The organism is Candidatus Pantoea edessiphila (assembly GCF_002933335.1).
GTDB lineage: Bacteria > Pseudomonadota > Gammaproteobacteria > Enterobacterales > Enterobacteriaceae > Pantoea_C.
In genome coordinates this window covers 1-57,671 of sequence record NZ_PDKS01000001.1, presented here as the reverse complement: position 1 = coordinate 57,671, position 57,671 = coordinate 1, and the positions used below count along the sequence as shown (strand labels likewise).

The 57,671-nt window shown below is 28.5% G+C and carries 44 protein-coding genes, 4 tRNA genes, 1 rRNA gene, 1 other RNA gene and 1 pseudogene (1 of these 51 running past the window's edge); 13 read left to right on the top strand and 38 right to left on the bottom strand.

The window, feature by feature from the left end:
• From guaB to CRV11_RS00300, 9 genes are all read right to left on the bottom strand, one after another.
• Window positions 1–302 carry the 5' portion of an IMP dehydrogenase gene (gene guaB, locus CRV11_RS00340; RefSeq protein WP_136131358.1) on the bottom strand. Its footprint begins 1,153 nt before the window's first position, so 302 of the gene's 1,455 nt are visible here — the first part of the coding sequence; it begins with the start codon at window positions 300–302; its stop codon lies off the left edge, out of view.
• 308 nt (window positions 303–610) lie between these two features.
• Window positions 611–2,098 (bottom strand): ribosome biogenesis GTPase Der, encoded by a 1,488-nt coding sequence (gene der / locus CRV11_RS00335; protein ID WP_158674477.1) that lies wholly within the window; start codon window positions 2,096–2,098, stop codon window positions 611–613.
• A gap of 103 nt (window positions 2,099–2,201) precedes the next feature.
• Complete coding sequence (gene bamB / locus CRV11_RS00330; RefSeq protein WP_136131356.1) at window positions 2,202–3,377, bottom strand: outer membrane protein assembly factor BamB; 1,176 nt, start codon at window positions 3,375–3,377, stop codon at window positions 2,202–2,204.
• Between the two features lie 32 nt (window positions 3,378–3,409).
• Window positions 3,410–4,051: a YfgM family protein gene (locus tag CRV11_RS00325; RefSeq protein WP_136131355.1), complete on the bottom strand. Its 642-nt coding sequence runs from the start codon at window positions 4,049–4,051 to the stop codon at window positions 3,410–3,412.
• 39 nt (window positions 4,052–4,090) lie between these two features.
• Window positions 4,091–5,368, bottom strand: coding sequence for a histidine--tRNA ligase (gene hisS, locus CRV11_RS00320; protein WP_136131354.1), 1,278 nt, complete (start codon window positions 5,366–5,368; stop codon window positions 4,091–4,093).
• Between the two features lie 69 nt (window positions 5,369–5,437).
• Window positions 5,438–6,559 (bottom strand): flavodoxin-dependent (E)-4-hydroxy-3-methylbut-2-enyl-diphosphate synthase, encoded by a 1,122-nt coding sequence (gene ispG, locus CRV11_RS00315; protein WP_136131353.1) that lies wholly within the window; start codon window positions 6,557–6,559, stop codon window positions 5,438–5,440.
• 362 nt (window positions 6,560–6,921) lie between these two features.
• The gene (rlmN, locus tag CRV11_RS00310) at window positions 6,922–8,076 is read right to left on the bottom strand and encodes a dual-specificity RNA methyltransferase RlmN (RefSeq protein ID WP_136131352.1); all 1,155 of its coding nucleotides are present in this window, start codon (window positions 8,074–8,076) and stop codon (window positions 6,922–6,924) included.
• A gap of 117 nt (window positions 8,077–8,193) precedes the next feature.
• A complete protein-coding gene (gene ndk, locus CRV11_RS00305; RefSeq protein WP_136131351.1) occupies window positions 8,194–8,625 on the bottom strand; it encodes a nucleoside-diphosphate kinase in 432 nt (143 codons plus the stop codon).
• A gap of 318 nt (window positions 8,626–8,943) precedes the next feature.
• The gene (locus CRV11_RS00300) at window positions 8,944–10,104 is read right to left on the bottom strand and encodes an IscS subfamily cysteine desulfurase (RefSeq protein WP_136131350.1); all 1,161 of its coding nucleotides are present in this window, start codon (window positions 10,102–10,104) and stop codon (window positions 8,944–8,946) included.
• 677 nt (window positions 10,105–10,781) lie between these two features.
• Here CRV11_RS00300 and suhB point away from each other — a divergent pair.
• Entirely contained in the window at window positions 10,782–11,567 is a 786-nt protein-coding gene (suhB, locus tag CRV11_RS00295; RefSeq protein ID WP_136131349.1) for an inositol-1-monophosphatase, read from the top strand.
• Between the two features lie 63 nt (window positions 11,568–11,630).
• On the opposite strand, the gene CRV11_RS00290 is transcribed toward suhB, so the two are convergent.
• The 11 genes from CRV11_RS00290 to lepA form a co-directional block, all read right to left on the bottom strand.
• Complete coding sequence (locus tag CRV11_RS00290) at window positions 11,631–12,626, bottom strand: YrzE family protein (RefSeq protein ID WP_136131348.1); 996 nt, start codon at window positions 12,624–12,626, stop codon at window positions 11,631–11,633.
• Between the two features lie 555 nt (window positions 12,627–13,181).
• Complete coding sequence (glyA, locus tag CRV11_RS00285; RefSeq protein WP_136131597.1) at window positions 13,182–14,435, bottom strand: serine hydroxymethyltransferase; 1,254 nt, start codon at window positions 14,433–14,435, stop codon at window positions 13,182–13,184.
• 79 nt (window positions 14,436–14,514) lie between these two features.
• Window positions 14,515–18,408, bottom strand: coding sequence for a phosphoribosylformylglycinamidine synthase (gene purL / locus CRV11_RS00280; RefSeq protein ID WP_136131347.1), 3,894 nt, complete (start codon window positions 18,406–18,408; stop codon window positions 14,515–14,517).
• Between the two features lie 211 nt (window positions 18,409–18,619).
• The gene (tadA, locus tag CRV11_RS00275; protein ID WP_199732485.1) at window positions 18,620–19,099 is read right to left on the bottom strand and encodes a tRNA adenosine(34) deaminase TadA; all 480 of its coding nucleotides are present in this window, start codon (window positions 19,097–19,099) and stop codon (window positions 18,620–18,622) included.
• 42 nt (window positions 19,100–19,141) lie between these two features.
• Window positions 19,142–19,777 carry a phosphatidylglycerophosphatase C gene (yfhb, locus tag CRV11_RS00270; RefSeq protein ID WP_136131345.1) on the bottom strand — a complete coding sequence of 212 codons (636 nt, stop codon included), beginning with the start codon at window positions 19,775–19,777 and terminating at the stop codon, window positions 19,142–19,144.
• 137 nt (window positions 19,778–19,914) lie between these two features.
• On the bottom strand, window positions 19,915–20,295 hold the full coding sequence (gene acpS, locus CRV11_RS00265; protein WP_136131344.1) for a holo-ACP synthase: 381 nt from the start codon (window positions 20,293–20,295) through the stop codon (window positions 19,915–19,917).
• Window positions 20,295–21,026 (bottom strand): pyridoxine 5'-phosphate synthase, encoded by a 732-nt coding sequence (gene pdxJ / locus CRV11_RS00260; RefSeq protein ID WP_136131343.1) that lies wholly within the window; start codon window positions 21,024–21,026, stop codon window positions 20,295–20,297. Before pdxJ ends, acpS begins: the two co-directional genes overlap by 1 nt.
• Before the next feature lie 253 nt (window positions 21,027–21,279).
• On the bottom strand, window positions 21,280–22,140 hold the full coding sequence (gene era / locus CRV11_RS00255; protein ID WP_136131342.1) for a GTPase Era: 861 nt from the start codon (window positions 22,138–22,140) through the stop codon (window positions 21,280–21,282).
• Window positions 22,137–22,817: a ribonuclease III gene (gene rnc, locus CRV11_RS00250; RefSeq protein WP_136131341.1), complete on the bottom strand. Its 681-nt coding sequence runs from the start codon at window positions 22,815–22,817 to the stop codon at window positions 22,137–22,139. Before rnc ends, era begins: the two co-directional genes overlap by 4 nt.
• A gap of 106 nt (window positions 22,818–22,923) precedes the next feature.
• Window positions 22,924–23,856, bottom strand: coding sequence for a signal peptidase I (lepB, locus tag CRV11_RS00245; RefSeq protein WP_136131340.1), 933 nt, complete (start codon window positions 23,854–23,856; stop codon window positions 22,924–22,926).
• 11 nt (window positions 23,857–23,867) lie between these two features.
• Window positions 23,868–25,667 carry a translation elongation factor 4 gene (lepA, locus tag CRV11_RS00240; RefSeq protein ID WP_136131339.1) on the bottom strand — a complete coding sequence of 600 codons (1,800 nt, stop codon included), beginning with the start codon at window positions 25,665–25,667 and terminating at the stop codon, window positions 23,868–23,870.
• 690 nt (window positions 25,668–26,357) lie between these two features.
• Between lepA and nadB the strand changes: the two genes are divergently transcribed.
• The gene (nadB, locus tag CRV11_RS00235) at window positions 26,358–27,992 is read left to right on the top strand and encodes an L-aspartate oxidase (protein WP_136131338.1); all 1,635 of its coding nucleotides are present in this window, start codon (window positions 26,358–26,360) and stop codon (window positions 27,990–27,992) included.
• Window positions 27,993–28,145: 153 nt separating this feature from the next.
• Complete coding sequence (gene ung, locus CRV11_RS00230; RefSeq protein ID WP_136131337.1) at window positions 28,146–28,856, top strand: uracil-DNA glycosylase; 711 nt, start codon at window positions 28,146–28,148, stop codon at window positions 28,854–28,856.
• Window positions 28,857–28,896: 40 nt separating this feature from the next.
• Here ung and grpE read toward each other — a convergent pair whose 3' ends face one another.
• Window positions 28,897–29,565, bottom strand: a complete 669-nt coding sequence (gene grpE / locus CRV11_RS00225) for a nucleotide exchange factor GrpE (protein WP_136131336.1) — start codon at window positions 29,563–29,565, stop codon at window positions 28,897–28,899.
• Window positions 29,566–29,685: 120 nt separating this feature from the next.
• Between grpE and nadK the strand changes: the two are divergent.
• Together nadK and CRV11_RS00215 are read left to right on the top strand one after the other, a co-directional pair.
• A pseudogene (gene nadK, locus CRV11_RS00220) lies at window positions 29,686–30,566 on the top strand (NAD(+) kinase).
• Between the two features lie 264 nt (window positions 30,567–30,830).
• Entirely contained in the window at window positions 30,831–31,157 is a 327-nt protein-coding gene (locus tag CRV11_RS00215; protein WP_136131335.1) for an outer membrane protein assembly factor BamE, read from the top strand.
• A 3-nt stretch (window positions 31,158–31,160) separates the two neighbouring features.
• On the opposite strand, the gene CRV11_RS00210 is transcribed toward CRV11_RS00215, so the two are convergent.
• A complete protein-coding gene (locus tag CRV11_RS00210) occupies window positions 31,161–31,436 on the bottom strand; it encodes an RnfH family protein (protein WP_136131596.1) in 276 nt (91 codons plus the stop codon).
• Between the two features lie 243 nt (window positions 31,437–31,679).
• On the opposite strand from CRV11_RS00210, the gene smpB reads away from it, so the two are divergent.
• From smpB to purD, 7 genes are all read left to right on the top strand, one after another.
• Window positions 31,680–32,159, top strand: a complete 480-nt coding sequence (gene smpB / locus CRV11_RS00205; protein WP_136131334.1) for an SsrA-binding protein SmpB — start codon at window positions 31,680–31,682, stop codon at window positions 32,157–32,159.
• 49 nt (window positions 32,160–32,208) lie between these two features.
• Window positions 32,209–32,581: a transfer-messenger RNA gene (ssrA, locus tag CRV11_RS00200) on the top strand.
• A 902-nt stretch (window positions 32,582–33,483) separates the two neighbouring features.
• Entirely contained in the window at window positions 33,484–33,873 is a 390-nt protein-coding gene (gene nrdI, locus CRV11_RS00195) for a class Ib ribonucleoside-diphosphate reductase assembly flavoprotein NrdI (RefSeq protein ID WP_136131333.1), read from the top strand.
• Window positions 33,867–36,005, top strand: a complete 2,139-nt coding sequence (nrdE, locus tag CRV11_RS00190) for a class 1b ribonucleoside-diphosphate reductase subunit alpha (RefSeq protein WP_136131332.1) — start codon at window positions 33,867–33,869, stop codon at window positions 36,003–36,005. The genes nrdI and nrdE overlap by 7 nt, the downstream gene beginning before the upstream one ends.
• An 8-nt stretch (window positions 36,006–36,013) precedes the next feature.
• On the top strand, window positions 36,014–36,973 hold the full coding sequence (gene nrdF, locus CRV11_RS00185) for a class 1b ribonucleoside-diphosphate reductase subunit beta (protein ID WP_136131331.1): 960 nt from the start codon (window positions 36,014–36,016) through the stop codon (window positions 36,971–36,973).
• Window positions 36,974–37,438: 465 nt separating this feature from the next.
• The gene (gene purH / locus CRV11_RS00180) at window positions 37,439–39,046 is read left to right on the top strand and encodes a bifunctional phosphoribosylaminoimidazolecarboxamide formyltransferase/IMP cyclohydrolase (RefSeq protein WP_136131330.1); all 1,608 of its coding nucleotides are present in this window, start codon (window positions 37,439–37,441) and stop codon (window positions 39,044–39,046) included.
• Window positions 39,047–39,071: 25 nt separating this feature from the next.
• Entirely contained in the window at window positions 39,072–40,340 is a 1,269-nt protein-coding gene (gene purD, locus CRV11_RS00175; RefSeq protein ID WP_136131329.1) for a phosphoribosylamine--glycine ligase, read from the top strand.
• A gap of 54 nt (window positions 40,341–40,394) precedes the next feature.
• Here the strand turns inward: purD and hemE are convergent, their stop codons facing one another.
• From hemE to CRV11_RS00110, 13 genes are all read right to left on the bottom strand, one after another.
• A complete protein-coding gene (gene hemE / locus CRV11_RS00170) occupies window positions 40,395–41,450 on the bottom strand; it encodes a uroporphyrinogen decarboxylase (protein WP_136131595.1) in 1,056 nt (351 codons plus the stop codon).
• A 96-nt stretch (window positions 41,451–41,546) separates the two neighbouring features.
• A complete protein-coding gene (gene rpoC / locus CRV11_RS00165) occupies window positions 41,547–45,773 on the bottom strand; it encodes a DNA-directed RNA polymerase subunit beta' (protein WP_136131328.1) in 4,227 nt (1,408 codons plus the stop codon).
• A gap of 140 nt (window positions 45,774–45,913) precedes the next feature.
• Entirely contained in the window at window positions 45,914–49,948 is a 4,035-nt protein-coding gene (rpoB, locus tag CRV11_RS00160) for a DNA-directed RNA polymerase subunit beta (protein ID WP_136131327.1), read from the bottom strand.
• A 234-nt stretch (window positions 49,949–50,182) separates the two neighbouring features.
• The gene (gene rplL / locus CRV11_RS00155; protein ID WP_136131326.1) at window positions 50,183–50,539 is read right to left on the bottom strand and encodes a 50S ribosomal protein L7/L12; all 357 of its coding nucleotides are present in this window, start codon (window positions 50,537–50,539) and stop codon (window positions 50,183–50,185) included.
• Between the two features lie 34 nt (window positions 50,540–50,573).
• Window positions 50,574–51,068: a 50S ribosomal protein L10 gene (rplJ, locus tag CRV11_RS00150; protein WP_136131325.1), complete on the bottom strand. Its 495-nt coding sequence runs from the start codon at window positions 51,066–51,068 to the stop codon at window positions 50,574–50,576.
• A 292-nt stretch (window positions 51,069–51,360) separates the two neighbouring features.
• On the bottom strand, window positions 51,361–52,056 hold the full coding sequence (gene rplA / locus CRV11_RS00145; RefSeq protein WP_136131324.1) for a 50S ribosomal protein L1: 696 nt from the start codon (window positions 52,054–52,056) through the stop codon (window positions 51,361–51,363).
• Window positions 52,049–52,486, bottom strand: coding sequence for a 50S ribosomal protein L11 (gene rplK / locus CRV11_RS00140; RefSeq protein ID WP_136131323.1), 438 nt, complete (start codon window positions 52,484–52,486; stop codon window positions 52,049–52,051). The genes rplA and rplK overlap by 8 nt, the downstream gene beginning before the upstream one ends.
• A gap of 99 nt (window positions 52,487–52,585) precedes the next feature.
• Window positions 52,586–53,131, bottom strand: coding sequence for a transcription termination/antitermination protein NusG (gene nusG / locus CRV11_RS00135; RefSeq protein ID WP_136131322.1), 546 nt, complete (start codon window positions 53,129–53,131; stop codon window positions 52,586–52,588).
• 1 nt (window position 53,132) lies between these two features.
• Window positions 53,133–53,516 (bottom strand): preprotein translocase subunit SecE, encoded by a 384-nt coding sequence (gene secE / locus CRV11_RS00130; protein ID WP_136131321.1) that lies wholly within the window; start codon window positions 53,514–53,516, stop codon window positions 53,133–53,135.
• A gap of 382 nt (window positions 53,517–53,898) precedes the next feature.
• Window positions 53,899–53,972: transfer RNA gene (locus CRV11_RS00125), tRNA-Thr, on the bottom strand.
• 12 nt (window positions 53,973–53,984) lie between these two features.
• Window positions 53,985–54,058 (bottom strand) — tRNA-Gly (locus tag CRV11_RS00120).
• Between the two features lie 101 nt (window positions 54,059–54,159).
• Window positions 54,160–54,241 (bottom strand) — tRNA-Tyr (locus CRV11_RS00115).
• Window positions 54,242–54,249: 8 nt separating this feature from the next.
• Window positions 54,250–54,322 (bottom strand) — tRNA-Thr (locus tag CRV11_RS00110).
• A 288-nt stretch (window positions 54,323–54,610) separates the two neighbouring features.
• Between CRV11_RS00110 and coaA the strand changes: the two genes are divergently transcribed.
• The gene (gene coaA / locus CRV11_RS00105; RefSeq protein ID WP_136131320.1) at window positions 54,611–55,495 is read left to right on the top strand and encodes a type I pantothenate kinase; all 885 of its coding nucleotides are present in this window, start codon (window positions 54,611–54,613) and stop codon (window positions 55,493–55,495) included.
• Between the two features lies 1 nt (window position 55,496).
• On the opposite strand, the gene birA is transcribed toward coaA, so the two are convergent.
• From birA to rrf, 3 genes are all read right to left on the bottom strand, one after another.
• Window positions 55,497–56,471 carry a bifunctional biotin--[acetyl-CoA-carboxylase] ligase/biotin operon repressor BirA gene (gene birA / locus CRV11_RS00100; RefSeq protein ID WP_136131319.1) on the bottom strand — a complete coding sequence of 325 codons (975 nt, stop codon included), beginning with the start codon at window positions 56,469–56,471 and terminating at the stop codon, window positions 55,497–55,499.
• Window position 56,472: 1 nt separating this feature from the next.
• On the bottom strand, window positions 56,473–57,504 hold the full coding sequence (gene murB, locus CRV11_RS00095) for a UDP-N-acetylmuramate dehydrogenase (protein ID WP_136131318.1): 1,032 nt from the start codon (window positions 57,502–57,504) through the stop codon (window positions 56,473–56,475).
• A gap of 64 nt (window positions 57,505–57,568) precedes the next feature.
• Window positions 57,569–57,671, bottom strand: a 5S ribosomal RNA gene (gene rrf, locus CRV11_RS00090); the annotation flags it as partial.

The window sequence follows — 57,671 nt, the reverse complement described above, 5'->3', positions numbered from 1 at the left end:
AATACAGTACGTGGATTGATGACAACTCCACTTTCATATTTTTTTACTTTGCGTACTTCATTTGTTTGATGGGTAATAGACATGTTTTTGTGAATAAAACCTAAACCTCCTTCTTGCGCTAATGCAATTGCTAAAGATGATTCAGTAATAGTATCCATGGCAGCAGAAACTAAAGGAATGTTTAAATAAATATTTTTAGTAAGCTGTGTTTTTAAATTGACATGGTGTGGTAAAACTTCAGAATAGTTGGGAATAAGCAATACGTCATCAAAAGTTAAACCTTTTTTAATAATTTTAAACATACCAATAACCCGTTTCTGTTAATGTAAACAGATAAAATATTGAAAAAATTTTCTATTTAATATAATTAGCTATTTTAAGTTTTTTTATAAAAAACTGTGTATTTTATTACTTAATATTGTGTATATTATTACTTAATATATTGAATATCAATTCGCAAATGCAAATATTATTGTCAATAATACTATATTAGTATTTAAATATATATATAAATAAATGCAACAATCACAATTTTATTTTAAATGATAATTTAATATAAATAACTAAATATTTTATTTGATACAATATTATTAATAAATACAGTTATTAACTAATAATTAATTTTAGGTTTTCTTGATATTTTTTTATATTTTTTAAAGCAAACAGACAAGGTATGGTTATTTTTATAGGGATTTTTAGCTTCTTTTAATTTAATACGAATCAAAGAACCAGATATATTCATTGAATTGCGAAAAAATGTTATTAAATAACGCAGATAAGTACCTGGTAGATATTTTAGTCTATTTCCGTGAATTAATATAGTGATAGGATTATAATTAACAATGTGAGCGTATTTCATTTTTATCATATTACCTCGGATTAAAGGAGGTTTATGGTTTATAATAGCTTTATTCATAATACTAGTCAATAAAGAAGAGCTAACATATTTTGTTGAACATCTATAAACTTCATTAACTGATTTAAATAATTTTCTAATACCAATATTATATAAAGCAGAAATGAAATGTATATTTGTAAAATTAGCAAATTTTAAACGCAAATTAATTTTTTCTCTTATTTCTTTGCGAGTCTTCCAAGATAAATTATCCCATTTATTCATTGCGATAACTAGTGATTTTCCCTTGTTTATGACATAGCTAAGCAAGTGGCAATCTTGATGAGAAATATCTTCATTTGAATCAAAAAGTAATATAATTACATCTGCATAATTAATAGCTTCTAATGTATCATTAATCGAGAATTTTTCTATAGTTTCTTTAATATTTTTTTGTTTTCGTATACCAGCTGTATCTATCAAAATATAATCATTGTTAGAATATTTTACTGATACGTACACACTATTTAGTGTAGTACCAGGATTATCATGAACTATTACACGATCTTCACCTAAGATACTATTTATAAGGGTAGACTTACCAACATTAGGGCGCCCTATTATTGCTAGTTTAATTGGTTTCTTTAATAAGTCATTTGCTTTTTTTACAAAATGATTGTTTTTTACAATCGTAGATGATTGTGATAAAAGAAGTTTTTTTGATTTATTACAAAAACATTTAATTTGGTTATTTTTATCCTTCCAAAGAGATGCTAGATATTTTACAAAAAAGACAAAACCATATCCGCTATTAGAATCAATAGCATGAATGTTTTCAAAACCTAAATAACGGAAATCTATAATGGATAAATTAATATCTAATCCATTAATTTTATTTACTACAACAACAACAAATTTTTTATGTTTATGTAAATATTTAGCAATTTTCTTATCAGCACTTGTCATCCCTGTAATAGCATCAACAACAAACAAAACTATATCAGCTTCTTTAATAGCTTTTAGAGATTGTGAGGTTATACATGTTTCCATACTTACAGAGGTGCAAATATTAGTAGAGCTAATACCACCAGTATCGATTACAGTAAATTTAATTCCTTCTAATTTAGCATAACCATAATTTCTATCACGTGTTGATCCAGGAATATCTGAAACTAGTGCATCATTATGATGAATAGTTAGCCGATTAAATAATGTAGACTTACCTACATTACAACGGCCTATTAAAGCAATGGTTGGTTCCATAGACATTATATTTTAATAAAATAGACCACTTTTGATTTTTAATTTGGTTTGATAATCATTTGATTGAAAATAAAAATTATTAATTAATAATTTTTATTAAATATTAAATAATAACCGCATAAATATTACCGCTATTACACTGAATTAAAAGTTCCTTATCAGCGACTATTGGATCAGTTTGAAAGCCTGAATCACTTAATTTTTGTTGAGCAACGAATTCTCCATTTTTAGTATTTATCCAATGCAGATAACCTTGCATATCACCTACAACCAAATAATTTTTATATATTATAGGAGATGTTAATTGACGATATTTTAAATTATTTTGAACCCAGATAACACTACCACTATCAGTACTTAAGGAAAACAATCTATCATTTATATCTATTATATATATGTGATTATTATTAACAATTAATTTTTTCACATTGCTAAAATTTTGTTGCCACAATATTTCACCAGAAATAAGATCTATTGCACTTACATTACCGTTATAAGAAGAAACGTAAATAACATTATTAACGATAATAGGAGTAATATTAATGTCTTGTATTTTTTGATCAATTAAAGAATCAGAATTTACATTTGCAATATGTTTCCTCCATAATATTTTATTATGTTTTATTGAAATAGAATTAACTCTACCTTTATTATCTCCTATAATTAAGTTATCAAGAACAATTGTTGGTTTCGCGCTATTTCTTATGGATATAGGATAATTATTACTAAGTTCAAAATTCCAGGTAATTTTACCATTGTTTTTATTTATACCTTGTAAAAAATCATTACTTGTATGAACAAATATTAAGTTGTTATCAATTACCGGGGAAGATAATATTTCACCTATTAATTGGGTTTTCCATGCAATAGATCCATCAGCAACTTTAAGTGAATATAGTATACCTTTCTCTGTACCAATATATATATTGTCTTTATCTGTTGTAATTCCTCCAGATAATAATACTGAGCTATCGGATGTCAATGTATCTGTTGTAGAAAGATTAACTTTCCATCTCTCTTCTCCAGTAATTAAATCTAATGCTTTTATGATACCAGATCTGTTAGCGGCAAATACTAGCTTATTTTGATAAGCTGGATGTAAGTTAGTATAGATATTAATTCCGCTACCAATATGATCATCCCATATTTGCTTAGGAGTAATTTTGTTGTTGACTTTTGGTAATTCTAAAGGACGCATTTCATTGTCTTGAAAACCTAAAATAGAACAACCACTTATTAAAAGTATAACTAATATAGATAAAAAATAATTTCTTGACATATCATATCAGTCTCTTAACTAAACAACTTTCACTAGCTTATTTTCATGTTTATTATTTGATCACGCATTGGAGATGTACTAGTCGAAGCCGACTTTTTCCATTCATTTATTGCTTTTTGTTTTTCGCCTTTTTTAAATAATGCTTCTCCCCGAATATCTGAAGCAATAACCATCCAACTATCATCATTAATATAACTGAGAGTTTTAATTGCTTCATCAAATTTATTTTGTTCTATCTGAATTCTTGCCAAACGTATGTTAATAATAGATTTTAAATCATTATCATCTGTAGATTTTAAACTTGTTTGTAAGGCTGACACTGCTTTTTCTAATTGATTATGAATAACATAATATTTAGCAAGCACCATACCTGCCATAGAACCATAAACATTTATATTTTTACTTATAAAAGTATTTATATCTTTTAAAGATTGTTCAGATAAAGGTTTTGCAGATTTATTAACTTGCATTGAGCTAATGATTCTCTGATATTGTTCTAATAAATCTTTTGTTTTAATATTGTTTTCATCTGATTTTTTATAGAAAAACAAATAACCACTTATAATTAACATAAAAACAGATAAAGAAAATATTATACTTATAATTAATATTTTTCTGTTTTTATAAATAAATTCATGTTTAGAATTTATTGTTTTAACTTCGTTATTATTCATGAGTACTTAATCCATCATACTTATAATACATTAAAATTTTTATTTTAATAAAAATTTTAATGTGCTTAATATATCTAATATAGATATAGTTTGTTGTTTACCATTTCTTAAATCCTTAATAGTAACTTGATTCAAGTTACTTGCATTTTCTCCTAATATCAATATTATAGTTGCTCCCTTTTTTATAGCACGAGTAATTTGTTTTTTTACACTGCTATCTCTGAAAGTTGTTATGAAAGTAAATTCAGGCATGGCATCACGTAATTTTTCAGTTAAATCTAAAGCTATTACTTTTATATCTTTACTTTTAGTTATGATATGTACATCAAAATTACACCTGTTTCTTAATTTAAAATTTGGGTTTAGTGTTTCAACTAATAGTACCAAACGTTCCATTCCTATAGCAAAACCTATAGCTGGTGTAGAATAGCTACTCAATTGTTTTACTAAATCATCATAACGACCACCTCCACAAACAGTACCTTGAGCACCTAAAAAGTCTGATATCCACTCAATTACAGTGCGATTATAATAATCCAGTCCTCTAACTAAATGATGATTCACTTTATATGAAATATTTAATTTATCTAATAAATTGCAGAGTTCTTTAAAATGAGTGCGAGAATCATTATCTATATAATTGCTAATTTTTGGAGCATATTCCATTAAACATTTAATATTAGGGTTTTTGCTGTCTAACACTCTCATAGGATTAGTATACATGCGACGTTTGCAATTTTCATCTAATAAGTTCTTGTGTTTTTCTAAAAAACCAATTAATACTTTTCGATAATTATTACATGAATCTAATGAACCAAGAGAGTTTATTTCTAATCTAATATATTTATCTAACCCTAATGCTTTCCACAATCTGATGTTTATCATAATTAATTCTACATCAATATCCGGACCTTCTAACCCAAATACTTCTACACCTATTTGATGAAATTGACGATAGCGCCCACATTGAGGTCGTTCATGACGAAACATAGGACCCATATACCATAATCTTTGTTCTTGATTGTAAATCAAACCATGTTCTATGCTAGAACGAACACATCCTGCAGTCCCTTCAGGACGTAACACAAGAGAATCACCATTACGATCTGTAAAATTATACATTTCTTTTTCTACTAAATCTGTAACTTCTCCAATAGTTCTATTATATAATGCAACATGCTCTATAATTGGCAAACGAATCTCTTTATAACCATAGCTATTTAAAATATTTTTTAGTATATTTTCAACTTGTTGCCAAATTAACACATTATCAGGTAAATAATCTTTCATTCCTCTTACTGATTGAATATTTTTCATTGCAATCACATCATATATTCCTTAGTTTTAAAAACTGGTAGAAACAAACAATTATTTTTATAACTAAAATCATTTTTTTAATAAACTAATTTTAGAATAAATATTTTGATTTATCTTTAATGCTTTATTACGGATACGGATTTCTAATTGATTAATTATATCATTGTTATCAATTTTATCTTTACTACGTAATCCATCTTCATAAATGCTACTCTTCTTATTTCCTCCAGTTAAACCTATTGTTGATATAGCAGCTTCTCCAGGGCCATTTACTATGCAGCCGATAATTGATACATCCATTGGTGTTGATATATCATCAAGACGTTTTTCTAATTCGTTAACAGTACCAATAACATCAAATTCTTGCCGAGAACAAGTAGGACAAGCGATAAAATTAACACCACGTGAACGAAGATTCAAAGAATTAAGTATATCAAAACCAATTTTAATTTCTTCTATAGGATTTGCTGCTAATGAAACTCGTATTGTATCACCAATTCCTTCAGACAATAGTATGCCAATACCAATAGAAGATTTAACTGTGCCATTACGTATGCTTCCAGATTCAGTAATACCAATATGTAATGGTTGGTCTATCTTTTTGGCAAGTAAACGGTAGGACTGTACAGCAAGAGAAACTGTTGAAGCTTTTACACTCACTTTGAATTGATCAAAATTGAAACGATCTAAATAATTCACGTGACGCATAGCTGATTCTACAAGAGCTTCTGGTGTTGGTTTTAAATATTTATTTATGAGATCTTTTTCTAAAGATCCTGAATTTACACCGATACGAATAGGAATATTATTGTATTTTGCACAATCTACAACCATTCTAATCCTTTTTTCATTTCCAATATTCCCTGGATTAATACGCAAACAATCAGCACCATATTCAGCAACCTTTAATGCAATACGATAATCAAAATGAATATCTGCTATTAATGGTATATTTACTTTTTGTTTTATTAAATTAAAAGCTTTAGCAGTATCTATATGTGGTACTGAAATTCTAACAATATCAGCTCCCGCATTTTTGAGAGATTCAATTTGCCTAACAGTTGCATTAACATTGTTAGTACATGTATTAGTCATTGATTGAACACTTATAGGTGCTTCATCTCCAATTGGAACTGTGCCTACATATATTCTTTTTGATTTGCGGCGAATAATAGGTTTTTCGTTATTCACGTATTTCTCCAATAATATCCATTCCAAATAAATATTAATATCCTATACATTATATAAAGCTCTACACAGTAGATAAATATCTAATATGTATATACATTAATATAACTTGTTCTTTTTAGCAGCACTAAATAACTATTAATTATATTAAAAACCTTTTTATATTTCTTTAGTGATAAGAAAACATATATTAATATAATTTTCATCTGTTTATTGGATAACAGATTGGTTTTCTGTTCTATTTCTTGATATAATATATTTTTCACTAAAATTGTTTAAGTACTTTCACATATGATAAATATAAATAGGGATTAATCTATATTCTATATTGATTTATAATGTTTACTTTGTAATATAACTTATACTTAGTAAGTTGTTTCTTTAAATGGTATTAGCTGATTATCAATAACTTTGTGCATGCCACTTAATTGGCCACAGGCTGCTCTAATATCACTTCCACGATTTTTACGAATAGTGGTATTAAAGCCATGTTCTATTAATACTTTTGAAAAACGATCTATCCGATTATTAGAGCTACAAGTATACAATGAATCCGGGAAAGCATTCCAAGGAATAAGATTGATTTTACAAGGTAAATTTTTAAGTAATTTTACTAATTCATATGCATGTTCAATACGATCATTTATATTACTAAGCAAAACATATTCAATAGTAACAATTCCCTGCCTAGCTTTAGATTTTTTTAAGTATTCCTTTGTTGCTGATAAAAACATTTCAATATTGTATTTTTTATTTATTGGTAATATTTCATTTCGCAGCTGATCATTTGGAGCATGCAATGATATCGCAAGAGATATATTAACAAGATCACCCAATTTTTTTAGAGCTGGTACTATTCCAGAAGTTGATAATGTTATGCGACGTTTAGAAAATCCAAATCCAAAATTATCTAACATAATATTTATTGATTGTACTACATTTTTTAAGTTTAATAACGGTTCACCCATACCCATCATGACAATATTAGTAATAGGATGCATATTTTTAATTGATTTATTGTTTTTTATAATATTAGCAATACACCAAATTTGGCCTACTATTTCAGAAGTAAGCAAGTTTCGGATAAAACCTTGTTTAGCTGTATAGCAAAATTTACATCCTAAAGCACAACCAATCTGTGATGAAATGCATAATGTAGCACGACTTTTATAAGGAATATAAACAGTTTCTATAAACTGCTTTCCCACGTCCAGCAACCACTTAATAGTTCCATCAGAAGATCTGATTTCTTTATCTATAATAGGAACACTAATCTCAGCAAATTTTTCTAATTTTGCACGCAGATTTTTATTGATATTGGTCATTTTATTAAAATCATTACAATAATGATGGTAAATCCATTTCATTACTTGATCCGCATGAAATGGTTTTTCTCCTAATGAAACAAAAAATTCTCTCATTTTATTTCTACTTAATGATAATAGATTAATTTTTTGTTGGTTGGAATATAATTTATTTGAAAATGTATAAGAAGGAAGTTCTACTGTTTTTTCAGACATAAATTTACCTTACTACCACTATTGTTATATTTTTAATATCACTACATGAATATATTTTAAATTACATATTAACAATATGTATTGAAATTAACGTAATAAATAATAATGGATTAATAATTAATCTATATTAGAATATATTTCATTTTTTTTAAAAAAAACATTAATTTCAAAAATTGCAGATTTTTTAGAATCAGAACCATGAAAACCATTTTCAGTATGACTATTAGCATAATAAGCACGTAATGTGCCTTTTTCAGCTTTCATTGGGTTAGTATCTCCTATTAAATTACGATATAATTCAATAGCATTTTCACATTCTAGTATAGAAACAACAATAGGTCCTGAAATCATAAAGTTAATTAAATCTGAGAAGAAATGCTTATCTATATGTTGGTTATATAATCTTTCTGCTTTTGCTTTTGTTAGCTGAATCATTTTTATAGCAATAATTTTGAATCCTGCAATTTCAAATCGATTAATAATTTCACCAATCAAATTTTTAGCAACTAAATTTGGTTTAATAATAGCCAGTGTTCTCTCGATTGTCATATGATTTTCTTAAATATCAAGATTGTTCCAAATAAAATAATTTAATAGATAATGCAATTGTAGTATCTAAAAATTAATCTTCATATATATAGATATATATAATATATAAAATAATTTGTTTATTATCCTATAATGAAATACTTTAGTAAAGTATTATCGTAATAGTTTATAAACTACATGTTTTTAATGTTTATTGCATTTATATTTGTTTGTACATTTGGAAAAAAGATATATTCAAATAAATATTTGATAAACTTTATTTATATAAAATAATAATTTAAAAACTTCAAGTGTTTTATTTGATTGACTTAAATTTATCTAAAATAAATGATTTATAGATAAATAAGACACAGATTTTTTTATCAAATAGATAGAGTAATCAATTTCTTCTTCGGTAGTGAATCTTCCTATAGAAAAACGAATCGAGTTATGTGCCATTGCTTCACTTAATCCTAAAGCACGCAGAATATAAGAAGCTTCAAGATGAGCAGATGTACATGCAGAACCAGAAGAAATTGCTATATCTTTCAAAGCTAAAATTAGTGATTCAATATCTATATTACTAAATCTTATATTAATTATATTATATATGCTATAATCTAGATCTCCATTAATAAATACATTGTCTAATGTATTTATTCCTTGCCAAAAACGATCTCGTAAATTCTTTATATAGATTGCATCTTCTTTAATACATTCGCTTGCAATACGATAAGCTTCTCCCATACCAATAATTTGGTGTACTGGCAATGTTCCAGAACGAATTTTTCTTTCATGTCCTCCTCCATGAATTTGAGCTTCAATTTGCCTATAAGGTTTTTTACGAATATATAATGCACCTATACCCTTTGGACCATATATTTTATGAGATGATAGAGACATTAAATCTACTTTTAATTTACTTAGATCAATTGGTAATTTACAAATACTTTGTGATGCATCTACATGAAAAATAATGTTATGTTTATGGCATATTTCTCCTATAGAAGCAATATCTTGGATAATACCAATTTCATTATTAACATGTATAATTGAAACTAAAATAGTATCATTGCTCAAAGAAGATTTTAGTTCATCTATAGAAATAATACCTTTATTTGAACACTTGAGATAAGTAATTCTAAAACCATTCTTTTCTAAATAATTACAAGTATCTAATACTGATGGGTGCTCTATTGTACTTGTTATGATATGTTTACCCTTTTTTGTAAAAAATTGGGATGTTCCTTTAATAGCTAAATTATTAGACTCAGTAGCACCAGAGGTAAAAATGATTTCTTGTGGATCAACATTAATTACTCTTGCTATTTGGTTGCGAGCAATATTTATTGCTTCTTCTGCTTGCCAGCCGAAAAAATGAGATCTAGAAGCAGGATTTCCAAACACTCCATTTTTAGTCAAAAATTTCATCATCTTATCAGCAACACGTGTATCAACAGGAGTGGTTGAAGCATAATCGAGATAAATTGGCAATTTCATTTTGCAATGACTCCATTAATATTTTATAAAAAATTTATTTGTCATTAATTCATAATAGAGATCTAATCATAGAATATTACTTATAATTTTAATGTAATTAAATATTATTTTTTTCGATATATTTTTTAAATTGTATGTTTTTAAAACCTTAAAAAGATCTTTATAAATAATCAACATATATTAAATATAAATTTTGATATAATATTATTTAATAATTATTAGATTATAATTTTAGTAGTTTTTGAATACAATCTTTATAATTAATCTCAAATGTTATGTAATATATAAAAATTTTACTTAATATTTATCTTTATTAAATTATAAATATATTATTATTAGTAATAATTTCACATTAATTAATAATATATAATGTTTATAAATTAGATATAATTAGTATTTAATTTTAAAATAACATTATAATATTTTAATTTATAACAATGTTATAAATAATTTTATATCAAATAATTTATAATTATTTATTAATAATAATTATCTAAATGTTTTATATTTTAAATAACATAAATTATATAAAAACAATTTTTATTTAATACAACATTAATTAATATTTGTTAAAACGATATTGTATAACAATAAAAATTCTATTAACCTATAAAAAGATTGATTTATTTCTGCTAAAATTTTTACTTTTATAATATGGATAGTTGACGAGAAATAAAATGCATCCAATGCTAAATATTGCTATACGTGCAGTGCGAAAAGCAGGAAACTTGATTATTAAAAACTATGAAATAGTAAGCTCAGTTAAAATTGATCAACACAATAGCACAAAAATTATAAGTGCGGTTAAAATTGAATTAGAAAAATCAATTATCGAGATAATTAATAAATCTTATCCTCATCATAATATTATTACTGAAATGCATGGTACGATCGTTGGATCAAACAAAGATATAAAATGGATTATTGATCCTTTAGATTGTATTCAGAATTTTTTTAAATGTTTACCTAATTTTTCAATTTCAATAACTTTAATTATTAAAGATCGATCTGAATTAGCTGTAATTTATGCCCCAATACTTAATGAGTTATTTAGTGCTGTACGTGGCAGAGGAGCACAACTTAATGGATATCGTTTGAGATGTAGTACAGCAATAGATCTTAAAGGAATAATATTGGCTATAGGTTATTTTTTTTCTTTGCAACAAAATAATAAAAAATATATTGTAAAGATTAGTAAAATATTTCATCAGGATTATATAGACTTTCGGCGTAGTGGTTCAGTAGGATTAGATATGGCATATGTGGCAGCAGGACGTATAGATGGTTATTTTGATATTGGATTACAACCTTGGAATTTTGGTGCAGGTGAGTTATTAGTAAAGGAATCAGGAGGTTTAATTTCTGATTTTAATGGTAATCATAATTATATGAATTCAAATAATATTATTGCAGCTAATCCTCAAATACTAAAAGCAATATTGTTAAAAATGCGCAATACATAAACAATAAACAGAAAAGAAAGGCAACAATTTTTGTTGCCTTTCTTAAATTCAAATATTCTACGGTTAATTAAATTTACTTCTATATCCTATGATCCCCATAATAATAGATAAACATGCTTCAGATATCATTACGCCTAACGTAAACCAAGTATGCTTTGTGATTGATTTTTTTACTATCTTACTAAATGCAGCATTATTTGATGGTAAAATATCTTTATTACTTGTTGTTTCCTGTTTGTTTATATCTGATTCTAATTTTTTATCTGTTTCTTTTTCTTTGATTGCTTTATCAATTTCCCTATCAGGTTTTTTGATATTGGATATAATAGCTTTCTTATTAGATATTTTTGTATCATTTACAGATAATATGTTGTTATCGTAATTTTGAGTTTTTTGAAAAAAACCAACTAAATCTATATGAGAAATATTTAAATCATTGGTTATATAAAACATATTATCATTATATACTGTCCTAGCTAATTTATAAACCATTTGATCTAAATTACTCTGATATTTGTCAAAGTTATTACTAAATCCAATATCTACTTCTCCTTTTAATTTATTTGTGTTTCTATCTACTACATTTTTTTTGTTGTTATGCCATTTTGTAGCAGATATTGATTTACCATTAATGTTATCCTCTATATTTTTAAGGTTAGAATAAGCGATATTCATAATATCACCTAAGATATTAGTGCTTAATAAAAACGCTAACCATACGGTAATTAATGTATTTAAGCAAAAAACCAATAATCCATGTAATGCTCCTGCACACCTTGCTAAACGTCCTGCAATAAAACTACCTACTGATATAGATAAGATTAATGTAACACCTGTCCAAATTAATACATTATTACCTATCTTATATAAACCGTTCTGATCAATTACTGTCTTAGTAATCACAGTTCCCAATAAAGTAAAAAATATATGTATAATAAAAGTAAATATAACGCCTACAAAAATTGAACTCCAACAAATAGAACTACCATGTAATACATCACTTGTTCTTTGATTTAACGAATTTTTTTCCATGTTATCATTTATTTTAGTATCAAACATAATAAAATCCTCTTGCAACAGGAAGTAAAGATACAAATATTCCAGTATTATGAATATTTAATATGTATATTGTTAGATTAGTCAGAGAAATACTTTTTCACCAGAAAAGTTTGTAAAGAAGTAATAATGACGCAAATAAAAAATAAAACAATTTTATAACATATAATTTATATAAACAACGTAATAACGGCAATTTTACTATAAGAAATTTAAAAATAATAATATTTATTCGTGGTATATATTTCTAATATTATATGTTAAATATTTATTTAAATAACTAATTTTTAGTTATATCGAATAATAACTAGTGTACATACAGTTTTCTAAAAATAATTTTCATAATTTAATATCATTACTATTATGATACAAGAATTATTTGTGTAAAATTACCATTCTAAATGGTGAACTAATTTATATCAAACTGATCAATATTATTATAAATAATAATATATTTATAGCTAAATATAAATATATTTACAATATTATTATTAGTAACCAAATAATAAAATGCAGATATTATCATAGAATCTTTTAAGATAAATTTTTAATAAAATATTATGGATATACAGGATAAAGTCTACAAAGATTTAACACTTTTTGTTTTATATCATAAGCAACTGTTTTATCATGAATATTATCTAATATATCAGAAATCCACTCAGCTATATTAGATGCATCTGATTCTTTAAAACCACGGCGTGTTATAGCTGGAGTACCAATACGAATACCAGATGTGATAAATGGTCCCTGCAAATCATTGGGAATACTGTTTTTATTTACAGTAATATTTGCATTACCTAAAGCAATATCAGCTTTTTTTCCAGTTAAATTTTTACTCGTTAAATCTATTAAAAACATATGATTAAAAGTACTATTGGAAACAATTTTATATCCTCTATAAATAAAAGTTTTTACCATAGATTGTGCATTTTTAACTATTTGTTTTTGATAAATTTTAAATTTGGGCTCCATTGCTTCCTTAAATGCAATAGCTTTAGCAGCTATAATATGCATCAATGGTCCGCCTTGATTACATGGAAAGACAGAATTATCTATCTTATCATACATAATTTTATCACCATTTTTAGCAACTATAAGGCCACCTCGAGGACCAGCTAATGTTTTATGAGTTGTTGAGGTAACAACATGAGCATAAGGAACAGGATTAGGATATATACCAGCAGCTACCAATCCAGCAACATGAGCCATATCCACAAATAAATATGCATTAATACTATCAGCAATGTCTCTCATTTTTTTCCAATTGCATAAACCTGAAAACGCAGAGAAACCGCCTATAATCATTTTAGGATTATGTTCTTTTGCTAATTTACTAATTTCTTCATAATTTATTTTCCCATTTGCGTCTATCCCATATTGAATTACATTGTATAGTTTTCCAGACAAATTCACAGATGCTCCATGGGTTAAATGACCACCTTGATTTAAATCCATACCGAGTATGGTATCTTTTGGTTTTAATAGTGCTGTATACACTGCAAAATTAGCTTGAGAACCAGAATGAGGTTGAACATTAGCATAATCAGCATTAAATAATTTTTTTGCGCGTTCAATAGCTAATTTTTCTATAATATCTACATATTGGCAACCACCATAATAACGCTTTCCGGGGTAACCCTCCGCATATTTATTAGTAAGTTGTGTCCCTTGAACCTGCATAACATATTCACTAGTATAATTTTCAGAAGCTATTAACTCAATATGATTTTCTTGTCGCAATGTCTCTTGTTCTATAGCTGTCCATAAATCAATATCATAATCTGCAATATTTAATATTCGTGACATTATACACTCCAAATATTTTATAAATCAAAATAATTTTGTTAATTCTTTGTAAGAAATATTTTGTTGCCGCATTTAATAGAAATTATAAAAATTGTCTGTGTGCATTATAAAACATTTGCATCCATGGACTATCCTCACCCCAAGATATTGGATGCCATGAATTATTTACAGTACGAAATACTCTTTCAGGATGAGGCATCATTATAGTAACACGTCCATTGTCATTGGTTAGTCCCGTGATCCCTTTAGAAGAGCCATTAGGATTAGCAGGATACTTTTCTGTAACTTTTCCAAAATTATCAACAAAACTTAATACAATAAGATTATTAACTTCTAGATCTGATAAAGATTTATTTGCAGAAATATCTATACATCCTTCACCATGTGATATAACAATAGGAAGTTGAGAATTTTTCATGTCTTCAAAAAACAAGGAAGGACTATTATTTATTTCTACTAAGACGAAACGCGATTCAAATCTTTCTGACTTATTTTGTATAAAATTAGGCCATAGATGACTACCTGGAACAATTGTTTTCAAATTTGATATCATTTGACAACCGTTACATATTCCTAAAGATAACGTTTGATCTGAATGAAAAAAATCTGCAAACTCATCACAAACGCGGGAATTAAATAATATAGACTTTGCCCATCCTTGACCGGCACCTAGAACATCTCCATAAGAAAATCCCCCGCAAGCAACTAAAACCTGAAATTCCTTTAATTTCACTGATCCAGAAAAAATATCATTCATATGTACATCAACAGCGATAAAACCTGCTCGTGTAAAAGCAGCTGCCATTTCAACATGGGAATTAACACCTTGTTCGCGTAATATAGCAACTCGAGGATTTTTAGTTAATAATGAAGATGCGAAATTTTTTAATTGAAAAGTTAATTTTACATTTAATCCAGGGTTGTGATTATTTTTTTTCTCTTCATGTTCTTGATCAGCGTAAATAGGGTTATCTCTTAAACGTTGCATTTGCCATGTTGTTTCTGCCCACCATTCACGAAGAAGTGAACGATTTTCACGATAAATAATTCCCTTATTACCTGAACGAATGATAAAAATATCATCATTTATAGAATTCCCTATGACATGAGAGCAAAATGTTAGATTGTTTTCTATAAAAACTTGATATACTTCATTATATTCAGATTTATTTACCTGAATAACCGCACCTAATTCTTCATTAAATAGTACAGATAAAGGATCATCACCCAAAGAACTAATATCTACATCAACTCCACAATGACCCGCAAATGCCATTTCTGCTAATGTTACTAATAAACCACCGTCTGATCTATCATGGTAAGCTAATAATTTTTTTTGAACAATTAATGTTTGGATAGCATTGAAAAAATTTTTCAGCTGTTCTGCATCTCTTATATCAGCTGCTTCATTTCCTAATTGTCGATACACTTGAGATAAAGATGTAGCACCTAAAGAATTATATCTATTACCTAGATCAATTAATATTAGTATATTATTACAATTAGATTTCATCTGAGGAGTAACAGTAAGACGAATATCTTGTATACGAGAAAATGATGTAGCTATCAATGACATTGGAGAGATCATTTCATGCATTTCTTTGCCATTATACCAATTGGTTTTCATTGACATAGAATCTTTACCAACTGGGATAGTAATACCTAGAATAGGACACAATTCTTCGCTGATATTTTTAATAGCTTTATATAAAGCTAAGTCTTCTCCTGGATGATTGAAAGCAGACATCCAATTTGCAGAAATTTTTACTCTTTTTAAATATCCGATATTTGTACAGGCTATATTTGTGATTGCTTCTCCTATAGCCAACCTACTAGCAGCAATAGGATCTATTAAAGAAACGATTGGGCGTTCTCCTAAAGCATAAGCTTCACCTTTATAACTGTCGAAACCAGCTGCAACAACTGCAGAATTAGCAACTGGCACTTGCCATGGTCCAATCATTTGATCTCTAGTTACTAGACCTGTCACACTACGATCGCAAATAGATATAAGAAATGTTTTTTCGGCTACTGCTGGTAAACGTAAAACACGCTTAACTGCATCAACTAATTTAATATTGTTAAATTTTAATTTCACATTATTTATTTTGTTTGTTTTTCGTGCATAAATTTTTATTTTGGGCTGTTTATCTATTAAGATAGATATGGGAATATTAATAGGTTGATTTTTAAAATAATCATCAATTAAAGTAATATTTCGATTTTTTATAATTTCACCTATTATAGAATAAGGAGCTTTTTCACGTTTACAAATAGAATCAAATATAGGTATATTTTTCGGTGCAATTGCAATTACATATCTTTCTTGGGATTCATTACACCACAATTCTAAAGGACTCATGCCAGGCTCATTACTTAAAATCTTACGAAGATTAAATATTCCACCACGCTTTGCAAAATTTAACAGTTCTGGTATAGCATTAGATAAACCACCTGCTCCAACATCGTGAATAAATAATATTGGATTATTTTCCCCTAATTGTATGCAGTTATTAATAACTTCTTGACAACGACGTTCCATTTCTGGATTTTCATGAGGTATTGATGCTAAATCTAAACTATTATCAGATTTATCATAAATTTTAGAAGAAGCAGTACTACCCCCTAAACCAATATTAATAGCTGGACCACCTAAAACAATGATTTTTGTACCAACTGAAATGTTCCCTTTGTAAATATGTTGATTTCTAATAATACCTATCCCACCAGTTAGCATAATTGGTTTGTGATACCCACGAAGTTCTGTGTAACCGGAATTGCAGATGATTTTTTCTTCATAAGTACGAAAATAACCGCTTAATATTGGCCGACCGAATTCGTTATTAAATGAAGCACTACCTAAGGGACCATCAATCATAATATTATTTGCATTCACTATATTATTTGGTTTACCAAAATGTACTTCCCAAGGTTGTTCAAAACCTGGGATAAGTAAATTAGAAACTGAAAACCCTACCAAACCTGCTTTTGGTTTTGAACCCATTCCTGCAGATGCTCCATCACGAATTTCACCTCCAGCTCCTGTTGCTGCTCCAGGCCAAGGAGCGATAGCAGTTGGGTGATTGTGAGTTTCTACTTTCATTGTAATATGTAAATGTTCATGATGATAACTGTATTGATTATTGTTGTTTTGAGGAAATAAAAAACCTGCTTTTGAGCCTTCCATAACAGCAGTATTATCTGTATATGCTGACAGAATATAATCTGGAGTTTGTTTTAAGGTATTTTTTATCATCTCAAATAAAGATTTCTTTTGTTTATGTCCATCTATAATCCACTCAGCATTAAAAATTTTATGTCGGCAATGTTCAGAATTAATCTGCGCAAACATATACATTTCAATATCATTTAAATTGCGCCCTAATTTAACAAAATAATTTAATATATAATCAATCTCTTCCTCTGTCTGTGTTAGACCTAACTGTTTATTTGCTTCAATCAGGGCACTGCGACCTTTATTAATTATATCAATTTTTTTTAAAGGCTTAGGAGAGCTTTCATAGAATAAATCTTTAGTATGTAAAAATGAAGTATATGTTTTTTCAAATCTACTATTATGTAAAGTTTTAGATATTATTTGCCATTGTAGTTCATTAAAAAATTCAGGAGTTTCAATGTAATAAGCGATCCCTCGTTCTATACGAATTATTTGAGGAAAATTACAATTATAAATAATATCTGTAGCTTTCGAAGACCAAGATGAAACCGTACCAGGGCGCGGTGTAACTAATAACATACGACCTTGTAAAGGTTGTTTAGAATTATATTTTTTTTGGTTTATTAAAGATCTTAAACGATTTTTTGTTCTTTCATCTAGTGGTATTTGTGTATATACAAAATAAACATATTCAGCATAAATATCATTTATTATCAAGTTATCATTTTTAAAACTGTTGATTAATTTTTTTTTATAAGAACCTGAAAAAACAAAAATATCACGAAAAATTTCAATCATTACAAAATCTCTTATCTTAATTTTATACAAGTTGTAATTTATATTAAAAACTTAATAATAAATTATATTGTATATATAATTTAGTAATATACAAAAATTGATCAAGATCGTTCAATTAAACAAAGATATATTGAAAACATAAATAATTAATCAAACATTATACACTATTTATTTTTCAATGTATTTTAAAAATACGTTATATAACATCTTTTTAAGAAACTGTTTTGGTTCTTTTGCGAACTGTATCAAAAAAATTATGCAACAATGAAACACATGTATTAGACAACACACCCGAAGTTAATTGTATTTTATGATTTATTCCTGAATAGCTAAGAATATTCATTACTGATTCTACTGCTCCTGTTTTCATATCTCGTACACCATAAACTAACCTATCAATGCGACTATGTACCATTGCTCCAGCACACATTGCACAAGGTTCTAATGTTACATATAATGTAGTATTTAATAAACGATAATTTTTTAAAATCTTGCCACCTTCACGTATTGCTATCATTTCAGCATGAGCACTTGGATCATGTTTACTGATAGAACTATTCCACCCTTTGCTAATTAATTCAGTATTTTTTACCAAAACTGCACCAACTGGTACCTCTCCTTCTTCAAAAGCTATATGTGCTAATTCTATTGCATATTGCATCCAGTGTTCATCTTGTTGTAGTTGATTCAATATCATATGTTCCTTAAAATATTTTTAATATGTATTTTGTTATTATATTTTTTTTAATATTCCACAAGGAGTAACACGCCAACGTTTTTGACAGAAAACGAGTAATGGATCATCTTTTTTGCTATCACTATAACCACTATAAAGTTTTAATGGTGCTCCGATTTTTTTTTCTAATTGAATTACTTTTTCATAACCTAGACAACGTGTTTTCAATACTAGCCCTCCCCACCTACGTTCCATAACACTAGCTATTAAATTTACTCTTTTAAAAAAAGGGAAATCACAATAAATATCTTCAACTAATTTTTGCGGTGAACCTGTAATGATCCAAACATCAGTGTCATCATTAAGATAATTAATTAGTTCTTTTTGTACTATTGGAAAAATTTTTATATGAGATTTAAATAACTTTACAAATTCTTTCTCTATTATTGATGATAAATGTTCATTTCTACCAACAGTAAGAGACCAAAGCAATAAACTCATCGGAAAACGTGCCGAAAAACCTTTAATTACTAATCCCAGTGCTATTACAGGTAATAGTAACAATAACACTATTATATTTAGTGGATAATTTATTAACAAATAAATTATAAAACTACCAAATATATCCTGTTTATGTAATGTACCATCTAAATCAAAAAAAACTACTCGACGTCTCTGTATATGTCCCAGCAAAATTTATTTTCCTATGTTTATCTGTTATTTATAAAACAATTAACATAAAAATCGCATAAATAACCGACCACAATATTTTATACTTATAGTAACATAAGTAATTAATTATATTTAAATAAATTGATATTATATGCTGACTAATCTTCTATGATTACTGTAGCACAAGCATAGTAACGTTCGTCTGTAAGTGTGACATGTATATTTTTTACTCCTAGTTTTTCTGCTAATTTATTTACATTTTGGAAAAATAATAATTTTGGTTTACCTAGCGGGTCATTGAAAACTTCAAATTGATTAAAAGCTAATCCATCTCGTATACCTATACCAAGTGCTTTTGCAGCAGCCTCCTTAACAGCCAGACGTTTTGCTAAAAATCTAGCAGGTTGTTTATTTGATTGATATTGTTGGTATTCAAATTTAGTTAATATTCTATTAGACAATCTTTTCCCGAAACGATTAATAATCTTGACCACACGTTCTATTTCAACAATATCAGTTCCTATTCCTAAGATAGCCATTACCTATGAACTTCTCGTAACAATTGTTTCATATTTTTAACCGCATTTTCTAAACCGTTAATTAAAGCATAACTAATAATTGAATGACCTATATTCAGTTCATATATTTCAGGTATGGATGCAATAGGGATAACATTATGATAATTTAAACCGTGCCCAGCATTAACTTTTAATCCATTGTTTACAGAAAATTTTACAGATTGTTTGATACGATTTAGTTCTTTATCACGCAATAAACTTTCTGTTGTGCTTGAATATATACCTGTGTGAATTTCAATGTATTGAGCTCCACTGTTTATTGCGGCTTCTATTTGTTTTATATCAGCATTAACAAACAATGAAACTATTATCCCTGCATCTTGAAGGCATTTTACTGATCTATCAACAATATTTTTATTACTTATTATATCTAATCCTCCTTCAGTAGTAATTTCCTGTCTTTTTTCAGGAACTAAACAACAAGAATAAGGCTTAACTTCACAGGCAAAAGCAATCATATCCTTATTAATAGATATTTCAAGATTCATTCTAGTTTGTATTGTTTTATTAATTATTATAACATCACGATCTGTGATATGACGACGATCTTTCCTAAGGTGAACTGTAATACTATCTGCACCTGATTGTTCAGCTATTAACGCTGCCAGTAAAGGGTCAGGATAATTAATACCTCGGGCATTACGTACAGTACCTATATGATCAACATTAACACCTAACATCAAATTAGTCATTGTAATCCTTTTTTACTTATAGCTTCTAATAATGTAGTAGGAAATTAAAATATTGTTAATCAATTAAGTTTATTAAAAATTAGATAAATTTATAATTTTTAATAAGTATCGAAGCGATAAAAATATTTATTTCTATCACTTAGCAAATATAATTTAAGCTTTACATTAACGTTAAATATATCATATTTTTATCTATAAAAATATGTTTTATATCGTAATTTTATTGGCAATTAAAATATTAAATAAATTAGTTTTAATGCACAGAGGAGCCTACCTTTACCCAAAGGTATAATCTTACTTGAGTTTTGAATATTTTTTCCATATCTAGCCGGGCTTGTTCACCTATGATTTTAATTTTATTTCCTTTATGCCCTATTATAATTTTTTTTTGACTGTTATGTCTAACAATAATTACACCATTTATATCATAGTTGTTTTGTTTATTAATAAAATTTTCAATCTCAACTATAGATCTATAAGGTATTTCTTCACCAAAGAAACGCATCAACTTTTCTCTAATAATTTCGGATGCTATAAAACGTTCAGAACAAGTAGTTATATGTTCTTTAGAATAATAGTGATCGTTTTTGGGTAATTGTTTTTTAATTATATCTAGAATAATGTTTACATTTTTACCAGTTTTAGCAGACACAGGAACAATCTCTAAATATCTAATTTTTTTACTTAAAAATTCAATATAGGGCAATAAATAGATTTTGTTCTTAATAACATCTATCTTATTTATTACCACAATTAAATGTTGCGTAATATTAGATATTTCGTTTAATATTAATTCATCATCAAATGTCCAGTGCTTACCATCAATAACCAAAATTACCAAATTAACGTCTTTAATGATTTTTTTTATTAAATTTTGTAAGTTTTTATTAGATGGTAATTTGTTATTATTTATATTTAAGCCAGGAGTATCCAAGTAAATAATCTGATATTGATCTTCTGTATAAATGCCAGTAATACACTGGCGAGTAGTATTTGATTTACATGAAGTGATTGATATTTTTTCTCCTAATAATTTATTTATTAATGTAGATTTTCCAACGTTTGATCGTCCAATAATTGACACAACACCGCAGAAAGTAATATAATTATTCATTTAATTCCCAATATAACTAAAGCTTGTTTGGCAGCAGCTTGCTCTGCTTTCCGACGGCTAAAACCAACACCTATAATTGGCTCTGCTATTCCACTAACTTGACAATGTATTGTAAATTCTTGATCATGCGCTTCACCACGGACCATAACCATTACATAAGCAGGTAATGGTAGATGACGGCTTTGTAAATATTCCTGTAAACGAGTCTTATAATCCTTTTGTTTATCTCCTGGACTGATTTCATCTAATTGAGTTTGATACCAATTTAAAATTAACTTTTCTATTGTATGAATATTACTGTCAAGAAAAATACTGCCAATAATTGCTTCTACTGTATCAGCAAGTATAGATTCTCGACGGAATCCTCCACTTTTTAATTCACCTGTACCTAAACGCAAGCATTCTCCTAGATTAAATTTACGTGCCATTTCAGCCAATGTATTTCCTCTTACTAAAGTAGCACGCATACGACTCATATCACCTTCATTTATGTATGGAAATTTGTGATAAAGTACATTTGCAATTACATAGTTAAGTATAGAATCACCAAGAAATTCAAGACGCTCATTATGTTTACTGTTTGCACTACGATGTGTTAAAGCTTGCTTTAAAAGTTCTAAGTGTATAAAAGTATAGCCAATTTTATTTTGAAGTTTATTTATCAAAAAATGGTTCATGTGATTCCAAAATTTTTACATTCATAAATCCTAACATAAAATGAAATTAAATATTTAACTTACTTATATTTTTTCATATAACCTCTTTGAAATTTATTGGAAATTTTTATTTAATTATACCAAACCTACCTGATCTGATTCCAGTAGGCCACATACCTTCTTGTTTTTTTAAGCTCATCCAGATACAAACTGCCTTGCCTATAAAATATTCTTCGGGTACGAATCCCCAGTATCTACTATCTGAACTATTATCACGATTATCTCCCATTACAAAATATTGACCTTCTGGTACTATCCAGCTTCCTAGTGGTTGATCATCTTGTTGATAATATAAATCTGTTTGATCAACTGTTTCGGTTGTAAGCAAAATATCATGAGTGAGTTTACCAATGGTCTCTTTTCGGGTATTTAAATGAAACCCTACATTTACATCTTCTTTTTCTTTAGACAGTTTATAAAAACTATTATTGTTTTTATTAAAAATTTGAATAAAACTACTTGGTTCAATATTAGTGTAGGTAATTTGTAACAAATTATTACATTTTTTTTTGCTACCACATTCCGGATTAATCTGTATGGTTTTACTATAACTATTATAGGTTATTCTATCTCCAGGCATGCTAACTATACGCTTAATATAATTTATTTTTGGATTGTTTGGATACTTAAAAACTGCAATATCACCACGTTTTGGTTTGCTGATTTTAATTAGTGTATTCAGGGTAATAGGATTTTTTATTGCATATGAAAATTTTTTAACTAATATAAAATCACCAACTAATAAAGTGGGCATCATTGAACCAGAAGGTATTTGAAATGGTTCATACAAAAAAGAACGAAAACAAAATACGACTAATAGGAGAGGGAAAATTGATGAGATAAAATCAGTTGATTTTTCAAATGATTTAGCAGGTATAATTTTTATTTCTTCTGAAATATTAATAGCTTTCTTTTCAGACCATTTAAAAAAATTCATAACCCAAATAATACCAGAACATAATGTTACAATTAATAAAATTAATGAAAAATTATTAATCATTCTATAATCCCTTATTTTTTATCTTTTGCAATGTGTAAAATAGCTAAAAATGCTTCTTGAGGTAGAGCAACGTTACCAATTAATTTCATTCTTTTTTTACCTTCTTTTTGTTTTTGTATTAATTTTTTTTTGCGACTAATATCGCCACCATAACATTTGGCTAATACGTTTTTGCGTAATTGCTTAATATTTGCACGTGCTATAATATGATTTCCAATAGCCGCTTGAATTATTACATCGAATTGCTGTCTAGGTATAACATTCTTCAACTTTTCAATTAAATTTTTCCCAGTATTTATGGCTTTATTACGATGAGTAATCAAAGTTAATGCATCTACTCTTTCAGAATTTATTAATATATCAACTCGCACCATATCAGAAACTTGGAAACATTTAAAACTATAGTCTAAGGAAGCATAACCACTAGATATAGATTTTAATTGATCAAAAAAATCTAAAATTACTTCGGCCATTGGCATTTCATAAGTAATTGATACTTGACTACCGTGATATGTTATGTCAGTTTGTGTGCCTCGTTTTTGGATACATATTTTCATTACTTTACCCAAAAATTGTTTGGGCAATAAAATATTGCAAGTCACAATAGGTTCACGTATTTCTTTAATATCTTTAATTGAAGGTAGTTTTGAAGGATTATCAATATACAGGATATTATTGTTAATAATTTTAATTTCATATGCAACATTAGGAGATGTTGCAATTAAATCAAGATTGTATTCACGTTCTAAACGTTCTTTAACAATTTCCATATGTAACATTCCTAAAAAACCACATCTAAAACCAAATCCAAGTATATTTGATCTTTCTGGTTCATAAAACAAAGATGAATCATTTAAATTTAATTTGTTAAGAGCATCTCGGAATAATTCATAATTATCGGCTTTAATTGGAAATAGACCTGCATAAATTTGAGGTTTGATTTTTTTAAAACCAGGCAATGCTTCATCTGTTGGTTTATGTGCATTTGTTAAAGTATCACCTACTAAACCATTAAGAATATCTTTAATTGCACATATTACCCACCCTACTTCACCACATCTTAATATTTCACGATCTACTCTTTTAGGAGTAAAAATACCCACTCTATCGGCATGATATGTACGATTATTGCTAAATATTTTAATTTTTTCACCTTTAGATAGGCTGCCATTTTTAATTCGTATTAAAAATATCGCTCCTAGATATTTATCAAACCAGGAATCAATAATCAGTGCTTGTAATGGTGCATTAGGATCGCCTTTTGGTGGTGGTATATTAACAACTAAATTTTCTATAACTTCTTGAATGCCTAATCCTGTTTTAGCTGAACATCTTATTGCTTTAGTTGCATCAATCCCAACTATATCTTCAATTTCTTTAGCTACACGATCTGGATCAGCTGCTGGTAAGTCAATTTTGTTTAAGATCGGTAATACTTCTAAATTCATATCAATTGCAGTATAGCAATTAGCTAAAGTTTGTACCTGTACTCCCTGGACAGAATCAACTACTAACAAAGCACCTTCACAAGCAGCAAGAGAACGAGAAACTTCATAAGAAAAATCAACATGGCCAGGGGTATCAATAAAATTTAGTTGATAAAGTTGATTATTATAAGATCTATAATTAAGCGTTACACTTTGAGCTTTAATTGTAATTCCGCGTTCTCGTTCTAGATCCATAGAATCCAAAACCTGAGCAGACATTTCTCGATCAGTTAATCCTCCACAAATCTGAATTAAGCGATCAGATAACGTAGATTTACCATGGTCAATATGAGCAATAATTGAAAAGTTTCTTATGTGGTTCATTATATTTATTCTATTAACAATATTTTTATGATATTAAAAATATCTAATTTTAGAGAGTAAGATATTATAGTTTTTGTCTTAATTAACTATCAACAGTAAAATATAAATTTTGCTTGTATAAAAAAATATGTGTTGAATGGTAATTAAATTGAATTTTAAAAATTAATTTATTATAACTGTTATGTTATTGTTAATATTAAAACGATTATAAGTTATAACTTCATAATATAATTTAATTTACATAATATCACATAACGTTATATATTCAATTAATTAGAGCTTATTTATAATACTATAAATTGTTGTAAATTTAAGTTAATTTACTTATATAAAATATATTGTTTATTTTAATAAATGTTAAAAAATAATTTTTTAAATTATGAAAAAATTATTTTTAATATTTTTAGATTGAATTGTTGATTAGATCTTGTATTTACAAATTACTATGAATTAATAATACAGAAAGTAATATTTATACTAATACATTGATAAAACAAGTTATTTAAATAAATATAAATATATAAAGTTGTTTAATTGGACAAATAAATTTATTGAAAAACTATTAATATCATAAATATATGAAAATTAAGGATTATAAAAAGTATTATTAAGTCAATATTAAAAGTAATTTCTTTTATCAAATTATTGTTTATTATTAAATAAATCGATTAATTATTCTTTATAAAAGCAATGAAAAAAAATTCTTTATCTAATTATCAATGTGATGTATTAATTATAGGAAGCGGTATAGCTGGTTTATCATTGGCTTTACGCTTGTCAAGTAAATATAAAATAGTTGTTGTTACTAAATCACAAGTTAATGAAAGTGCTACTCTATATGCTCAAGGAGGAATAGCCGCAGTATTTAATAAACAAGATAGTATTAATTCTCATATTAAAGATACTTTAACTACTGGAATAGACCTATGTGACTATGATGTGGTTTCTTTTATTGTTAAAAACGCTCGTAAATGTATAAATTGGTTAATTAATAATGGAATATCTTTTGATAAAAATGTAGAATCTGATAGAAATGATGAAATATATCATCTTCATAAAGAGGGCGGACATAGTCATAGACGGATTTTACATATTGCTGATAGAACTGGCACAGAAATTGAAAACACCCTAGCAAACAAAGCAATAAAAAATCAAAATATTAGAATAATTGAATATATGGTTGCTATAGATTTAATAACTTTAGAAAACAGCAAGTTATTTGTTTCACGTCGTGCAGTAGGAGCTTGGCTATGGAACCGAAATCAAAAAACAATTGAAACATGTACCGCTAAAGCAATTATTTTAGCAACAGGAGGAGCATCAAAAGTATATCAATATACTACTAATCCGGATATTTCTTCAGGAGATGGTATTGCTATGGCTTGGAGAGCTGGTTGTCGAGTAGCTAATTTAGAATTTAATCAATTTCATCCTACTTGTTTTTTTTATCCAAAGGGAAATAATTTTTTATTAACTGAAGCTCTACGAGGCGAAGGTGCTTTTTTAATAAGACCTGATAAATATCGTTTCATGTTAGATATTGATAAACGAGCAGAACTAGCATCTAGAGATATTGTATCAAGAGCTATTTATAATGAAATAAGAAATCACAATATTGATTGTGTTTATCTAGATATTACTCATAGATCTGAACAATTTATCAGAAGTCATTTTCCTATAATACATAATAAATTGTTAGATTTTGGATTTGATTTAACAAAAGATATCATTCCTGTAGTACCAGCTGCTCATTATACTTGTGGAGGGGTAATCGTTGATAAATTTGGTAGAACTGATTTAGATGGTCTTTATGCTATTGGTGAAGCAAGTTATACTGGATTACATGGTGCAAATCGTTTGGCATCAAATTCTTTATTAGAATGTTTAGTATATAGCCAATCAGTGTCAAAATATCTAATTGATACACTATATAATATTAAATTAGTAAATTCACTGCCGTTGTTCAACATAAAAAATAGCCAAGAAAAACATCATTTGAGTGATATCAATCTAGAATTTTATCTAAATAAAATTAGAAAGTCTATGTGGAATAATGTTGGCATAATACGCACACATAAATCTCTTAAAAATGCAAAACACGAAATAATTTTATTAAATAAAGAAATAAATCGTTATTATAATAGTAACTTTTTATCAGATAAATTATTAGAAGTTAGAAATTTAGTTGAAGTGGCAGAATTAATAATTTATTCTGCAATACAAAGAAAAGAAAGTAGAGGATTACATTATATTTGTGATTATCCTAATTTATTACCTAATGCACTGCCAACTATTTTAATACCTAGTAATTATGTAAAAAAATAATATTTTATTGAAGACATTTATTTTTTAATGACATAGTTATGATATACCATGAATATCTTGTCGAAACATAGTGTATTTTAATCAGATTAATTTCGATATAATTTTGTTTTTTTTATAAAACGTATTATTACTTTGATATTGGATAATTCGAACATGAATAACATGCTTACATGGCGTGATGTACTAGCAGAAGAAAAAAAGAAATTATATTTTACTAATATTTTAGAATTAATTAAAAACAAACGTTCTGCTGGTATACAAATTTATCCTGCTCAGAAAGACGTGTTCAATGCTTTCCGTTTAACTGAACTCAAAGATATTAAAGTTGTCATTTTAGGTCAAGATCCTTATTGCAGACCAAAACAAGCTCATGGATTAGCTTTTTCTGTGTTACCTGAAGCTAGGATACCACCTTCTTTAAAAAACATATATAAAGAACTATTTCACGATATTTATGATTTTAAACAACCAAAACATGGTTTTCTTGGAAGTTGGGCAAAACAAGGTATATTACTATTAAATACTATACTGACAGTTGAAGAAGGAAAATCATTTTCTCATGCAAAAATTGGCTGGGAAAAATTTACAAATACTGTGATTAATATAATAAACAAAAATTGTAACAAAGTAATTTTTTTATTATGGGGTCTTCATGCTCAAAATAAAGGAAATATTGTAGATCTTCACCGCCATTATATTTTACAAACATCTCATCCTTCTCCTAAATCAGCTAATTTAGGTTTTTTGGGATGCAAGCATTTTTCTCAAACAAACAATATATTGATAACAGATGGTAAACAACCTATTCAATGGACTCCAAAGTTATCTAATATAGATTTTAGCATTCATCACAACCGATTTTAATACAGTTGTGATGAATAATTTTAAAAAACATATCCTTTTTTTATTTTGTTACAGTAACCATAGCTGGACGTAGTAAACGATCGTTTAAAGTATAACCTCGTTGCATGACTGACATAACGCGATTAGGAGGTGTGTTTTCGCATTCTATAACTGACATTGCTTGATGTATAGAAGGATCAAAAGGGATATTTGTTTTATCTATTACTTTTATTCCAAATTTATTCATCACATTCAATAATGATTTTAATGTTAAATCAACACCTTGTATCATAGGTATCAGTAAATCATTTTCTTTATTAGTTACTTCTAAAGCAAGTTCTAAACTATCAATTACTGGTAACAATTCAATAGCAAATTTCTCTAATGAAAATTTATGTATTCTTTCTATATCCATTTCAGTGCGACGGCGAATATTTTCCATTTCTGCTTGACTACGTAGTTTTAAATCACGTATATTAGCTTGATATTGTATTAATTTTTCTTCAAGATGTAAAATTCGGATATTCAATTCTGATTCTAATAAATTTTCTTGCTCAATTGTATTTTCTTGCTCAATTGTATTTTCTTGCTCAATTGTATTTTCTTGCTCAATTGTATTTTCTTGCTCAATTGTATTTTCTTGCTCAATTGTATTTTCTTGCTCAATTGTTCTATTGTTTTGACCATTTAATGAAATCTTGCTATTTATATTTTGTTCATGATTTTTCATTTTTATTCCATTATTGTATAAATTTATTTTAATAATTAGCCTATTATAGAGTCCTATTTTTATGTTTCAATAGAGTTGTTTATATTGTTTTTATTTTAAGTTGTTAAGGATTATTAATATATGAAAAAATACTTCAATTGCATTGGCCTTGTAGGTTACACAAATCATCCTGGCATATTTTCTACTCATAAAATGCTTTGGGAATGGTTAACCGAAAAAGGCTACCATGTATTAGTTGAAAATAAAATAGTTCAGGAAATTAAATTAAATAATTTAAAAAAAAAATGACATTAAATGAGATTGGTCAACAAGCAGATTTAGCTATTGTAGTAGGAGGAGATGGTAATATGTTAGCTGCAGCTCGCATATTAGCTAAGTATGACATTAAAGTAATAGGAATTAACAAAGGAAATCTTGGATTTTTAACTGACTTAGATCCAAATGAATTGCAATTGCAATTAAATGAAGTCTTAAGAGGAAAATATATTATAGAAAATCGTTTTTTATTAGAAGCCAAAATATTAGGGAAAAATTATTATAAAAATGTTCATGCAGCTATGAATGAAATAGTTTTACATTCAGACATTATAGCACATATGATTGAGTTTGAAGTATATATTGATGATATTTTTGCTTTTTCACAAAGATCAGATGGATTAATTGTTTCAACACCTACCGGATCAACAGCTTATTCTATGTCAGCTGGTGGTCCTATTTTAACGCCTTCCTTAGATGCAATTGTTTTAGTACCAATGTTTCCACATAGTTTGTCTATGCGACCATTAGTAATTAATAGTAATAGTATCATTAAGTTAAGATGTCATTCTGTTCATCGTAATATTAAAATCAGCTTTGATAGTCAAATTTTAGTTGAAATAAAAGAAGGAGAAGATATTATAATTCACCGTAGTAAAAGTAATCTTACTCTTATCCATCCTAGTAATTATTGTTATTTCAATACATTAAATTCTAAATTAGGTTGGGCTAAAAGACTTTTTTAATACATAATTAAAAGAATGATATAATTGTATCAATATATATATTGCTTGCAGTATAATAATGTATTTATGGTAGTTGTATATTATGATACATTATCGAGATTGTTTATAATAATAAAAACAACAAAATACATCTCATATATAATAATTAAATTATAAGTTACTTTTAAACTGAAAATAGAACATAAATATTTTGGTAGCTATTGACTTTAATTTTTATTGAAATAATCATTTAGTGTTTTCCTTTTATAAAAGGAGATAGATAACATGTTATACCAAAAATTATTTACTTTATTGTTTTTAATACTTGCAGGGTGTTCTGAATTTAATGTAAATCACTATATTTATCGACCAGAAATACATCAGGGTTATTACTCAATTAATATCAATGCAATTCATAAGGGTATGACACAACAGCAAGTAATTGCTATTATTGGTACTCCTTCAATAAAGTTATCTTTTAGTAATAACGTATGGTGTTATTTCTTCAGTAATAAACTGAAAGATAATAAAAAAGAACAAAATACTGTCATTATTAAATTTAATAGCGATGGCATATTAACTCACATTAAAAATATAAAAAAAATAATTTAAATATTATTTTTTTGTTCTTTTTACTCTTTTACGACGTAATTCCATAGGATCCATATATAAGGAGCGATAAATCTCTATTCTGTCTCCTTGTTGTACGATATCTTCTAAACTGACTACTTTGCCATAAATTCCTATTTTATTTACATATATATTAATCTCTTTATGTAATCTTAATATACCTGATTTTTCAATTACTTGTCTTACAGTGCTATAATTGTTTAATATAATATGAAAATGGTATTGTTTTTGAGGTAAAGCATAAATTAATTCTACAGACATACAAAAATTAGTCACAAACAAACTCCTATGAAATATTTTTAATCAAAATTATGAATTTTTTAAAATTAAGGCTCAGTTATTGTAATAATGATTTTAATTTATAATTTAATTATTAAAATATTATATTAAGAAAATGTTGTTCAATAATCTCATTATTTAGTATTAGAATAATAATGATAAAATTTACTTTTTACATATCAAGATAAATTTTATATACAAACATAACACAAGATACGTTAAACAATGAAAAAACAATCAAGCAAAACTGCTCTTGGAATTATTGCAAAAAATAGACGAGCTTACTATGAATATTTTATAGAAAAAGAAATTGAAGCTGGTTTAGTTTTATATGGATGGGAAATGAAGTCAATAAGAGCTGGAAAAATTAATATTAGTGACAGTTATATACTAATATATAATCAAGAAGCTTACTTATTAGGATCGATATTCCAACCATTAATAAATGTGTCTAATAATATCACATGCGATCCTACAAGAAACCGAAAATTATTATTAAATAAATCTGAAATCAATTATTTAAATAACAGAAACAAACAAAAAAATTATACTACAATAGCATTAGTAATGTATTGGAAAAGATCTTGGTGTAAATTAAAAATTGGCCTTTCGAGAGGAAAGAAACAATATGATAAACGTGATCAACATAGAGAAAGAGAATGGAAAATACATAAGGAACGAATCTTAAAAATACTAAAGCCATGAAGTACTAGATTATTAATTATATTTTTGCTACTATTGAAGTAGTATCTTTGGGGCTGATTTTTGGATTTGACGTAATATTCAAAATCTAAAGTGCATGTCGAGGGACGGTAGGCCTCGTTAATAAACCGTAACCAAATAGTCGCAAACGACAAAAACTACGCTTTAGCAGCTTAATAAGCTTCAGAGCCCTTTCTACCTGTTTTGCTCTTGAAATAGTGAATTAAAGAAAGGTCAATATTAAAAAGAGATAGCACTTATGTCACTGTACCTAAAAGTGCTCAGTGTGAAAATTTAAATTTGGGTTAGTTTCATAGAAGCGTGTCTAGCAGCATCTATGAAATGAATTGAAATGTTAGACTAAGCATGTAGTGCTTAAGATGTAGAATTTTCGGACGCGGGTTCAAATCCCGCCAGCTCCACCAAAAGATCTAAAAATACATTTGAATTAACTTATATATAAAATAGTAAATGTTCTACTGTAATAATCTGCCAATATATCATTAATAATATTAATTATAAAAATACTCACACTGTGTTAAATAAATTAAAGATGTAAAGTAAGATAATGATTCTGCCAATTACTTTTAATTTCGTATAAATTTTGATTGGCAAACAATTGCTAATTTATATTTTAATATTAGAATGTATTTTATTAATTAGGTCGTCTAAACTTATTAAGTATTAATATACTTAATTTACAAGCTGAAATGTGATCTGTAGTTGATTTAAACTATAATAAGTAGGTTAATATCAGGTGTTTTTTTGTTTCAATAAATCAACTATAATAGTTTAAATAAATTTATCTAGCCTAGCATAAGCAAGGCAATTCTATAAAGAATAGAAGTCATATTTTCACAAATATTTTTATCTAAAAATCATATAGTATCTAATTTAGTTATTAATGTAATTTATTGATAAATTAAAACAGAATCCATGATTATTTAAACCTTTAGATCTATACAAGACCACATCTAGTATTTAATATATAAAATATGAAATGCTATTTTATTGATCAAGGATAAAATAATTAAAAATTAATATTTAAATTATTATACAAATATGGAACACTAGACAATAGAAAATTATATGAATATTACTATTTATTTTAAATATTACTATAAATGTATATGTTATAAAAAATGCTATTAGTCACAAAGGAATAAAATATAACTTAATTAATCTTGACACCCAGATACTGTTAAAGATTAAAATCTCGACAATATCAAATTCCTTTTGAAGTAACGGGAAATGATCAATGGTGTGTTTTTAGGCCAGATAAAATTACTACTTATATGTAAATTAATTGATTTTATAGGATAATAAGATGTTACCACTGGTTTACTTTTCCAGCCAGTCGGAAAATACATATCGATTTATTATGTGTTTGAACTTACCGGCAAATAGAATACCACTAGATATTCAAAAGCATTTGAAAATAAAAAAACCTTATATTTTATTAGTACCAAGCTATGGTGGTGGTGGCATAAAAGGAGCCGTTCCTAAACAAGTTATTCAATTTCTTAATGATGAATCAAATCGCAGTGGTATACGGGGAGTAATTGCTGCTGGCAATCGAAATTTCGGGAAAGGTTATTGTTTAGCTGGAGATATAATTGCAAAAAAATGTCAAGTTCCTTACCTCTATAGATTTGAGCTTATGGGAACTCCCACCGATATTGCTAATGTAAAAGCAGGAGTGACACAATTTTGGTAAAAACTGATACTTTCAGTAAGATAACACTAGATTATCATGCACTAAATGCCATGTTAAATTTATATGATACTAATGGGAATATTCAATTTGAAAAGGACCATGAAGCAATCCGGCAATTTTTTATACAACATGTTAATCCTAATACTATAATGTTTAATTCAGTAACAGAAAGACTAAATTATTTAATTCAAGAAGGTTATTATGAAATTGATATATTAAATCAATATGATTTTAAATTTTTATGTGAATTTCATATTAAAGCAGCTAATTGGGGTTTTAAATTTAAGACATTTCTTGGTGCTTGGAAATATTATACCAGTTATACATTAAAAACTTATGATGGAAAGCATTATCTTGAAACTTTTGAGCAAAGAACTTGTATGGTAGCCTTAACTTTAGCTAAAGGTGATAAATTACTAGCATATAACATATTAGAAGAAATATTAAGTGGTCGTTTTCAGCCGGCTACTCCTACCTTTCTTAATTGTGGTAAAAAACAGCGAGGAGAGTTAGTTTCTTGTTTTTTATTACGTATTGAAGATAATATGGAATCTATTGGTCGTGCAGTGAACTCAGCTTTACAATTATCTAAGAGAGGAGGAGGGGTATCTTTTTTATTATCTAATTTGCGTGAGTTTGGTGCCCCAATTAAGCGAATTAAAAATCAATCTTCAGGAGTAATTCCTGTCATGAAAATATTAGAAGATGCTTTTTCTTATGCCAATCAATTGGGAGCTCGCCAAGGTGCCGGTGCTGTTTGGCTTCATGCTCATCATCCTGATGTTTTTCGTTTTTTAGATACTAAAAGGGAAAATGCTGATGAAAAAATTCGGATTAAAACTTTATCTTTAGGAGTTGTTATACCTGATATCACTTTTAAATTAGCAAAAGATAATAAAAAAATGGCTCTATTCTCACCTTACGATATAAAAAAATTTTATGGCTGTACTTTTAGTGATATAAGTATAAGTGAAAAATATGATGAAATGGTTGCAGATGATCGTATTAATAAAATTTATATACAACCGAGGGATTTTTTTCAAACCTTAGCGGAAATTCAGTTTGAATCAGGATATCCTTATATTATGTATGAAGATAGTGTTAATCGTAGTAATCCCATTTTGGGAAGAATAAACATGAGCAATTTATGTTCTGAGATATTGCAAGTAAATAGTGCAAGTAAATTTAATAGTGATTTAAGCTATCACCATATTGGCAAAGATATATCCTGTAATTTAGGTTCGCTGAATATAGCATATGCAATGGATTCACAAAATTTACAACATACTGTTGATGTGGCAATACGTTCATTAACGGCTGTATCTACAATAAGTAAAATTGATTCCGTACCATCAATAGTAAAAGGTAACGATAGCTCTCATGCGATTGGATTAGGACAAATGAATTTACACGGTTATTTAGCTCGTGAAGGAATTCAGTATGGATCACCTGAAGCTTTAGATTTTACTAACATATATTTTTATTGTATTACATATTATGTATTACTTACATCAAATAGCTTGGCTAAGGAACTAAAACGTTCTTTTGATGGTTTTGAAGAATCTCATTATGCAAACGGAGTATATTTTGATAAATATCTAAAACGTACATGGTTTCCTTATACTAAACATGTAGCACAAATTTTCACATCATCAAATATTAAATTACCTACTTATGAAGACTGGTTAATATTACGAGAAGAAGTTATGAAATATGGTTTGTACAATCAAAATCTTCAAGCTATACCTCCTACTGGATCAATATCATATATTAATAACGCAACTTCAAGTATTCATCCAATTGTATCACGCATTGAAATCAGAAAAGAAGGTAAAACTGGTAGAGTTTATTATCCTGCACCATTTATGAATAACAACAACTTAAAATTGTATCAAGATGCTTATCAAATTGGATATAAAGCAATTATTGATACTTATGCAGAAGCTACAAAGCATGTTGATCAAGGATTATCTTTAACGTTATTTTTTCGTGATGACATAACAACTCGTGATATTAATAAAGCACAAATTTATGCATGGAAAAAGGGTATAAAGACAATTTATTATATCAGAATTCGACAAACAGTTCTTAGAGGTACTGAAATTAAAGGCTGTATCTCTTGCACATTGTAATGAAAATTATGCAATCAAAAAAAATTCAGGCAGTTAATTGGAATCAAATCCAAGATGAGAAAGATCTAGAAGTATGGAATCGTCTTACCAGTAACTTCTGGATTCCAGAAAAAATACCTTTATCTAACGACTTTCCTACTTGGCAAACTTTAAATAAACATCAACAACAATTGACTACACGTATTTTTACTGGTCTAACATTATTAGATACTATTCAGAATATAATCGGAGCTCCAGAATTAATTAAAGATTCATTAACCTCTCATGAAAAATCAGTGTTATCCAATATAAGCTTTATGGAAGCAGTGCATGCGCGTTCGTATAGCTCAATATTTTCTACATTATGTAATAGTAAAGATGTAGATAATGCTTATTTATGGAGTGATAAAAACCAGCCACTACAAAATAAAGTAAATATGATTCTTAAGTATTATCAATCAGATGATCCATTGAAAAAGAAAATAGCTAGTGTCTTTCTTGAATCTTTTTTATTTTATTCTGGTTTTTGGTTACCAATGTATTGGTCAAGTCGAGGAAAACTAACAAATACAGCTGATTTGATACGTTTAATTATGAGAGATGAAGCAGTTCATGGTTACTATATAGGATATAAATATCAAAAATCATTAAGTAATGTTGATGAAAATCGTAGACAGGCACTAAAAGAGTTCTCCTATAATTTTTTATTCGATTTATATGAAAATGAAGTCATTTATACGAATGAACTTTATAGTGACATAGGATGGGCAGAAGAAGTAATAGTTTTTCTTCATTACAACGCTAATAAGGCATTAATGAATTTAGGATATAAAGCTTTGTTCCCTACTGAATTAACTATGGTAAATCCAGTAATTTTATCTGCTCTTTCACCTAATTCTAATGAAAATCATGATTTTTTTTCTGGTTCAGGTTCATCTTATATGGTAGGTAAATCAGTTGATACTGAAGATGAAGATTGGAATTTTTAATTTAACAGTAAAATTCATTTTTTAATATATTTTGTTGTTTTTGATTTAAATATTCATGAATTTACACTAAAAAATATTAATAATGATTCTGTTTTTATTAGAAATAATCTTTTAAACAGATATTACGTAATGTGTTTAAGTATATTTGAATGCATATCAATATTTTATATAATTATAATAATTTATCAATTATTATAACAAAACTGATTATATTGCATTAATATATTATCAAAATCATAAATAGCACATGATAATTACTTTATCATCCCTTAATTGTAATAATGTGTTTTATAAAAACTGTATATAGAATATACGGAAATAATTAGTATACTAGATAACTAATAGTATTATTTAGTTACAAAATTATTAATAAGTACTATCTATCGAAAAATTATTACTAATAATATCTAAATTTAAAATATTTTATATTAATAATCTCTGATTAGAGTTAAGGCAATAAAATATATGAAAAAAAATAATTTATCAGAAAGAGATTATCCTATTCGATATGCTTTAATTAGCGTTTCTGATAAAACTAATATCGTAGAATTTGCTTTAGAACTTCATAACCGCAAAATTAAAATACTAGCGACTAGTGGTACTGCATGTTTATTAGCTAAATCAGGTATACCTGTTATAGAAATATCTAATTACACTGGTTTTCCAGAAATACTAGATGGACGTGTTAAAACATTAAATACAAAAATTTATACTGGTATTTTGTATCGTCGAGGAATAGACGATAAAATAATAGAACACTATAAAATATTTCCAATAGATATATTAATAGTTAACTTTTATCCTTTTAAACAGACTATTATGCATCAAGACTGTTTATTAGAAGAAGCAATAGAGAAAGTAGATATTGGTGGCCCGACAATGGTATGTTCTGCAGCAAAAAATTATAAATTTGTTTCTGTTATTGTAAATCACAAAGATTACAATGATGTTTTAGATGAATTAAATACTAATAATAATTATCTGAGTTTAAATACTCGTTTTAAACTTGCTATGAAAGCTTTTAATTATTTAGCATTTGATAAAATTGATATTGCTAATTACTTCAATCAATTAACATCAAAGTTAGGAAATGTTAAGAAACATGATGACATTCTTCCAGAAAAAATTAATATTAACTTAGTGAAAAAACAAAATATGATTTATGGGGAAAATATTCATCAAAATGCTGCTTTATATACACCAGAATTAACTAATCAAGAATTCTCATCAAATTTATTAAAAGTTCAAGGAGAAAAACTTTCATACAATAATTTTATTGATATTGATACAGCTATAGAATGTTTAGAAGAATTTACAGAACCTACATGTGTAATAATTAAACATTCTAATCCTTGTGGTGTTGCAACAGCTAATTCAATTAGTTATGCTTATAAACGTGCTTATATTAGTGATACTATTTCAGCATTTGGCGGAGTTATAGCATTAAATCGAGAGTTAGATCAATCTACCATAGAGTTAATTATTAAAAATCAATTCGTAGAAATTATAGCAGTTCCTTCAGTTAGTGATATTGCGTTGAAAATTATTTCTAAAAAGAAAAAAATCAAACTTATTGTATATCCTAAATTTAAAAAAAATCCTTTATTAATGGATTTTAAAAATGTTAATAATGGTGAAATGTTAGTTCAAGAACATAATTATAAAAAATTAGATATTAACAAACTTTCTATAGTTAGCAAAAATCAACCAAATAAGCAGGAAATCAAAGATTCTATATTTTGCTGGAAAGTATCTAAATTCGTTAAATCAAATGCTATTGTTTGTGCCAGAAATAGTGCTACAATTGGTATTGGTGCAGGTCAGATGAGTCGAATAGATTCAGTGAAAATTGCTTATATGAAGGCAAAAAATGCGGGATTAGAAACTGAAAATTCTGTTATGGCTTCTGACGCTTTTTTTCCATTTCGTGATAGCATTGATATTGCTGCTAAAATGGGAGTAAAATGTATAATTCAACCTGGTGGTTCTATACGTGATCAAGAAATAATTGATGCAGCTAACGAATATAATATTTCAATGATATTTACTGAAATTCGTAATTTTCGTCATTAATTAAGTTTATGTAGACAATCAAACAATGAAAATCTTGATTATTGGTAATGGTGGCCGAGAACACGCATTAGCATGGAAAGCCTCTCAATCAAAATTAGCTGATGTTATATTTGTTGCTCCTGGAAACCCAGGTACTATGATGGAGCCCCATGTGCGTAATATAGATATTAATACTACAGACATAGATAAACTCCTACAATTTGCTCATAAAGAAAAAATAGATTTAACTATTGTTGGACCTGAAATACCAATAACTATGGGTATAGTTGATAAATTTCGTATGGTTGGATTAAATATTTTCGCTCCAACTAAATCTGCTTCTCAAATAGAAAGTTCTAAAATTTTTACTAAAAAATTTTTATCACGTCACAATATTCCTACACCGAGATACGAATGTTTTTCAGAAATAAAGTCTGCCCTATCTTATATTAATCAAGTAAAATTACCAGTTGTTATTAAAGCTAATGGTTTAGCAGCTGGAAAAGGTGTGATTATTACGAAAAACAGAAAAGAAGCAGAAAGCATAATTCAAAATATGCTTTCTGGAAATTTATTTGGAAATGCAGGTAAAAGTATTATAATTGAAGAATTTTTTCCTGGAGAGGAAATTAGTTTTATTGTAATGGTAGACGGAACAAATGTTTTACCAATGGCTACAAGTCAAGATTATAAACGTATTGGTAACAAAAATACAGGTTTAAATACAGGAGGAATGGGCTCACGTTCACCAGCTATGTTAACAAAAAAAAATAACAATATAAATCAATATATAATGAACCATATTATATATCCTACTGTATCTGGTATGGCTCTTGAAGGTAATCCATATACTGGTTTTCTATATGCTGGAGTGATAATTAATGAATTAGGAAAACCACTAGTGATAGAATTCAATTGTCGTTTAGGAGATCCTGAAACTCAATCACTGATGATGCGTTTAAAATCTGATTTAATAGAAGTTTGTATGGCTGGTTGTCACGGAATATTAGATCAAAAAGAAATAGAATGGGATTCTAGATACTCATTGAGCTTAGTACTATCTTCAGGAGGATATCCCAGTGACTATTCTATCGATTATAAGATTTATGGATTGCCTAAAAAAAATTTTTCTCATAGTAAAATTTTTCATGCAGGAACAGGATTATATGAAAACAAACTAATTACTAAAGGAGGTCGTGTTTTATGCATAAGTACTATGGATAAAGATATTAAAATAGCTAAAAAAAGACTATATGAAATAGCGCAATCTATTTATTGGCAAAATATTTATTACCGTACTGACATTGGCTATTAATAAAAAATAAACACATGATTATTTGGATAAATTATCTTTTTATTATAATGAGTGTCATCTTTTTGAAAGATTGTGAACAGCATTGATAAATACACTAACGTTTTCTGGTAAGATATCCCGATATATACCGTGGCCTAAATTAAAAATATGACCGTTACCTTCACCAAAATTATCTAAAATCATTTTTACTTCTTGTGTAATCCTATCAGGAGATGAATAAAGCACTGAAGGATCCATGTTTCCTTGAATTGCAACTTTATCACCAACACGGCGACGCGCATCACCTATATTAATGTTCCAATCAATACTCAAGGCATCAACACCAATGTTAGCCATGTCTTCTAGCCATTGATTACCACCTTTAGTAAATAATATAATTGGTATATAAAAACCTTGATATGTACGCAATAAATTTGCCACGATTTTTTGCAGATAGTAAAGAGAAAATTCTTTGTAAGCAGGATGAGTCAATATACCACCCCAAGTATCGAATAACATTATACACTGAATGCCAGCACAAATCTGTGCATTTAGGTATAAAATAATGTTGTCTGTAATTTTATTTAGCATTTTATGTAAAATAATCGGATCAGAATACATCATTTTTTTTATTTTATTAAAAAATTTATTTGTACTATCTTGAACCATATATGTAGCTAAAGTCCAAGGACTTCCTGAGAAACCAATTAATGGAACTTTTCCTTGCAGATTTTTATAAGTCATGCGTATTATATTCATGACATAGCTTAATTCTTTTTCAGGATCACATATAGGCAAACGTTCAATATCAGCTTGGCAAGTAATTGGATATAAAAAACCAGGACCATATTTATCATCAAAGTATAAACCTAAACCCATTGCATCAGGTATTACTAAAATATCACTAAAAATTATAGCTGCATCTAAGTCATAACGGCGCAAAGGCTGCAATGCAATTTCGCAAGCTGCATCAATATTTTTACAAACTGATAAAAAATTATCGAATTTAGCACGTATTAATTTATATTCCGGCAAATATCTACCTGCTTGTCTCATGATCCATATAGGAGTCATGTCGACTGATTTGCGTAACAGAGCACGTAAATAACGATCATTTTTTAATTTATATATCATATAATATTAATTGTTAACTATAGTTGCAAATTTAATATCATTACCAAAATTGGTAATGATATTGGTTATAAAAACCCTGGAAATTATTGTTTATTAATCATCACAAATAGATAAACCAGCATTTAACAATTCAGCTAAATTAGCAGAAGCTTTATCAGCTGTAAACTGTAAGTTAGATAAATTTTCTTTACTAGCTATTCTACATCTTATTCTATCTTTATGATATGAATAACCAGTGCCTGCAGGTATAAGCCTACCTACTATAACATTTTCTTTGAGACCTCTAAGAGCATCATGTTTTCCTGCAACAGATGCTTCCGTTAGCACACGTGTAGTCTCTTGGAATGAAGCAGCAGAAACAAATGATTCAGTTGCTAATGAAGCCTTAGTAACACCAAGTAGCTCTCTTACATACGTTGTAAGATTTTTACCTTCTGCTTTTAATGCACGGTTGGAAATTCTAATGCGAGAAAATTCTACTTGCTCACCTTCTAAGAATTCGGTACTATCCGTAGTTACAATTGTTGCTTTGCGTAACATTTGACGAACAATTACTTCAATATGTTTATCATTAATCTTAACACCTTGTAGCCGATAAACTTCTTGCACTTCATTTGTAATATAACGAGTAACTGCATGAACACCACGTAAACGTAAGATATCATGTGGAGATTCAGGACCATCAGAAATTACATCACCTATATCAACTCTTTCCCCTTCAAAAACATTTAATTGTCGCCATTTAGGTATCATCTCTTCATATACTTCATTTTCATTATTGATAGGTGTAATCATTAAACGTCTTTTACCTTTAGTGTCTTTTCCAAATGAAACTATACCACTGATTTCTGCTAATATAGCTGGTTCTTTAGGACGTCTGGCCTCAAATAGATCAGCCACTCTAGGTAAACCTCCTGTAATATCTTTTGTTCCTCCTGATTCTTGAGGTACTCGGGCTAATATATCACCGGCGCTAATACTAGCACCATCTTCTAATTGTACAATTGCTTTTCCTGGTAAAAAATATTGAGCAGGTATATCGGTACCTAAGATAAAAATATTTTCTCCATTTTTATCAACAATTTTTAACGAAGGACGTAATTCTTTACCAACTGTAGTCCTTTCAGAACTTTCTAAAACCACTAAAGATGATAAACCTGTTAAATCATCAGTTTGCCTAGTAATTGTTTGACCGTCAATTATATCTATAAATCGAATAAAACCACCTATTTCAGTAATTACTGGCATAGTATGAGGATCCCAATTAGCTGCAATGTCTCCTGAAATTACAGATTCACCGTCATTTTTCTCTAATATTGCACCGTAAGGGATTTTATAACTTTCTTTTGTTCTATTAAAGTCGTCAACTATCTTTAATTCAACATTACGTGATATTACAATGGATTTGCCTAAAGAATTGCATACAAGTTTAGCATTTATTAATCTTATAGTTCCATTGTTCTTAATTCTAATACTTGATTCAGTAGCCGCACGTGAAGCAGCCCCTCCAATATGAAATGTCCTCATTGTAAGCTGTGTCCCAGGTTCACCAATTGATTGCGCTGCTATTACACCAATGGCTTCACCTTTATTAACAATATGACCTCTAGCTAAATCACGACCATAGCAATTAGCACATACTCCAAAATCGGTTTCACAACACACAACTGAACGTACTGTAACAGTATCTATAGAATTTTCTTCTAATACATCACACCAATACTCATCAAGCAAAGTATTTCTTAAAATTAACACATAATCAGTACCTGGTTGAACAATATCTTCTACAGTTACTCTACCTAAAACTCGCTCTCGTAAAGGATCTTTAACATCTCCACCTTCTATTACAGGAGTAATTGTGATCCCTTCATAAGTACCACAATCATCTTCAGTAACTACTAAATCTTGTGCTACATCTACTAAACGGCGAGTTAAATAACCTGAATTTGCAGTCTTTAAAGCCGTATCTGCTAAACCTTTTCGTGCACCATGAGTTGAAATAAAATACTGGAGGACGTTTAAGCCTTCTCGGAAATTTGCAGTAATAGGAGTTTCAATAATCGATCCATCTGGTTTTGCCATTAAACCGCGCATTCCTGCTAATTGTCGGATTTGAGCGGCAGAACCTCTAGCTCCTGAATCAGCCATCATAAATATATTATTAAACGCCAATTGTTGTTCCTTATCTCCATATCTATTAGTTACAGATTCAGTAGATAAATTTTCCATCATTGCTTTAGCAACTCGATCATTAGCTGCTGCCCAAATATCAATGACTTTATTATATCGTTCTCCAACAGTTACCAGACCAGATTGAAATTGTTCTTGTATTTCAGCTACTTCTAATTCTGCTTCAGAAATAATTTCTGATTTTTTTTCAGGTATTACCATGTCATCAATACCTACAGAAACACCTGAACGAGCAGCATAAGCAAAACCAGAATACATAATTTGATCAGCAAACTGTACTGTAGATTTTAAACCTAAGATGCGATAACAAGTATTTAACATTTTGGAAATTGTTTTCTTACCTAAAACTTGATTAATAATATGGTATGGTAAACCTTTTGGTACAATCATCCAAAGAATTGCACGACCAATAGTCGTATCAATTATACTCGTATTGGAATCAAATTCACCTTGCTCATTTCTATGAAATTCTTTGATTCTAACTTTAACACGCGCATGCAAGTCAACTTGTCCGATATAATACAGAAATTCTGCTTCTTTGGGTCCAGTTAACATCATTCCTTCTCCTTTAGCATTAATCTTATCACGAGTCATATAATATAATCCTAAAACAACATCTTGAGAAGGAACAATAATTGGTTCACCATTTGCTGGAGATAAAATATTGTTAGTTGACATCATTAAAGCACGTGCTTCTAGTTGAGCTTCTAATGTTAAAGGAACATGTACAGCCATCTGATCTCCATCAAAATCAGCATTATAAGCTGCACAAACTAAAGGATGTAATTGAATTGCTTTACCCTCAACAAGAATTGGTTCAAATGCTTGAATTCCTAAACGATGTAATGTGGGTGCACGATTTAATAAAACTGGATGTTCACGAATAACATCATCAAGAATATCCCAAACAACTGATTCTTCACGATCAACCATTTTTTTTGCAGCTTTTATTGTAGTAGCTAGTCCTTTAATTTCTAATTTTCCATAAATAAATGGTTTAAATAACTCTAATGCCATTTTTTTTGGCAAACCGCATTGATGTAACCGAAGATATGGGCCTACCGTAATAACAGAACGTCCTGAATAGTCTACACGTTTTCCTAGCAAATTTTGACGAAATCTACCTTGTTTTCCTTTAATCATGTCTGCTAATGATTTTAAAGGTCTTTTATTAGAACCAGTGATAGCTCGTCCTCTTCTACCATTATCTAGCAGTGCATCTACTGCTTCCTGTAACATCCTTTTTTCATTTCTAACAATTATATCTGGAGCAGAAAGATCAAGTAATCTCTTTAATCTATTATTACGATTAATAACACGACGGTAAAGATCGTTTAAATCTGAGGTTGCAAAACGTCCTCCATCAAGAGGTACTAAAGGACGTAGATCTGGTGGAAGCACTGGTAATACATTCAAAATCATCCACTCTGGTTTGTTACCGGATTGAATAAATGATTCTAGTAGTTTAATTCTTTTAGTTAGTTTTTTTCGTTTAGTTTCAGAATTAGTTTCATTAAGCTCATCACGTAATTGTTCACATTCTTCTTCTAAATCCATATTTTTTAGCAAATACTGAATTGCTTCGGCACCCATTTTTGCATCGAATTCATCACCAAATTCTTCTAATACGTCAAGATATTGTTCTTCAGTTAACATTTGACGTTTTTCAAGACTTGTCATGCCACCTTCAACTACAACATAAGATTCAAAATATAAAACTCTTTCTATATCACGCAAAGGCATATCTAAAAGCAATCCAATACGCGAAGGCAAAGATTTTAAAAACCAAATATGAGCTGTTGGTGATGCTAATTCTATATGTCCCATGCGTTCACGGCGCACCTTGGTTTGGGTGACTTCTACACCACATTTTTCACAAATCACACCTCGGTGTTTTAATCTTTTATATTTACCGCATAAGCATTCATAATCTTTTACAGGACCAAAAATTCGAGCGCAAAAAAGACCATCACGCTCAGGTTTAAATGTACGATAATTAATTGTTTCTGGTTTTTTTACTTCACCAAAAGACCAGGATCGTATCATATCTGGTGCAGCAAGAGAAATTTTTATGGAATCGAATTCTTCTTTTTTATTTTGTATTTTTAGGAACTTAAGTAAGTCTTTCACAGATCATGTCTCATTGGAGGGTGAGATTTAAGAGTATTTAAAATCAATTAAAACTCTATCATCAATATTATCAGTATATATAAATCACTTTTTAGTTATATTGTAATCTTTATTTGTATATCTCACTATAATCCTATGTATTATTCCTCGTCCTCTAATTCTATATTTATTCCTAATGATTGAATTTCCTTTAGTAACACGTTAAACGATTCAGGCATACCAGGTTCCATATGATGGTTACCATCTACAATATTTTTATACATTTTAGTCCGACCGTTAACATCATCAGATTTCACTGTAAGCATTTCCTGTAAAGTATATGATGCACCATAAGCTTCCAAGGCCCAAACTTCCATTTCACCAAAACGTTGACCACCAAATTGAGCTTTACCACCTAAAGGTTGTTGAGTAACTAAACTGTAAGAACCTGTAGAACGTGCATGCATTTTATCATCAACTAAGTGATTTAATTTAAGCATATACATATATCCTACAGTAACTTTACGTTCAAATTGCTCACTAGTACGACCATCAAATAAAGTAATTTGACCAGAAGGAGGTAAATCACTTAATTTAAGCAACTCTTTGATTTCACTTTCTTTTGCGCCATCAAAAACAGGACTTGCAACTGGCATTCCATTTTTCAAGTTTTTCGCTAACTCTAATACTTCGCCATCACTAAATTTACTTATATCAACCTTTTGACAGAGATCTGTGCCTAAATTATAAGCACGTTGTATAAATGTTCTTAATTTAAATATTTCTTCTTGCTTATTTAGTAGTGCATTAATCTTTTGACCTATGCCTTTGGCTGCCATCCCTAAGTGTGTTTCAAGAATTTGTCCAATATTCATCCGTGATGGAACACCTAAAGGATTTAATACAATATCAATTGGGATACCATTTTCATCATACGGCATATCTTCAACAGGGTTTATTTTTGAAATAACACCTTTATTACCATGACGACCTGCCATTTTATCTCCGGGTTGAATTTGGCGCTTTACTGCGAGATAAACTTTGACTATTTTTAATATCCCGGGTGCAAGATCATCACCTTGAGTAATTTTGCAACGTTTATCTTCTATTTTTTTTTCAAATGTTTGCTTTAATTCTTCATATTGATACACTAACTGTTTTAGTTGTTCTTTTTGTTTTTGATTATTAACTGGAATTTTCAATAAATGTTCACGAGATATCTTATTTAATTCATTTATTTCAATTTGATTAGATAATAATGATTGAATTCGGGTAAAAATACCTGATTCTAAAATTTGTTTTTCTTCCATCAGGTCTTTTGTTGCTTGTTTTAACTGCATTTCTTCAATTTCTAAAGCTCGTTTGTCTTTTTTTATACCATCTCTAGTAAAAATTTGTACATCTATAACTGTACCTGATACACCATTTGGAACTCTTAGAGATGAATCTTTTACATCAGATGCTTTTTCACCAAAAATAGCACGTAATAACTTTTCTTCAGGTGTTAATTGAGTTTCACCTTTTGGTGTTACTTTCCCGACTAAAATATCTCCGCCTGTAACTTCTGCTCCAATATAAACAATACCAGATTCATCAAGTTTGGACAATGCCGCTTCGCTCACATTTGGAATATCAGCAGATACTTCTTCGGCACCTAATTTAGTATCTCTAGACATACATGATAATTCTTGAATATGGATACTAGTAAACCTATCTTCTTGAACTACACGTTCTGATACTAAAATTGAATCTTCAAAATTATAACCATTCCAAGGCATAAAAGCTACACGCATATTTTGACCCAATGCTAATTCACCTAAATCAGTAGAAGGACCATCTGCTAGTACATCACCTCTATTGATTTGTTCACCTAAACTAATACAAGGCATTTGGTTGATACAGGTATTTTGATTTGAACGAGTATATTTAGTTAAATTATAAATATCTATTCCAACTTCATCTACCTGCGTTTCTTTTTCATTGACCTTAACAACAATACGAGATGCATCTACATATTGAATTAAACCACCACGTTTAGCTACTATAGTAACTCCTGAGTCAACAGCTACAGCACGCTCCATGCCTGTCCCAACTAAAGGTTTTTCAGAACGTAGTGTCGGAACTGCTTGGCGCTGCATATTAGCACCCATTAGGGCGCGATTAGCATCATTATGCTCAAGAAAAGGTATTAGCGAAGCACCAACAGAAACTATCTGTTGAGTAGAAACATCCATATAGTCTACCTGTTTGCGGTGAAACAACCCTGATTCACCTTTATTACGACAAATTATTAGATCATCGACAAATTTACCGTCTTCATGTAAATGAGCATTTGCTTGAGCAATAATATAATTACCTTCCTCAATAGCTGATAAATAATTTATTCTATCAGATACAATACCATTACACACACAACGATATGGAGTTTCTAAGAAACCATATTCATTTGTCTTAGCATAAACAGATAAAGAATTAATTAAACCAATATTTGGACCTTCAGGAGTTTCAATGGGACAAACTCGACCATAATGTGTAGGATGCACATCACGTACTTCAAAACCAGCTCTTTCTCTAGTTAATCCTCCTGGACCTAGTGCAGAAATTCGACGTTTATGAGTAATTTCAGATAATGGGTTATTTTGATCCATGAACTGAGATAATTGACTGGAACTAAAAAATTCTTTTACAGCTGCTGAAATTGGTTTGGCATTAATCATATCTTGAGGCATTAATGTATCAAGATCACCTAATGATAAACGCTCTCTTACTGCACGTTCAACACGAATTAAACCAATTCTAAATTGATTTTCAGCCATCTCACCCACAGAACGAATACGGCGATTACCTAGATGATCAATATCATCAGTTTCACCTTTACCATTACGAATATTGATAAGTTTTTTCATTACATCAATTATATCTGTTTTACTAAGAACGCTGGATCCTTCTATACTATTTCTTCCTAATGAACGATTAAATTTCATACGACCTACATCAGAAAGATCATATCTATCTTCAGAAAAAAATAAACTTTCAAAAAGATTTTCTGTAGACTCTCGTGTTGGAGGTTCACCTGGTCTCATCATACGATAAATTTCAACAAGTGCACTTAATCTGTCTGTTGTCGGATCAATACGTAAAGTTTCAGATATATAAGATCCATGGTCTAGATCATTGATAAATAAAGTTTCAATTTTTTTATAACCTGCTTGCTTTAATTTATATATCAATTCTAATGTAATATCAGTATTAGCAGATGCAATCAAATCATTGTTATTAGTATTACTGTAGTAATTTTTCGCTAATACCTTCCCAACGAGGTATTCAATTGGAACTTCGATATATCGGATGTTATCTCTTTCTAGTTGATTAATGTGTTGTGAAGTAATACGGCGTGTTTTTTCAATGTATATTTTACCATTACATTCTATATTAAAAGAAGCAGTTTCACCTCGTAATCTTTCTGGAATTAATTCCATTAATATTTTATCATCGTGAATTTCAAATAATATTTTTTCAAAGAAAATATCTAAAATATCTTCAGTAGTATAATCTAGAGCATGCAAAATAATACTTGATGGTAATTTACGTCTACGATCAATACGAACAAAGAGATTATCTTTTGGATCAAATTCAAAATCCATCCAAGAACCTCTATAGGGAATTATACGTGCATTATATAATATTTTACCAGAAGAATGTGTTTTGCCCTTATCGCTATCAAAGAAGACACCTGGACTACGATGTAATTGAGAAACTATGACACGTTCAGTACCATTGATAATAAATGTGCCATTTTCAGTCATTAGTGGAATTTCTCCCATATATACTTCTTGTTCTTTAATATTTTTTACAACATGTTCTGATGAAAAATCACGTTCATAAATTACCAATCTTAATTTCACTCGAAGTGGTGCTGAATAAGTAGCACCACGAATTTGACATTCTTTTACATCAAAAATAGGTTCACCTAAACGATAACTTACATATTGTAATTCAGAATTACCGCCATAACTTATAATTGGAAATACAGAACGTAGTGCAGCTTCCAGGCCATTTTGACCTTCTGGATCGTGCTCAACAAATTTTTGAAAAGAATCAAGTTGAATAAAAAGAAGGTAAGGTACATCTAGAACTTTTGGACGCTTACCAAAATCCTTGCGGATTCGTTTTTTTTCGGTATAAGAGTAAACCATTATGGCTCCTCAACTAGCTGATGTTCGACCTGTTTTTGGATCTTTTTTTACACATATCATGTCATATTACTTTTATTGTTTTTAATTGAGATTAATTTTCATTTCATTATTTCAATTATCAAATGAGGATATATCTTAATAACTAAGATACACAAAAATACTTGAAAGAAAAGGCTGGTGATAAAATCACCAGCCGTCAGCCTTGCTATTATTGCTAGACTGTAAGCTAAAATTTTATTTAACTTCAACTTCAGCTCCGGCCTCTTTTAAAATCTTTTCTAAAGATAATGATTCTTCTTTACTAATTCCTTCTTTGATGATTCCAGTTGCTTCAACTAAATCTTTAGCCTCTTTTAGTCCTAAACCAGTTGCTGCACGTACTGCTTTAATAACAGCTACTTTATTAGGACCAATAGCCTTTAATATGACATCAAATTCGGTTTTTTCTTCAATAACCTCGATAGGACTAACATTTACATCCACTTTAGAAGAAACGCCGAATTTTTTTTCCATAGCCGATACTAAATCAACAACTTCCATTACAGACATGGCAGAAACAGCTTCTAAAATTTGGTCTTTAGTTATAGACATTACAATTGTTCCTAAGATCAGAAAAATTCTAAATTTAATTCTTTTTTATATCACTAATAGCTTTTAACACCCTCACTATTTTGCCTGCAGCTGCTTCCTTAATAGTTAACATTAAATTTATTATGGATTCTTCATATGTAGGTAAATTTGCTAATAGATCAATATTATCTGCATCAATGAATTTATTTTCAAAAGCTGCTGCCTTGATTTTAAATGTAATATTATCTTTTTCAAATTCTTTTAATAAGCGAGCAGCTATACCAGGATGCTCTGTAGAATATGCAATTAATGTTGGACCAATAAAAGTTTTATTTAAACATTCAAACTGCGTATTCTTAACAATTCTATGCAGCAATGTATTGCGGACAACACTTATATATACTCCTGACTTACGACCTTTTGCTCTTAATTCAGTTATTTTATCTACAGTAACACCACGAAAATCTGCAACAACTGCTGAAATAGATTGTTCTGCTATTTGACAAATTTTCGCAACAATCTCTTTTTTATCTTTAAGATTTAGTGGCATTAGTTTACACTCCTGAGATTGACCAGAAAAATTATTTGATAATTGCTGACCATTTTAGTCTGAAATCAATTTTGAACAAAATAAGAATAATGAAACTTGCTGAAATTAAGAGAACATATTTCTCCGATATTTCTAATTAATATGTTTTACTTCTTAAAAGAATACAATTAACTTAATTTCAATTGATATAAAATAATATTTAATTTATATTCAATAAACTTTTTGGTTATTTAGAAATCAAAACACGATCTTACGTAAAATCGTAGATTATTTCAAGAGATAATTTAAATTATTAAATATTCAAGCTAGCTAAATCAATATTAATCCCAATACCCATGGTTGTTGAAATACTAATTTTTTTTATGTAATTTCCTTTTGCTTGAACAGGTTTTATTTTTTTTAGTGCAATAATTAGATGTTCTAAATTTTCCTTTAATTTTTTAATTTCTAAGTTAACCTTTCCAAGGCTAGCATGTATTATACCATTTTTATCGTTGCGAAAACGAATTTGACCTAATTTTGCGTTCCTAACAGCTTCAACAATATTTGTAGTTACTGTGCCCATTTTAGGGTTTGGCATTAAACCTCTACTGCCTAAAATTTGACCTAATTTACTAACAATATGCATAGAATCTGAATCAGCAATAACAACATCAAAATTTATATTACCTTGCTTAATTGTATCTGCTAAATCTTGCATGCCAACAAGAACTGCTCCCTCTTTTTTAGCTTCTTCAGCTTTTAATCCTTCAGCAAATACTGCAATACGCAAAGAACGTCCTGTACTATTAGGAAGATTAGTGCTACCACGTACATTTTGTTCAGGTTTTTTTGCATCAACACCTAAATTTATTGCTACATCAATACTTTCTATGAAATTTACAGCAGCAAATTTTTTTAATATAGTAATAGCTTCAATACAATCGTATTTTTTATTTAAATCTAATTGATTCCTAACTACATGCATACGTTTAGTTGTTTTAATCATTTTGATCCTTTATTACTAAACCCATAGAAATAGCAGTACCTTCAATAGAACGGGACATTGCTTCTATATCAGATCCAGTCATATCTATTGCTTTAGTTTTTGCTATTTCGCGAATTTGTGTACGAGTTATGTTTCCAATTTTTTCTTGATTAGGTTTACTAGAACCTAATTTGATACCTGCAGCTTTTTTTAAAAGAACAGCTGCTGGAGGTGTTTTAATAACAAAGGTAAAAGTACGATCTGTATATACTGTTATGATAACAGGAGTTGGCATACCTTTTTCTAATGATGCAGTTTCGTTATTAAAATCTTTACAAAATTGCATAATATTAACACCCTGTTGCCCCAATGCAGGACCTACAGGTGGACTAGGATTTGCCAAAGAAGCTGGAATTTGTAATCTAACATATGCTTGAACTTTTTTAGCCATGTATCTCCTCGTATATCCTAAAATTTTAAACCTAATACATTAATTACTGTAAATTTAACTTGATATTTTATTAATATTTATATGAAAAATTAAATTGATTTATCCTTTTTCTACTTGAGAAAAATCAAGCTCTACTGGTGTAGCCCTGCCGAAGATAGAAACGGATACTTTCAGTCTACTTTTTTCATAATCTACTTCCTCAACAACACTATTAAAATCGGCAAAGGGACCGTCATTTACCCTAACTATTTCACCTGGTTCGAAAATTGTTTTAGGCCGAGGCTTGTCGCCAACTTGCTGAAGTCGATTTATAATGATATGAGCTTCTTTATCGCTTATAGGAGATGGTCTATCAGATGTCCCACCTATAAAACCCATGACTCTTGGAACATTTTTTACTAAATGCCAAGTATTATCGTTCATGATCATTTGAACAAGCACATATCCGGGGAAAAATTTCCTTTCGCTTTTGCGGCGTTGACCGAAGCGAATTTCTACAACTTCTTCTGTAGGTACCATAATATCCCCAAATAAGCTATCCATATTATATAATTTAATATGTTCGCGTAATGACTGTGCCACACGACTTTCAAAACCGGAAAACGCCTGTACAACATACCAACTTTTTTTAATAACTTCAGACATCTTAAAACCTCAGGCTAGTAATAAACGATACTAAATGGACTATGATATTATCTAGTCCCCATAGAAGTAAAGACATCAGCGTAGTAATAACTATGACAATTAACGTTATCCGAAATGTTTCTCGATAAGTAGGCCAAACAACTTTTTTCAATTCAGCTTTTGATTCACGGATAAAAACTAAGATATCCTTACCTTGATTTGTTGAACATAAAACGCAAACTGATATGATAAGTAATATAGTTATAGCTATTACACGCACGTACAACGCTGTTTTTTCGTAATAATAATTACCTATAATAGCTGTAAGCAACAACGATAATATGATTAGCCACTTTACTATTTCTAAACTGAACAAGGTTACTTTAGCTTCGTTATTATTACCCATAGCCCATACCTGCTAAAATAATTTTAAAACTCTATTTAATCTTCTTAATCTTCTAGAAATAATTAAAAATGGAAAAGTATATTAATCAATTTATTTTCATTCATATTATTGTGTTTGAGCTAATTAATATTAATAATAAGCATTTTATTTAAAATTCTTATGGCATGAAAATTTTTACTTTTTAAAGCATCACTAATCAAAAATAAGACATAAAACAAAAACACGCTATTAAATAATTATACATAATATAATAGCAATAAGTTTTTTTATTTAAAATATAAAGATACTATTTTAAGTAATTGTTCCTTATTCATTCCTGAATTTATTCTATCAGAATAAATTCAGCGATTCATTACCTTTTTATATTTCATAATAAAAATGATGCTGGTACTCAGGATTGAACTGAGGAACCTCACCCTTACCAAGGGTGTGCTCTACCAACTGAGCTATACCAGCTTGCTTTTTATTTGGAGCGGGTAACGGGGATCGAACCCGTATCATTAGCTTGGAAGGCTAAAGTAATACCATTATACAATACCCGCTATATCACAACAAATATTTAATTACTTCAAAAGATTAAAATCTGATCTAACCGGAGTTCATGTTATTAATATTAAACATACCTAATTATAGTTGTAAATGATGGTGGGAGAAGGATTCGAACCTTCGAAGTCTATGACGGCAAATTTACAGTCTGCTCCCTTTAACCGCTCGGGAATCCCACCTTATCAACTGCCGGCTACCGGAATCGAACTGGTGACCTACTGATTACAAGTCAGTTGCTCTACCATCTGAGCTAAGCCGGCACCGAATATTTATTATTCTAAAGTTCTTGAGCAAATGATGCAACAAAAATTTTTCATTTTTTCAAAAAAATAACTTTTATTTTTTTATTTTATTATATTTAATTAATAATATATATTATTGCGTAATAATTCTACTTATTCCCAAAATAATATACTATAAAAAATAATATACTATAATAAAATAATATACTATAATAATGTTATAATATTGGAATATGGTAAATTGGTAAGGTAATTTGGAAGATTTACTTATATTGTTTTTTAATTTTAGAGATTAGTAAGATACTAATGACAGAATTATTGTTTGATAGAAAAGACTGGGTTAATTTATGTGATTCTATTCCTTTATCTTGTGATGAAGTAAAAAAATTAAAGGGTGCTGACAATTTATCTATTGCTGAAATTAATGATATTTATTTACCTCTTTCACGATTGATAATTTCTTTAGCAGAATCAAATATTAGAAGTCAAAAAATTCCATATATAGTCAGTATATCTGGAAGTGTCGCTGTAGGAAAGAGTACTACAGCTAAAGTATTACAGACATTACTAAGTAAATATCATAAAAATAAAAAAGTAGAAATTGTCACGACAGATGGTTTTTTATACCCTAATGCGGTACTTATAAAAAATGGTTTAATGGAAAAAAAAGGATTTCCTCAATCATATGATATGCAAAGTCTAATTAAATTTGTTTCAGATATAAAATCAGGTGTTAGAAATTTGATAGTTCCAGTTTATTCACATATTATTTACGATATAGAACCGGATAAAAGTAAAATAATTGATCAACCAGATATATTAATTATTGAAGGACTAAATTTATTGCAAAATAAATCAGATGATCCTGACCAAATTTTTATTTCTGAATTTATAGACTGTTCAATTTATTTAGATGCTGTTGAAGAACTATTAAAAGATTGGTTTATTTGTCGTTTTTTGAAACTACGTCAAGAAGCATTTTTACAGCCTAATTCTTATTTCCATAGTTATATTAATATTGATGAACAAAAGGCAATAAAAATTGCTGACAATGTATGGAATAAAATTAACAAATTAAATCTTGAAGAAAATATTTTACCTACTAAGGATCTCGCAAATATAATTTTAAATAAAAAGAAATGTCATGTTATTAATCAGATAACTATTAGAAATATAAAATACTTAGTATAAATTAAAAGGATCTTAACGATATATCTCCTAAAGACCAAGATTTAATCGTGCCATTATATTCTAATAATAAAGATCCTTGATTATCTATCCCGCGAGAAACACCAAATATTTCTTTATTTCCTATAGTTAATTTAACCCGCTTATTAATAAAGTTATCTAACATTCTCCATCTATGCATAAAGGGATAGAATCCCTTTGCTTCTAGTAAATGTAGTGATTCTCGAAAATTGTTTGTTAAATTAATAACAAGATCAGTTCGATTAATTTTTAATCCCATTTCTTCTAAAGAAATCCACCTAGGGGAAACATTTGTACTTTTTTGATAATGATTTGATATATTAACATTAACACCTATACCTATCACAACTTCAACATATTCTTTATATTCTTTTGTTTTATTACTCAATTCTATTAAAATACCAGCTAATTTACTGTCATTAACATAAATATCATTAGGCCATTTTAATTTAATATTTTTAACACCTAAAAATTGCAGAGTTTCAGCTGTAATAACCCCTATAACCAATCCAATACTTGATATATTATTAATATTGTACTTGATTTTCCAATACTTCCAATACATGGACATGCATAAGTTATATCCATAAGATGAATACCAAGTACGACCACAACGACCTCTACCAAATCTTTGATATTCAGCAACACAAAGATCACCACATTTCAGATTATCACCATGATCCAACAAATGTTGATTTGTAGAATCAATCACTGGTTTGAATAAAACATTATTGTTTCCCAGTTTTGATTTCATTTCTTGTTCATTTAATAGATTCAAAGATCTAGATAACCTATATTCTGTTATACGTGGAGCAAAAACATCAATACCCCAACTCCTTAATATATTTATATTATTAATCAAATGTGATTTAGATATTGCTAAATTTTTGCAAATATTTTTTATGGAATGTGATTTACCATCAGCCAAGATATTTATTAAATTAAATTTAATATCCATCTTATGAAATCATCTCAATCGCATTGCATTCCCCTTTTGATTTAATAAAACGCACTTCAGGTTCCAGCCATATATTAAATTTTTTACCTACTCTTAAGCGTATCTCTTTTGCTAAAGACAAAATGTCTTGAGAAGTTGCATGTCCTTTATTAATTAATACTAACGCCTGTTTATGATAAAGCGCTGAATCTCCTACATAAAATTCTTTTAAATTACATTGATCAATTAACCAACCAGCAGCTAATTTTATTTGATTATTTATAAATGGATAATACGGCATAGTGGGAAAGTGTTTTAATAATAATGCAGCCTGTTTTTGAGTAACAATAGGATTTTTAAAAAAACTGCCCACATTACCTATAATTTTAGGATCAGGTATTTTGCGTTTACGTATAAGAAAAATTTCGTTAAATATATCCCAAGCACTAACTGGTTTTAAATATTTTAAATCATTATATGTTAATATTGGTTGCCATTTTTTTTTAAGATAAATACCTACAGCTATAATGACAAAATCAGTCCAATATTTATTTTTAAAAATACTATCTCGATAAGAAAAATTACATTCATTATTATAAATTCTCTTGATATCTCCACTTTCTAAATGAATAACGTCTACATAACTACAAAAATCTTGTAACTCAACACCATATGCACCAATATTTTGAATGGGTACCGAACCTACAGTCCCGGGAATCCAAGCTAGATTCTCTAATCCAAAAATTCCCTTTGTTAGCGTATCTTGTACTAATTGATGCCAATTTTCTCCAGAACCAATATGTAATTTCCATGTTCTATCATCTTCATGAATTACTATGCCTTTAATCCTGTTCAGCACAATAATACCAGCAAAATTTTCAACGAACAAAACATTACTGGCCTCTCCTAAAATTAAAAACGGCAATTTAAAACATTTACTAAATTTCCACGCCTCTAAAATAGTTTCTTTTGTTTCTGCAATGATGAGAAAGCGAGTACTAATATCTAGCCCTAGAGTATTATATACTTTTAGAGAACAATGTCTATTAGTCATCATTCAAATCATCTATCTGTTATTTGGAAAACAATTTCAAACAAAAACTTGTATAAATATTAGAACCTGGCAGTTACCTACTCTCACATGGAGAAACTCCACACTACCATCGGCACGACGACGTTTCACTTCTGAGTTCGGCATGGATTCAGGTGGTACCATCGCGT

Coding starts and splice junctions, on each gene's coding strand:
- CRV11_RS00325 (WP_136131355.1), bottom strand. CDS start 4,051: ATGAATAATAACGAAGTTAAAACAATAAATTCTAAACATGAATTTATT.
- purL (WP_136131347.1), bottom strand. CDS start 18,408: ATGATTGAAATTTTTCGTGATATTTTTGTTTTTTCAGGTTCTTATAAA.
- CRV11_RS00215 (WP_136131335.1), top strand. CDS start 30,831: ATGTTATACCAAAAATTATTTACTTTATTGTTTTTAATACTTGCAGGG.
- acpS (WP_136131344.1), bottom strand. CDS start 20,295: ATGGCTATCTTAGGAATAGGAACTGATATTGTTGAAATAGAACGTGTG.
- purH (WP_136131330.1), top strand. CDS start 37,439: ATGAAAAAAAATAATTTATCAGAAAGAGATTATCCTATTCGATATGCT.
- rnc (WP_136131341.1), bottom strand. CDS start 22,817: ATGAACCATTTTTTGATAAATAAACTTCAAAATAAAATTGGCTATACT.
- ndk (WP_136131351.1), bottom strand. CDS start 8,625: ATGACAATCGAGAGAACACTGGCTATTATTAAACCAAATTTAGTTGCT.
- lepB (WP_136131340.1), bottom strand. CDS start 23,856: ATGATTAATAATTTTTCATTAATTTTATTAATTGTAACATTATGTTCT.
- bamB (WP_136131356.1), bottom strand. CDS start 3,377: ATGTCAAGAAATTATTTTTTATCTATATTAGTTATACTTTTAATAAGT.
- rlmN (WP_136131352.1), bottom strand. CDS start 8,076: ATGTCTGAAAAAACAGTAGAACTTCCTTCTTATACATTTTCAAATAAA.
- nusG (WP_136131322.1), bottom strand. CDS start 53,131: ATGTCTGAAGTTATTAAAAAAAGTTGGTATGTTGTACAGGCGTTTTCC.
- murB (WP_136131318.1), bottom strand. CDS start 57,504: ATGACTAATAGACATTGTTCTCTAAAAGTATATAATACTCTAGGGCTA.
- purD (WP_136131329.1), top strand. CDS start 39,072: ATGAAAATCTTGATTATTGGTAATGGTGGCCGAGAACACGCATTAGCA.
- secE (WP_136131321.1), bottom strand. CDS start 53,516: ATGGGTAATAATAACGAAGCTAAAGTAACCTTGTTCAGTTTAGAAATA.
- lepA (WP_136131339.1), bottom strand. CDS start 25,667: ATGAACCACATAAGAAACTTTTCAATTATTGCTCATATTGACCATGGT.
- der (WP_158674477.1), bottom strand. CDS start 2,098: ATGGAACCAACCATTGCTTTAATAGGCCGTTGTAATGTAGGTAAGTCT.
- ung (WP_136131337.1), top strand. CDS start 28,146: ATGAATAACATGCTTACATGGCGTGATGTACTAGCAGAAGAAAAAAAG.
- coaA (WP_136131320.1), top strand. CDS start 54,611: ATGACAGAATTATTGTTTGATAGAAAAGACTGGGTTAATTTATGTGAT.
- rpoB (WP_136131327.1), bottom strand. CDS start 49,948: ATGGTTTACTCTTATACCGAAAAAAAACGAATCCGCAAGGATTTTGGT.
- rplA (WP_136131324.1), bottom strand. CDS start 52,056: ATGATTAAAACAACTAAACGTATGCATGTAGTTAGGAATCAATTAGAT.
- grpE (WP_136131336.1), bottom strand. CDS start 29,565: ATGAAAAATCATGAACAAAATATAAATAGCAAGATTTCATTAAATGGT.
- rplK (WP_136131323.1), bottom strand. CDS start 52,486: ATGGCTAAAAAAGTTCAAGCATATGTTAGATTACAAATTCCAGCTTCT.
- birA (WP_136131319.1), bottom strand. CDS start 56,471: ATGGATATTAAATTTAATTTAATAAATATCTTGGCTGATGGTAAATCA.
- hisS (WP_136131354.1), bottom strand. CDS start 5,368: ATGAAAAATATTCAATCAGTAAGAGGAATGAAAGATTATTTACCTGAT.
- rplJ (WP_136131325.1), bottom strand. CDS start 51,068: ATGCCACTAAATCTTAAAGATAAAAAAGAGATTGTTGCGAAAATTTGT.
- pdxJ (WP_136131343.1), bottom strand. CDS start 21,026: ATGACTAATTTGATGTTAGGTGTTAATGTTGATCATATAGGTACTGTA.
- nrdI (WP_136131333.1), top strand. CDS start 33,484: ATGTTACCACTGGTTTACTTTTCCAGCCAGTCGGAAAATACATATCGA.
- CRV11_RS00210 (WP_136131596.1), bottom strand. CDS start 31,436: ATGTCTGTAGAATTAATTTATGCTTTACCTCAAAAACAATACCATTTT.
- CRV11_RS00300 (WP_136131350.1), bottom strand. CDS start 10,104: ATGAAATTGCCAATTTATCTCGATTATGCTTCAACCACTCCTGTTGAT.
- suhB (WP_136131349.1), top strand. CDS start 10,782: ATGCATCCAATGCTAAATATTGCTATACGTGCAGTGCGAAAAGCAGGA.
- rplL (WP_136131326.1), bottom strand. CDS start 50,539: ATGTCTATAACTAAAGACCAAATTTTAGAAGCTGTTTCTGCCATGTCT.
- era (WP_136131342.1), bottom strand. CDS start 22,140: ATGAATAATTATATTACTTTCTGCGGTGTTGTGTCAATTATTGGACGA.
- nadB (WP_136131338.1), top strand. CDS start 26,358: ATGAAAAAAAATTCTTTATCTAATTATCAATGTGATGTATTAATTATA.
- CRV11_RS00290 (WP_136131348.1), bottom strand. CDS start 12,626: ATGTTTGATACTAAAATAAATGATAACATGGAAAAAAATTCGTTAAAT.
- smpB (WP_136131334.1), top strand. CDS start 31,680: ATGAAAAAACAATCAAGCAAAACTGCTCTTGGAATTATTGCAAAAAAT.
- nrdF (WP_136131331.1), top strand. CDS start 36,014: ATGCAATCAAAAAAAATTCAGGCAGTTAATTGGAATCAAATCCAAGAT.